Raw genomic sequence first — 56417 nt, 5'->3', positions numbered from 1 at the left:
AGGTGGGCCAAACAACAATGCGATAACCTGATTAATCGACCCCGCCGTAACCCCTACTTTAATGCAATTGAGGACAACTCAGTAGGCTGGGTCCTAGGGCGGCCTCCCGGCCCTAGCCATGGGGGTTTGGGGAACTCGGAGGGACCCCAAGCAACCGGTTTTGGTTCCCTCCGATCATATCTCGATTCAGTATGAACAAAGTAATAAGCCTTACAGATTTTCTCTGGTGAACACGAAACGACCCTGCCCTCGGTAAGGGAGGAAGCTCCGGTCCTCCCCCTTGGTAAGGGGAAGTTAGAGGGGGTAAAGCGACCGCAAGCACTAGTCTCCAGAACTTGTGTACACACAGTAGCAACCAGATATTGCCAAGCCTCAAAACGATTTCTTCTTTTCTCACACATCCCTAACACCAACGGACTTTTACCCCTGCCAATGCACGACTTTTGATGCAATCGCCCTGAGTAAAAAGTCCGATATCACCCCAAAAAAGCCAATCATCAAAATGCCAACAAACAGCGCTTCTACATTAAAGAAAACGCTGGCATCTTGAATGATGTAGCCAATGCCTATATCCCCTGCCAACAGCTCAGCGGCGACCAAAATACCAAAATCCACAGACAGAGCTACCCGCATACCGGTAAAGATACTGGGTAATGCCGCAGGCAGAATCACATATAGAAAAATAGCTAGATCGTTTGCCCCCAGGGTGCGGGCGGCTAAAATCTTATCCTTGGGACAAGACTGCACACCTGCCATCGTATTGAGCATAACAATCAAGGCCCCGGCATAGAGGATGATTAAAATTTTAGAGACTTCACCAATGCCAAACCAAAGAATAAACAGGGTGATAAATGCCAAAGGCGGAATCGGTCGCAGGATCTCAGTGACGATATAAAAGGCCGCCCGAACATACTTGTAGTAACCCATGAGTAGGCCTAGAAGTAACCCGACGACGGTACCAATGCCAAAGGCCGTGAATACCCGCCGCAAACTGCCTAGAACATGACTCAGGACAGGAGTACCCGCATACCCTTTGCGGGTCATGGCTAAGAACTCGGTGACAATACCAGACAAACTGGGGAGGAAGAGTTCGTCGATCCAACCCATGCGGGTGGTGGTTTCCCAGAGGATGAGGATCAGAGTGGGAATTGCGATCGCAACGCAAAACAACACCCCTTTCTCACGCAATGCCTGGGTTTGCAGATCCTGCCCTTTAAAAGCAGGCACCCCGCCTTGTTTAGACACCTTCAACTGCATCAGGTTATTTCCCCTCTGACGTATAAACCCATGGAACGTTTCTCCACTGCACAGATGTTCCATGGACCATCTCTTCACCTTTAACTAATCGCCTTCATTTTCAAATAGAGATCCGTTCGATACTGATTAAACGCCTCCGACACCCGATTCATCGCCGTATAACGGGGTTCAGGCAGGTGAATCTCAATATTGTGGGCGATACCGCCTAAGTTGCGATCTAAAATCACAATGCGATCGCTTAGAAAAACAGCCTCCTCAATACTGTGGGTAACAAATAAAATTGCCCCAGCTACTTGCTCATGAAGCTTTAACAACTCCTCCTGTAACCCTTCACGGGTCTGAACGTCCACTGCCGCAAAAGGTTCATCCATCAGTAAAATCTCCGGCTGCACCACCATGGACCGAGCCACCGCCACCCGTTGCCGCATTCCCCCCGAAAGCTGATAGGGGTACTTACGCTCATTACCCCGTAACCCCACCAGGTTAATAATAGTTGCCACTCGATGTCGCTTTTCGTATTTTGAAAGCGATTGAAACCGAAAGCCAAACCCAATATTTTGCTCAACCGTCATCCAGTCAAAGAGGGCATTGCTTTGAAAGACCACACCTCGCCTGGCGGATGGCCCCTTGACCTCCTCCCCACCGTGGGAAACAGTACCCGCTAATGGTTTGTAAAATCCAGCAATCAGATTGAGGATGGTCGATTTTCCACATCCCGATGGCCCCAACAACGTTAAAAACTCTCCTTGCTGGATACCCAAGTTTAGGTCTTGCAGCACCAAGCGCTTGCGACTATACCCGAAAGAGACGGCATCTAGCGCAACAATCTCAGCTTGAGTTCCCTCAAGTTGACCATGCTGCTCACGGGAGCTAACCGTTGCGTGGACAGGAGATTGAGACATGCTGACAAAAATGAGACAGGTCTTTAAATGGGCATGGATGGAAAGTTAGAAGATTATTTCGACTCCAGGTATTCCGCCACGTAGGAAGAATTAATCAATGGCGTCAAATCTTCTGGCGCACTATCCAATCGACCCTGATCCACGAGGAACACAGCATATTCCTCATAAGCCTTATACAGATTAGTGGACTCAGGCTGTCCAGGGGTACCCAGCCACTGGTCAGTCAGCTGATCTGCCATTAACACCACTGTTGATCCTTGCCGATCAACCATGGCTCCAAACTCTTCAGGCGTCAGATTTAGACGTTCGGCTTCCCATTTTTGCCCAGATTTTAGATCGGCCAGATAATCTTGCTGGGCCATGTCCCAGGCTTCCATAAACTTGACCATCACCTCAGGGTTGGCCTCTGCAAACTCTTTACGAGCGGCCCATAGGGCAACCGCATAGGCTCCCACTGATTTTGCTGTGGCGATGTCCTTACCCCCCAGCTCATTGAGCTTACCAGCCGCCGGTTCCCAGGTCCAAGCTGCATCAATCTTCTTCGCAGAGAAGGCCGCCGCCATTTCAGACGGTTTTAGATTTACCATGTTGATGTCGTCTTGGCTCAACCCCGCTTGATCCAGGGCAACCAGGAGAGAATGGTGACCTGAGGTACCAATGGTCACTCCAACGTTTTTACCCTTGAGGCTAGGCACATCTGCTGCCAATTCATTCGCAATCAAGCGTTCTGCCGTTAGGGGAGCATGGTCTAAAAGCACTACCTCAATATCAATACCCGTGGCAAACGCTGTCAGTGAGGGGAAAGGAAAGAACCAGGTAATATCCACTTCACCCGCTGCCAGGGCAGGCACCATCGCTCCACCGGAAGAGTAGGGACTCATTTCCACATCCAGGCCCACTTTCTCAAAGTATCCCTCGTTATAAGCAACCATGGTGATGTTATTGATATCACCGGTCTGAAACCCTACCCGCACCTTGGGTAAATCTGATGTCGGTGATGCAGCAACAGCAGCTGTTTCTGCTGTCTCTTCAACGGTTTGATTAACGTCCGCTGTTGGTGAACAGGCTATTGCCAGGGTTAAGGAACAGACTGTTAAACTGCTGAGTGCAAAAAACCTACGCCGGTTAAAAAAGCGTGTAACTGATCGCTGCATGGTCGCCTCCAATCCTCATGATTGCTGATAGCTTGCTGTCAATACCTCGCACGTTAGAAGACACTTTGACAGCTGTAGAAATTTGAGCCGTATCGTTTACTACAAATCTTTATGTACGGTCATCCCTATCAATCAATAAAATTTATGGATCGATAAATTTTCTTCTACAAATCCATCAAAGTCCCCAAACCCTGTTTCCCCTTGTCAGAAAACAGCGTTGTCTCTATACTGCTGTTCCCATAGCTCGCCCTATTGCGTTTTATGCCAAGTAAGACCTTGGCCATGCATATGCCGTAAAGAAAGCAATTATGACTCAGCACACCGATATAGACATTCTCCTAACGATCTCTTCTCTCCAAGAAAGTTATACCCAGGGAAGACTCACGCCTGTCCAGGTGATTAAAACCATTATCACCAAGCTAAAACAGCGTGGAGATGATGGCATTTGGATCTACACGCTATCGGAAGAAACACTAATTAAACAAGCGATGGCTCTGACTAACATGTCCGCAAGCCAGCGATCGCAACTCCCTCTGTGGGGCATTCCCTTCAGTGTCAAAGACTGTATTGATGTGGCAGGCATCCCCACATCGGCGGCCTGCCCGGCCTTTGCCTACAACGCCACCCACACTAATCCAGCCGTTCAAAAACTCCTCGATGCTGGGGCCATACTCATCGGCAAAACCAATCTGGACCAGTTTGCCACAGGACTCGTAGGGATTCGCACTGGATATACAGCTCCCCATAACGCTTTTTCAGAAGACCATATTCCGGGTGGATCCAGTTCGGGGGCAGCCTTATCTGTTGCCCATGGGTTAGTAGCGTTTGCCATTGGCACAGACACAGGGGGCTCTGGACGGGTCCCGGCTGGATTTAACAACATTGTTGGACTTAAGCCCACGCGAGGCTTATTGAGTACTCGCCATACGGTTGAAGCATGTAGAACATTGGACTGTCTTTCAATTTTTTCGCTGACGGCAACAGATGCCCAGACCATACTAGAAATTGCCCAAGGATATGATCCAGACAGTCCATTCTCTCGACCAGCCAATATTCCTCCAGCATCTTTAAGCTCTGATCAGCCCCAGCAAGCATTTCGATTTGGGGTGCCCAGCCAGCGAGAGTTTTTTGGCAATACGGATGTAGAAGCCTGCTACGACAAAGCTATCAAAACCCTGACAGGCTTAGGTGGGCTCTGTATTGAAATTGACTACGAACCGTTCTTGCAGGCTAACAACTTGTTGTTTAATGGCCCCTGGGTGGCCGAGCGCTATGCCTCGGTGGGGGCATTTGTTGAAGCCAATCTGGATAGCGTGTTTTTCACCACCCGTGAGATTATTCTCAAAGCCAAAGATATCAGCGCATCTCAAGCCTTTGAAGGGATATATGCAATGGAAACATTGAAGCAAAAAATTCAGCCCCTTTGGCAAGAGATTGATTGTTTGGTGGTGCCAACAACAGGAACAGTTTATCGTATTGAAGAGATTGAAAAGGAGCCTTTGGGACTAAATTCTAACTTGGGGTATTATACAAACTTTGTAAATTTGCTAGATTTAAGTGCGATCGCAATCCCCAATGGCTTCCAATCCAATGGCATTCCCACCGGCATTACATTTATAGCCCCCCCCTACAGTGAAAGCTATCTGGTAGATCTGGGGTCAAGCTTTCACCAGGTTTTCAACAACAAATTAGGAGCAACAGCTTTTAACCTGGAAATCGCTCCATCTTTAGCACAAAAATAGAATCGCTGAGTAACTCTCAACCCCGCCATCTCTCGACAAATCCTCTTTCCTTAAGGTGTTCAACTTGAGCCAGTCCACAGCACTAAAAACTGGGGATGGAGAGACTTTTGTGCCTTGGAAATCGAGCAGTAGTATCCACGTAAGTTACTGCCAACCAGATGTAGTTATTTCAGGTTTCCCATTGATTCCAGTGGGTAACTGTTTGTTGTGCCAGCGTTATTGTTATGGCTAATCTATTTACGTCCTCTGGTGGGTTTAATGTAAAGTCCATCATAGAAGGCGTTGCAATTTGGTCAGAAAATTGGCTGGCCAGTTTAAGGATGAATCTGATTGAGGATCATCCGCAGTCGATCATAATCATCCTTGAGCAAAGTCCCAACCGTTCGACCAGCCAGCACCAACCAATCGCGTTCAAACTGCCGTAGCTGATAAATCTCACGAATCGCTGCTGCCACCAAACTCTCATTCGGTACCGCACTCACCTGCAACAGCGTCCGCAAAAAATCCAACTCTTCCGTAAAGCCGATGACCTCATCCGGGTCGCATCGATAGACTGCCTGATGCACCTGTGGTGGTCGCGGTGGCAAATGCTGATAGTAGCGCTCACTGGGCGTCTCAAATCCGACAATCGCCACCCGAAATTCAGTTTTCAACATCGCAAAGATCTGCGGCTGCTGCTGACGTAAATCCTCCAGCGACATCCCTAATGCCCGCGCCCGATGCACCGAATCAATTGGGCTAGTGGTCGCATGGTAAACCACCCCATAAATCTGATTGCCCGCTTCCTCATCAAAAGACTTCACCCAACTACCAAAGGGTGGCATTGCCGGAAAACTCAAATCTTCCGGCTCCAAACATTGAGCCAAAAACTCAGTCGTTGCCGTTTCAATTACCTCTGCAATGTGGGTCGGATGACGCTCACGCTCAGCCAGCTGTGGTAAAGGAAGACGCATAGTTTACATAGTACAAACGTCTTCAGTACATTAGCACCCTGTCCAGAAAAAGACATCCCGTAGGGGCTCCCCTTGTGGGTGCCCTGACCAGGCTTGCCTTCTTTCTGCTTGTTTGATTAGTGGAAATGAGGCTTTATTTATGATGGGCATGCACAAGGCAAGCCCCTACTTCTTCTTACCGCGCTTAGGCTTAACCACCTCAAGTTCAGACATTCTGAAGGTCACTAGCTTATCCCAGTTGCCCCCCTCAAACAGCACAGCCACCTTACCATCCGTAATCCGCTGTACTAATCCTTGAAACCCATAGTATGTATCGTTTACATTCATCACCTTCACAGGAGAGCCAGGCAAAATTATCATTGGTGTCGCTTCACTAGAGTTTCAATAAATAGTTTAACGGTAGGTTGGGTTGCCACAACGCCAAAACCTTTGCTGCTATCTCAAAAGTTGGTGATGTTGGGTTAATAAGAGCCTTTGAAAAATGCCAGAAATATGAGTGTGGGGTAACCCTACCTACCTGGGTGTTGAACTCGGTGGGCCAGAGTTTCACAACCGATGCCTTAAAACTTCAACCGATGATGAAAATTCGCTACCGACTCCACAATGCCGATGCCAATAAAATTCGTCAGCAATGACGATCGCCCATAGCTCATCCATGGCAGCGGAATCCCCGTAATCGGAGCCAAACCAATGGTCATCCCAATATTCACCACCACCTGGAATACAATCATTGACAGCACACCGATGGCCAATAGTGAGCCAAAATTGTCCTTTGCATGCTGAGCAATAATAATCAGCCGCAGGCAAATAAACCAAAAGACTAACACCATGACCAGGGCACCCATAAATCCGAGTTCTTCACCCAGGGCCGAGAAAATAAAATCCGTATGCTGCTCAGGAATAAAACTCAGCTGAGTCTGGGTCCCATGGAATAAGCCTCGACCCCACAGTTGACCTGAGCCGATGGCAATCCTTGATTGAATTAAGTGATATCCACCTCCTAAAGGATCCTGTTCAGGATTCAAAAATAAAGTCAGACGATCCCTTTGATAATCTTGAAGTAGTCCCCAAAGCAACTCGCCAATCTTACCGGCAATGGAATTGACGACAACGGTGATCAACGTGCTATACCATCGCAGCGGTAACGTCATCCAGGCAATGACTCCGGCCAGCACTACCCAGCCAATCCATACAGGAATCGACAGAGTAAAGATAATGGCAGCAACCAGGGGCGACACCAAAATCACCAGCCAGCCTGGATTCATATTGCTCCAGTAGAGCATCCCTAAAACGATGGCACCCAGTACAAGCGAAGTGCCAAGGTCTGGTTGTAAAAAAATCAGAGCCCAAGGGACTCCCGTAATGGCCAGAGCCTTTATCAAGCCGACTAATGTGGTGGATTCTCGGTCTTTTAGGGTGGCCGCTAACGTAATGATGATGCCGATTTTAGCAAATTCCGACGGCTGAATATTAAAGCCACCAATGCTGAGCCAGCTCTGGGCACCGTTACCCACCGTACCCACCAGCATCACAGCCACTAAGGAGACATTGGTAATTAAGTAGATAACCCAACGCCATTCCAGTAAAGACTCATAGCGACTACGGGCGATCCACATACACATAACTACGCCAACCACGCACATAATCACGTGGTTCCAGGCCAGGTCGGTCTCACCGGTATATAACCTGGTGCTGGCAATCAACAGACTCGAAAAGAGCGTGATGCCTACAGGAAACAATAACAACAACCAGTCAATCCCACGCCAGGGATGCAACCAACGGTGAAACCATTTGCCTAGAAGTGCGGTTTGAGCCATAAACACAAAACCAATTGTAATTTTTTTATTTTGTGGAGACGTTCCATGGAACGTCTCCACAAAATAAATGAATACCTACGTTAACGCTGCGACCGAAACCTTAGCTGCTACCTGCTGAGAAATTTTAGTTAAGGCGACCGCTGAAGCTGACTCAGGCTGGGCCAAGACAATTGGCTTACCTGCATCGCCACCTTCTCGTACTGGCATTTCTAAGGGTACACAGCCTAGCAAGGGCACCCCTAATGCTTCCGCAGCTTTTTCACCACCTCCGGAGCCAAAAATATCGTAGGTCTTTTCGGGCATATCGGGGGGAACAAAGTAGCTCATGTTTTCCACAATGCCTAACACGCGCACGTTTAGCTGTTGGAACATTTTTAAGCCGCGACGAGCGTCGGATAGGGCTACATCCTGGGGCGTAGTCACAATTACCACACCCGCCATGGGAACGGCTTGGGCCATGGTGAGTTGGGCATCACCGGTACCAGGGGGCATATCTACAATCAGATAATCTAATTCACCCCACTGTACCTGATACAAAAACTGACGGATAATGCCGTTTAACATGGGCCCGCGCCAGACGACGGGCTGGTCAGGATCGATCAAAAAGCCCATAGAGACTAATTTGACGCCATGGTTGAAGGCGGGCTCCAGTTCCTGCTGACCGTCAGATCCGTCTCTAACAACGACGTTACCTTCTTTCACACCCATCATGATGGGTGCGTTGGGGCCATAAATGTCGGCATCGAGTAGGCCGACTTTGGCTCCAGCTTTGGCAAGAGAAACAGCGATATTGACGGCTACAGTGCTTTTACCAACGCCACCTTTACCGCTGGAAACAGCCAAAATATTTTTGACCTTATCAATGCCTTGTTGGTCGGGAAGGGATGACTTCTGTTGAGGGGTCTCAGCCGTGACTTCTACATCTACAGAAGCTACACCTGGCAAGGTTTTAACTGCTTTTTCACAGTCTTCAACAATAAATTCTTTAAGCGGACAAGCCGGGGTTGTTAATACAAGGGTGAAACTCACCTGGCCATCATCGACAGCCACATTACGGATCATATTGAGCTCTACCAAGCTTTTCTGTAGCTCAGGGTCTTGGACGGGGCGCAGTACGTCCAGAATTGCCTCAGTTGTCGGCATCATTTTGGTGAAAGACAGATGTGAACGGATAGGATTCTTAAAAGAATATTTACAGTCCATTCTAGGACGTCATGTCCGATGCGTTTGAAACGTTGTATGCAATGTCTTTATAGCCTTAATAGGCAAATGGCAAATATAAAGACGTTCGATGCCATGATCCATCCTGTTGCTTGTTAGCTAAAGATATCGCGATATTTATTGGCCACTATGCCAGACGGAGTGGCCTGTTCAGCGGCTTGAGCTAAGGCGTCGGCCACCCTGGCTGCATAGGGACGTAGAAATGACCAAGCGACTGGTGATAACCAGCCCTTGAGTTCTATGGAATAAGAAATACGGGTGCCGCACAGGGCTGACTCTAGACGATAAATTGCTCTTTCTTCTAATCCTGGTACTGGAAAAATTCGCAGGCTGATGTATTCACCAGGGAGTACGTTCTCTACAAAAATTTTGATGGGTACCGGTACCCAATGGGCAAACACTCGATAAATCAATCCTGGCTTGGCTTCCTGGCCAGTCGGGGCATTGGTGGAGGTGATCAGTGGATGCCAGGATGCCAGATCTGCTAAATCATTGATCTTTTGCCACAACACCTCGATCGAAGCCGTGCTGCTAACTTGATAGTGCTTTTCTAACGTTCTTTGATTTCTCTGGTTCAGAGCGAGTTGTCCGCTTGCCTGGGGCTTGTGGCGACGGAAATGCTGTTGGAGTGATTTAAACCAGCGTTGAAGCATAATTAAAGGCTGTGGCCTACCAAATTTAGTTGTTGTAGCCCTAGGCGATGATTTCTGCTCCACTATTGTTGAAATGTTGAAACAGAAATACTGATTGTTAAGGGACTCACTAATCAAGACTTGACCACGTAAGTTTTTATATTGAAAGGCATTTTAACCTTGGGTTAACAGTTCAACTATTTGCTGATCTAAGGACAGGGGCGGAAACGAAGGTGTCACACAGCTTTAGGCTTTTGTCAAGGATTGTCACACTGTGTGTCAACTTGGTTTAAAACGTCTCAAATCATGATTCATTATCATTATTAGCTGCATCCCTAAGTCTTTGACCTCACTGGGCTTCCAACAATGGCAAGCAGCATTAGCCTTAATTAAATTTGTTTTTTAGTTCAAGATCGCCATGGTCATCGCTTCTACGCAGAAGGTATCTAGTCCGGTTGCTCCTCCTAGTGATTCACGCGAGCGTGTAAGCCAAGGGTTTAAAGGGCTGCAAGATCGCATATGTCAGAAGCTGGCTGAGGTTGATGGTGTCGGTCAGTTTATGGAAGACCAGTGGACCCGCCCCGATGGTGGTGGTGGTCGTTCACGGGTGATGAAGCAGGGCGATGTCTTTGAACAAGGCGGTGTGAACTTCTCTGAGGTGTGGGGTGATCGGTTGCCTCCCTCCATCTTGATGCAGCGACCTGAAGCTGAAGGTCATGGCTTTTATGCGACAGGCACTTCAATGGTGTTGCATCCTCGCAATCCCTATGTGCCTACGGTTCACCTCAACTACCGCTATTTTGAAGCTGGCCCAGTTTGGTGGTTTGGTGGTGGTATTGATCTGACTCCCTACTATCCCTTTGAGGAAGATGTGGTGCAGTTCCACCGCACGCTTAAGGAAGCATGCGATCGCAACCATCCTGAGTACTACAATACGTTCAAGCTGTGGTGCGACGAGTATTTCTACCTTAAGCATCGTCAGGAGACTCGCGGTGTTGGCGGTGTGTTCTTTGACTATCAGGACGGCACTGGTGAGCTTTATCGTGGGCCAAAGCCAGAAGGACCTGCTGCCCAGCACAGCAAGCAAGTAGGACAGCCAGCACAGCGCAATTGGGAAGATTTATTCAAGTTTGCCATTGACTGTGGCGATGCATTTTTACCCTCCTACATTCCAATTGTTGAAAAACGTCGCAATACGGAGTATGGAGAGCATCAGCGTAACTTCCAGCTTTATCGCCGTGGTCGTTATGTTGAGTTCAATCTCGTCTATGACCGTGGCACCATTTTTGGCTTACAAACCAACGGTCGTACTGAATCGATTCTGATGTCGTTACCTCCCATGGTGCGCTGGGAATATAGCTATGCACCTGAATCAGGAACTCCTGAAGCAAAGCTTTACGATACGTTTCTGAAGCCTCAAGACTGGGTTAATTGGGACGCTTAGAAAAGAGACCAAGTCTTTAACATATGACTCCTTCTGAGGATGAGCCAATCTGTGAGTTCTTTGTGAGATACATTGCTCTCAGGTTGGCTTATCTTATTTTTGGGTTTTGTTAACTTTCTGCCATCGCTTTTGGGAATGTTTGGAACTACATGCCCCCTTTACGCATCAATAGATATACAGGGTAAGGTGGGTCATCTTACCTCAAGATTAGGTGTGATTGAGTGCGTAAATATCCTGATGTGGTCTGCATTTTTATGCATACTTGTATGCACGTTATTCTGATCACGCTGTACTTCAATACAGTCAGGCATACTGATATGTCAATAAAAACCCGCAATTTGTCGTAAGCATTTGACATTTCAGTCCTTTCTCCTGATTGTACGGGCATCATGGTACGTATGAGCGCAATTTTCAGTGTGCACGTCAGACATTAGACATTTAGATATGAAGGGCCGGTGACTATGGAGCAAAGAATCGTCAACCCTCCTGAAGGCAATCACAGTATCGTTGTATTTTCACCCCAGGGGCGACTAGACATTACTACAGCTTGGCAATTTCGCTTGAAGCTCCAGGAATGTATTGTCAATACCACTCCCCATATCATCGTTAATCTCGGTCAAGTTAATTTTATTGACAGCTCTGGGTTAACTTCCCTGGTAGCAGGTATGCGCGATGCTGATAAGCTACAAGGGAGCTTTAAGCTGTGTAATGTTCATCCAGAATCGAAGCTGGTCTTTGAAGTGACTATGATGGATTCTGTGTTCGCCATCTACGACAGTGAAGAAGAAGCCATTAAGGCAGCACCTGAACCCATGATTTTTTAAGTGGGTCTTGAGTCGAGTCTAAAGCTCGCGCCCCATAGGTTTCCTGTTCGTTCTGCGCTAAAGTGCAGGCACTTATAGTTCTGATCGTTTTTTCAGAATTGAATCTAAAACGAACATAGGCGTCTCAGCGCCAGTTGATTGAAGCCACACATTAGCAATGATTGCTCGACTTGTCTGTGAGATAAGCCGTTAATTTCGTTAAGGTGGTATAGGCATCCATCACGCAAAATACTATTTCGCCTAGATCATAGGATTCTTGGCAAAAGGTCGTCCGCAGTAGAAAATGATGTCTAACGTTTTATTACCCCCACCTGTGACTAATCTCCGTACGGTTTCCGATACCAAGCGAGCCTTTTACAATTACCACTCTCGTCCAATCAATTCTCTGTATCGGAGAGTGATTGAAGAGCTGATGGTGGAGATGCATCTGCTTTCGGTAAATGTTGATTTTGTTTATAACCCCCTCTATGCACTGGGTGTGATAACTAGTTTTGATCGGTTCATGGTGGGGTATGAGCCTGAACAGGATAAGGAGTCCATTCTTTCGGCCATCTGTCAGGCAGTGGAGGGTGATCCCCAGCAGTATCGCCAGGATGCTGAGGCCTTGAAATCTGATCTTGCCAACCTATCGCTGGGCGATCTCAATACTCAGCTCGCCAGTGCCAAAACTACGGATGGTAATGGTTTGCAAAACAAGCTTCACGTGGTGGCTACCCAGGCTAGTGCAAAGTACACGCGCTTGATGGCCGTGGGTCTTTACACCCTATTTGAGACCGTTGATCTGTCTGCCCTAGAAGATAAGGACAGCCGTGAGGAGATGCTAAAAACCGCTGCCGAAATGCTGGCATTGCCAGCTGAAAAGGTAGATAAGGATCTGGAGCTCTATCGGAGCAACTTGGACAAAATGGCCCAGGCTCAGGAAGTGATGAAAGATATTTTAGAAGCTGAGCGTAAAAAGCGTGAGCAGCGTGCCCAGGCTAAAGCAGACTCTCCAACGGCAGAGACGGTCGCTCCTCCTGATGTGACCGATACGCCTGATGCGCCTGAGACTGAAGAAGCTTAGGGTTTCCCTTCCTTAATTGTTTGCTGAAGTTACCCAATAAAGATAGTACTCTTCGTTTTGCCAGGCCTTTGTGAATTGCTCGATGGGTTCAATTGTTAGGCCTGGTGCCGGTTCTTCTAGTTTTTTGGTAAGCACCAGCAGAATTTTGGGGTGTTCAAGTATGAGCTGCTTCACCTGTCGAATCACTTCTGGATGATCAACCTCGTTGCGAACGCCCTTGAAAAATAGGGTATAGCTACCGATGGCCTGACGTTCTGGAAAATAAAATGATCGACCAAAATAACCGCTTAAAGATGCCATTTGAGCATCTCGGCTAGCCACGATAAATTCATCTTGGAGATTGGCCTGACGCATGTAGGCAGCCGCAGCTCGACTCGCTGAATAGGGGATAGTGAAATCCATCACAAACATGAAAATACCGCCTAGCAACTGAGCTGTCAAAACAGTGGCAAACATGCGGTTAAACCAGCGTTTAGATGTTTGCTGTTGCTTTTCAAGGCTTGGTAAATATTGGGTGATAGCCGTGGTTGGCGGGTAGTAATGAGCTAACCATAAAGCAGCTATTAGGATGAGATAGAAGTTGCCAAAATGCCGAATAGAGTTGGGCATAAACTTGGCGTAGGTAAAGCCTAAAATAATGCCGTTACCAAGCAAATAAAACGCCAGTGGATAGGGCTTTTTCACAAGCTTGAGACACACCAGCCAGCAAGAACCAAGGGCAAGGACGCCACAGACTAATAGATCTAGATACTGCCGACCGTTGGGGATAATCACATAGTAGCCGCCAAAGATACGGCCAATGGCTCGCAGTAAATGACGGATGTCTAACCCAGTGACATAGCCCTCTAATGCTTGATTAGCGACATAACTGGGGGGCAAGATGAAATGCAGAGCCATGGCGTAACCCGCTATAATCAACCCGCCGCTGAATAGGATATCTAGCCAGTTACGGCGAAGTTTAGCGTCAAAGACAAGTTCTAGCCCCAGGGTAAGGGCAAGTGCGATCGCAATCAAAAACGCATATACATTAGTATTAGCCAATAGCACCAGCAAGCCTGCCAGGGGCCAATAAGCCCGCTGTCGCTGCGGCCAAAGGGCACAAATAGCGAATAACAGTAGCATGGCCACAGCGTAGTTGCGGGCAATCAGCAGGTGCTCATAGAACGGCAAATAGCCAAAGGTAAACAGCCATTTCTGCCATTGAGTAAAGGGGCTGCATCGCCAAATCAGCAGCACTGAGCCCATGGCCAGCAGCCAATGAAAGACCTGCATGGAGACGGGATGGCCAAACAGGTGATAAAGCATCGCCACCAGCAGGTGCCAAAGACCAGGGTGGGCTCGGTCATAGCGAATATTCTCAACAAAGGCTCCCCAGGATGGACTGTCCCGCGCGATTAGCCAAACGTTCATCTCATCACGCCACATGCTGTGGTTGAGTGTGCCGATTAGACCCAACACAGCAATAATGATGACGGCTGTCCAGGGTGATTTATAGAGGCTGACCAGCTGGCGTGGCAAACGAAGCGTCATGGAGATTATGAGACTTGGGAGCGCCATCAATCATACTGCTAACTGTCGCTGCTATTGTGCTGTTGCTGTCACCTGTTGCTCCAGCACACAGCTGTTGCTCTAGCACACAGGCATTGTTGACTAGCCAAAAGCGCTCTGTCTCTACCACTGTGCAAGACTCAATGCGGGTCCGTAACACACTGGTATTACTATTACTGACCTGTTGCACAACCTTAGCCGTTAATGGCTGATAGTTATTGGCCCAATATTGATGATGGTCTAAATAGTCAGCAGAAAAAGCACCTTTGTTCACCAGCCAAAAATCTATGCCATAGCGATTGCTAAATGTGGTCAGCTCAGTTTTATCACTGGTGTAGTGGGCCTTTAATAAATCAGCCGCTCGCTGTCGGATTTGACGGTAATAGCCCAGATGAAAAGGCGTGGCATATTCAGGGGCGATCAGGGTGGAGCGTCTAGCAAAGGCAGGAATATTATCGGCTTCGTAATCGATGGAGGCGATCAAGGTGTCTTGAGGTTGGGTTTGTAGATATTCATAAATCGGTATTTCTTGGCCAGCCATGTAGAGGGTTTTGGGAAACTTTTTCAGCAATAGCGGGTAGTAGAAAAATAAGGGCACGACCACGAGCAATATGGCAATTGGGGCCACCAACTTTAGCTGGCGGCGGCGTTTACAAATGGCTGCTAAGATGACGGTCCAGGCGATGGCGGCCAAGATGGGGATAGCTAGCATGATGGAGTGGCTGGTGTAGCGCCCAGGCATATGGAGCTTAAAAGCCTGAGCATAGGCGGCTATAAACCAGACCAAGCTAACCAAAGTCAGCTTAGTAAACACGTGAATGGCGGGACTTATGGCGCTTAATCCTGATGGTGAAAATCTCTTACTCCATCGCATCGGGATTAAAAATAGGGCTGCGACCAGGGTGACTGGCGTAAAAATTGTGCGCTTGAGAATGGCTCCATGGCCCCCAAACAAAACCAACCAGTAGCGGGAGATGCCTTCTCTAAAAAAGGAGTGACGGCCTGTTGGCTGAAATTCTGGTATGGTGTGTGCCTCAGCCATGGTCACCACTGGCCCAAATGCATGATTGGCCAGTGCATAGGTGGGCAATATGCACAGCGCGGCGAGGATGAATGCTGCGATCGCAATCCTCAGCCGGCCACGATGGACCATTACCCAAGGTTGAGACCACTTGGCAGGCAGGGTTGCCCAATCGACGGCGTGGGCTGCGTACAGCGTTGTTGCAACCACAGCAACCGGCGGATAGAAAAGGGTCAATAAGCCTAAAAAGGCTAAACTCACCAACCACCGTCGTCGCACAAAATAAAACAACAGTGGAATTAACAGCGGATAAATAAACGCTCGCGGCGATGCTGATACGACATCGTCAGTACACCAAATATGCTGACTTAGCATCACCGATGCCATCACTCCAGTGGCGGGAACTGGGAAAATAGCCAGGGTTAAACCGTAGTAATAACCCGCCGCAACCATACCCAGGAACATAGGTATCACCTTGGCAAACCACTCAGGCTGTAAATGTAGGCTGCTAGCAATGCGATAAAACAGCTTATAGCCCACGGGGGTAATAGACTGGAGATAATCAGCAATTAAATCATTGGGAAAAGCATCAGCATCCCGCCAGCGTTCCATCCAAAACAGATAATGTCGGGCGTCATCTTGGATCACGTAATGGGCCGCAAACCCCTTCTGCATAGCTAAATAGCCATAGAAAAAGGCAAAAAAAAGGCTGAACGCCAGCCCAAACCACCACTGTATATCCTTTTGAGGATGCTGCTGCGGACTCAATAATCTAGCCAGCATAGATCAACCGATTGAAGAATAAATAAAACATCGCGTTTGTCCCAAAAAATGCAAAACCCATTACGTCTATGCGGCACCTAGAAAGCAAAAAGCGCAAATGAAATCAATGCGCTCCAACTATCAAGAGCATGCTAATGTCCTGAAGTCTGGTCGCCTATCAATATTTCCCTGAGCTTTGTTGTAAATCCTTAAGCTTTTACAGAGAAAATACGGATCATTACTGAGCAAGAATACGGATTAAGTGCGTTCGCTCAATTTTTCCTAAAGAGTCATAGGGTTTCGTGAGTGTAGGCAATTCATTATCTTCAATCCAGATATAGTCATTGGGACCAATTGCTTCCAGGGTGTCTAATTTTTCCCCTGGGTTGGGGGTATAAAACCTGAGCAGGGTACTGCGTTTGCTGTTGAGTCCAGGGGAAAAACCGACGGCTTCAGTTTGTAAAACAGGTTGAATATCATCCCGAATTAACAGGGCCTTCATGTCAGGATTAATGTTGCCTAAGTCGGCTGTTCCCCAGGCGATTGTTAACCCTAACCAATGCCCTAACAGCAGTAGCACAAGCCAGCTGAGTAATATGGGTTGATTCTGAGACGTGCGAAACCACAGCATGCCAGCAGCCAGCCAGCCAAGCCCCAGGCCGAGAGCAATCGGTGCATAGGGGCGAATGTCATCGGCGCTAGGCAGAATGTCTGTGACAAGTGCCAGACCACCGGCAGCTATCAGTACTGTCCCCAATAGCACCAGTAGACCATTGACAGTTGTCAGCAGGCGTTTGATGGTGATGCTAAGAGAGGGGGTGAGCAATCTCTCCATGGTGTATCCAGTCAGCAGAGCCAGAAATGGATATGTGGGAATGGCATAGTGGGGCAATTTAGTAGACGCAAAGCTCAGTAAACCCAGGTACAGCAGTGGATAAAGTAGCAATAGGGAAATTTGCGGCTGACACACATAGGTAACTTTTGTATGGGTGCGTAAAAACCGTAAACTGAGTAAACCGACTGCTGCCAGGGCAAAAAAGATCCAAAGAAAATCATTGACTAACAGATTGAACAGATAAAACAGTGGCGATTTGGCTCGATCGGTGGTCAACCCCTGACTGACTGGAAAGTTAACAATGGCCTCAATAACGGCCATGTCATAGCGCCGCCAACAGAGCCATAGCCAGGTTGCCGTGGGTAGCAGACCGATCAGCCCCCCTAAATAGAGACTCCATTGCCTTAAGTGGTGTTTGCCCGATAGCAGCATATAGGGTAGCAAACAGGCCATGGGAACAGCGGCCAATGCACTGCGGATGAGAACGGTTATGCCCAGGGTGATGCCTGCTCCGAGGTAACACCAATGCTTGGAGGATGACTGTTGCCTTTCTGCCGCTAGCATGAGCCAGATCGCCAGCAAAATGAGTCCTGTAAACAGAACGTCTGGGGTGGCTAAACGACTGTACTGTAGCCATAGGGGAGCCACACCCAGAGAAAGTGCCCCCAGTAGGGCAGCGGTTGGGTTCAACAGACGGCGGCCAATGCTGTATGTGAGCCAAAGGCAGCCAATGCTGGCCAAGACGCTGGGTAGACGTACAGCGACTTCGTGCCGCCCTAACAGCTGAATAAATAAAGCCACAACCCAATAGGGACCAGGGGTTTTATGGTGTGGCGTGGCCCAAGGATGAATCCAATCTCCCGAATCGACAATGACCCTGGCGCGACGGGCGTATAGTCCTTCGTCGTGCGCCATCAGACTCTGGTGATCAAGGTCAAAAAAACCGGCTAATAACAAGGGCACTATCCACACCAAAAGAACGAGCCAGTGCCAGTGCTCTGCTTTAATCAGGGCGTGTAATTTTGGAGTGAGCCAACCAGGTCCCAATTGCCAGCGGGTCATGGGGAGAGGAATATGATAGGGCGTAGTTATTGTGCCACTGTATAGGTTGAATTGTCGTGATTGATCAGTGGCTACTGTGCCACTGTATAGGTTGAATTGTCGTGATTGATTCAGTGGCTACTGTGCCACTGTATAGGTTGAATTGTCGTGATTGATCAGGTAAACGCATCCCGTCAGTTAAACCGTTCTACTGCTGTCGGTGCCCTATCTCGAATAGTAAGTCTAGATGGGGTTTGGCTTACCCTAGCGGCTGTTTTACTGTACTGGTGGCGATTAGGCATGCTGCCCCTACGGGACTGGGATGAGGGCACCATTGCCGCTGTTGCCCGAAGTATGGCGGTCAGCGGTGATTGGATTTATCCCACACTCTATGGCGATGCCTATTTGAATAAGCCGCCTCTGGTGGAGTGGTTAATGGCCACGGGGTATCTGGGGGGCGTTTCAGAATGGACATCGCGGTTGTTGCCAGCTCTGGTGAGTGCCCTAGCTATACCGCTGCTGTATTGGGTGGGACGAGAAGTATTCCAGCAGCGGCGACCGGCACTGCTGTCAGCTGGTGTGTTCTTGACGCTTCTACCCGTAGTCCGTCATGGTCGCCTGGCCATGCGAGATGGGGTGGCGGTGACGCTATTTTTGCTGTTACTGCTGTGGGGGTTAAAGGCGCGCAAGCGACCGGCATATGCCCTGGGTGTTGGTGTTTGTCTGGGGCTAATTGCACTAACCAAGGGGATTTTAGTGATTCTGCTGGGCGTAATCGCCCTGGTGTTTTTTGCTATACAGTTTTTTGCTATACAGACTGTGGGGTTGGGGCGACAATCTGCCAGCCACTGGTTGCTACGTAATCCTTATTTATGGCTAGGTCTAGGTTTAGGCAGTTTGCCAGTTTTACTGTGGTATGGTGCTCAGCTGCTACGCTACGGCAATGTTTACTGGCAAGGGCACTTTGTTTCTCAGTCCTTTGAACGAGTGACCTCGGCAATTGAAGATCACCAGCAGCAGCCCTGGTATTACCTATTAGAAATGCTGAAATATGGCTTTCCCTGGCTGATGTTTTGGCCTGGCGGTGTGTGCTTAGCCTGGCGACAGCGTAATCGCCCTTGGGGACAGCTGGTTTTGGTGGGCACTGCGATATATCTGGGGGCTATCTCTCTAATGGGTACCAAGCTACCCTGGTACATCATGCCGCTATATCCGTTTGTGGCTCTAGCCATTGGTGCCTATTTGCATCATGCCTGGGAAAAATCGCCCCGTTGGGCGATTGGTCTTTTGGCCTTAATTAGTGTGGTTGCCCTGGGTGGTGGTGTTTACTTGGGCGTGGCCGATCAGCAACCAACGCTGATCGCCATTGGTATTGTCTTAGGGATGAGTGCGGGTTGGACAGGTTTGCAGCTATGGCGACGACGGGCACGGTGGTGCTTGACCCTGATGGCAGGCCTATACCTGACGCTGTTGCTATTGATGGGGTCTGATTTTTGGCTGTGGGAGCTAAATGAGGCCTATGCAGTTAAGCCAGTGGCAGCGATGGTGAAACAGCATGTTCCGCCTGAAGCTGAGGTGGTAACGACGTTTAGCTATGGGCGACCGAGTCTAAATTTTTATTGCGATCGCAACATCCCTACCCTATCGGGTCAACCTTTGCTTGAGCGCTGGCAGGATAATCTTTACGTTCTTGCTGAAGTCCATCATTTAGATACACTGCCCCCGTACCACGAAATTGGCCGTACCGACGACATGGTACTTGTGCAACCAATGATCCAGTAACCTTTAGAATATACGCCGATATCTGAAGCCATTGGTATGATCATTAGATGTATAGGCATCTGTCAACTGCCCTAATCAGAGGACCTTCCGTTGGTTGATGAACCTAACGAACAAAAGCAAGACTTTATTATGCCCCGTGCTTCTTACCATGGGGAGTTTTCGCCTGAACGGATGGTATTCAATGCTAATTTGCAAGAGTTTGCCACCCGAATTTCACTGATTTGCAATCTAGAAACAGGGGGCAAAATCTCGTCTGAAGAGGCCTACCAGCAGATTAAAAGACTGTGGAAAGAATTAAAGTCATCTAAAAAGAGTTTGTTAGATGAAGCCCAGAAACGTGGGGAAGGCTCCTAGTTTTTAGCGGTTGAAATAAGCCAATACTGCTTGGACGATGCGTTCTGATGCCTTACCATCTCCAAATGGGTTAATGGCTCGGGCCATGGCATCGTAAGCCGCTGGCTCCCTTAGTAACTTTGCTGCTTCGCCAGTAATCATCTCTGGGTCGGTGCCTACGAGTTTGGCTGTGCCCGCTTCCGCCGCTTCAGGTCGCTCCGTTGTTTCCCGCAAGACAAGAACAGGTTTCCCAAGGCCAGGGGCTTCTTCCTGTAATCCACCAGAATCCGTCATCAGTAGATAACACCGTTGCATGGCTCCTACGAGCTGGCCATAGTCCAGCGGCTCCACCAAAAATGTGCGAGGGTGGTGATCGAGGGCCGCCTTTAAGGGCTCTCTTACCGTTGGGTTGCGGTGCAACGGCAGTAGCAACGCCGTATCCTCGAATTTGTCTAATACTTGTAGAAATCCCCTGGCAATATCCTGTAGCGGCTCCCCCCAGTTCTCTCGACGATGTACGGTGGCTAGAATGACGCGATGGGCTGTCCAATCTAGCCCAGGGACATCACAGGCAGGAGCCTTAGAGGCCACGGTCTGTAGGGCATCAATAACGGTATTGCCAGTCTTAAGAACAGTACCGCTGACGCCCGAGGCTGCTAGATTGGCCACCGATTTGTCAGTCGGTGGAAAATGCAACGTTGTGATCTGGGAGACCAAGCGACGATTGGCCTCTTCAGGAAACGGATTAAGAATATTGTCAGTGCGTAGTCCGGCCTCCACATGCCCCACGGGAATCTTCTGATAGAACGCAGCGAGAGCGGCGGCAAAAGCAGTGGTTGTATCCCCCTGCACCAGCACGATGTGAGGCTGTAGTTCTTTAAAAAGTGTTTGTAAGCCTTGCAAACTGCGACAGGTAATGTCTGACAGGGTTTGCTTAGGCTGCATGATATTCAGATCCCGATCAGCCTGAAGCCCAAATAGCTGCATGACCTGGTCCACCATCTCCCGATGTTGCCCCGTGAGTACAACCTGAGTGTCAAAATCTGGTGTTTTCTGAAACTGTTGAATCACTGGGGCCAGTTTAATTGCCTCAGGGCGTGTTCCCAGGGTGATACAGACGCGAATAGGAGATGTGGTCATCGGCATAAAAACATATATATCGTGCAGTATGGTCTGGAAACGGAGGTCGTAGTCAAGACCCGGCTGACCCCCTAGTAAAGTCTTCCACAGCAAGGCACACTGTAATCTGTTTCATCTGCTTCACTGTTTTATCCCCCACCATGCCCCAATCCATTGTTATCGATGCTGCGCACCTTCAGACTTTGGACCTGACAGTGGCCCAAAGTACCTTGAGTCAAGTTGACTGGAAAACCGACTTTAAACTGAGTTTTGCTATCGATTATCCCCGCGAGGCCAATGACCCCCGCGAGCTGTCTGAGCTTCCTGAAGTACGGCTATGGTTTATTCGGCTCGATAGTCAATATCCCTGGTTACCCCTATTTCTAGATGTTGAGTCGGGTGAGTTGGGCCGGTATGCAGCCATGCTAGTGCCCCATCAGTTCAGCCCCTTAGATGGCATTCGCTATAACCCAGAAGCTCTAGAGATTTTTGTGATGGGCAAAGTGTTTACCATTGCCCAATGGCTCAAGGATAACCAAATTGATGGCATCGAAAAACTCAAACTGATGGTACGTACTCTTGGGTATGAGCTGGATGATGGCCTATTTGAGCTATTGCAGTAGATGTGTTGAGTCGCGTCATCCTGGCCCAGGAAATCGATATATTCCTGAAGTAGTTTTTCGATAATAGGTCGATACTTGGCTGCTAAGGAATCCACTGCAAGACTTGCTCCTGGTTAGCATCGAACCCTAGGTCAACGTATAGGCGTTTGCGGGTCAAACGAATGACCAATGGGTCGTGGGTAATGGCCCAGCCATCGTTGATCAAAGACTGTTTAGCATTGTCATGGTAGAAGTCTTTAGCTGGCATTTGGGGATATTTCCCTAGAATGGCTCACCATTGGCTATTTTGGGGCAGTGGAACAGTTACAGCTGAGATTTGTTCGATATTATCGTTCAGCTTTCGTGCAAAAGCATCGTGATAGATAATGCGAATAAAAAAACGGTCGGTTTCAAGAGTGCATTCGTAAAATTCCTGACCAATGCGTAATGCCCACTCTTTTGCTAACGTTGATGGCTCAATAATTGTCAGGCCTGGATAAGCATTCGACCAGTTTGTGCCCCAAACATAGCCGTCAGGCTGACCCGATGCATTCCAGCTTATGCTATCGATGAATTCGTCTCCCCACGATTGCGACCAGACTTGATCGTTGACCCTGGTTTCACAATCAGCACGAACACAATGTGTAAAGCACAATTCGTATTCACCTGGATTATTGCCCAAACAATCTTGAATGTGAAATAAGTAATCACGTCCGTGGGAAGCCCATCCATGGCCAATTAAGGCAAAATCAATTGGTGAAAATATCTGTAAAAGCTTATTGACTGGATTCATCATGTGAAAAAGATTGGCTAGGTTAATGACTCAGCTCCAATGAGTACTTTGAATGCTATTCAGTTATTTAGCCAATTGCTTCAGACCCGAGAGTACGATACAAATCTTACGGATGTATAAAGTAAATCCTAAGTTGGGTTTATGGCTGCACCACTCATAATAGATAGCCATGGTTATGGCAGAGGAGCAACCCACTAATGGCAGGCATTTTGGGCACGCTGGCGATATTGCTAGTCTTGGCAGTTTGGTTACTGATTGAACGGCAGTATCAGAGTCGCCCTGGCAATCAGTTAGAGCTGGAATCTGGCAAGTGGACAATTACTACGCGAGAGCCTCAGCACTATGTCATTGAGGGTGAACCTTCGCTGATTAATCTGACGCGCACCTTAGAAATTATGGTGCCGGAGATTTCCATCGAGACAGAGCTACTGTCAGGAGCCAGCTTGGATGGCATCACGGTCAAAGCAAAGCTGGTATCGGATCACGAAGATGCTCCTGCTAGGCCCGATAACTATTGGTTTGCCTACATTGTCAAAACCGCTAAATCCACAGGGTTGAAGATTAAAATAGATATCCAGGGGCCTGATTTGTCTAAACTTAAGGCCCTGTGGATCAAGGTGCACTATCTCACCTATGGCCCCGAAGGTCGGATTCCCAAAATGGGCAATGTGGTGGTGCCCCTGAAATACCCTGACCCCGATGCTCCTCAAAACTGGCGGTCTACACCAAAAGCAGACGTGTTGCCGATTCCCACCCATTTGCTGGGTCCCCTGGACAGCCCTATTGATACGGTTAAGCGTTATGTTGAGCCCTTTGCTAAGCCTGGGGACATTGTCACCATCGGTGAAACACCTGTGGCGATTATGCAAGGGCGTTGGCGGCATCCCAGTGACATCAAACCGGGCTGGGTAGCGAAGCGGATTTGCTATTTCTTTATGCCCACGTCGAGTCTGGCGACGGCCTGTGGTATGCAAACCCTGGTAGATCTGGTGGGACCATGGCGAGTGGTGTATGCCTTTGTGGTGGGTGCGATCGCAAAGAAGTTCTTAGGTCGTGCTGGCATGTTTTACGTACTTGCAGGTGAGCAGGCCCGCTTGATTGATGATGTCACCGGCACCTTACCCCCCTATGACCAGTTCATTGTGCTGGGTCCAGACAACCCTGAAAAAATTGTTCAAGATATTTATGACGTAACTGGCCTGAAAGCGGCCATTGTCGATGTCAATGATTTGAAAGCGGTTAAGATATTAGCAGCAACACCTGGCACTGACGTAGACTTGATAACGAGTGCTCTGCTCGATAATCCGGCTGGTAACGCTGATGAACAGACTCCTGTAGTCTTAATTCATCCCAAATCCTAGGGATTTTGTCCATATTTTGGTCCTATGACACCCGTTAACTCCTCTGACTCCATTGCGGTTCGTCCCGTACATTTTCGTGACTCAGAAAAGCTGATGCCCAATGGTGGCTCAGAGGTGGTTACCTGTGGCGCATTTACCAAAAATCAGCCTGTACTCGACTCAGGACATGTATTTGGCAAAGAGGCTTGGCAGCGTTTATCTCGTCTGGTAAATCCTCTACAGCCCAAGACCATTACCTTTGCTGCTGGCTGTAAACATACTACCCAGGGTGTGATTCAGGTTTCGCCATTTAACTCTACACGCAGCACCTGGCGGATTGACCAGGTGATGGTGAAAGCGTCCTCTGACGAGGTACTAACCCTGAACTTAGACTTGGCCAGTTTGCTGCTGCGCCACTGCTTTGAAACCATTGTTGAGGCCCACACCTGGATCAGTGAAACCAGTATCCAAGATAAGTTCGGGCTAGCCCTCTATCGCCAAAATGGGTTCCAGCCCCTGGCCTATGTCACCTACTGGTCCATAGACGCAGAGCAAATTACCAGTCTGGCGGAAAATGAGCCAGATTTACCCAATCTATTGCCGGTCAGCAACGCTGATGCCCAGCTGATTTACCACCTGGAAACAGCGTCGATGCCACCTCAGTTGCGTCAGGTGTTTGATCACCAGATTCAGGACTTTCGGACGCGCTCCATTGCTGGTGTGAGAGCCCAAGTGCAGCGTTGGCTAGGTCAGTCTGAGTCAGTTTCAGCCTACGTATTTGAACCCCAGCGTAAGGCGGCCATTGGCTACTTTAGTCTGCGTCTCTCCCAGGATACTGAGCAACCGAATCGGGCAAAACTCACCGTCCATCCCGCCTACACTTGGCTATATCCAGAGCTCATGGCTCAAATGGCTCAAGTGTTGCAAGGGGCATCCAACCAAACCCTACAGCTGGCCTCTTTGGACTATCAGCCTGAGCGCGAAAGTTATTTGCGGGAAATTGAGGCCACAGAAGTAGGTCACACAGTGATGATGTCCCGTTCTGTATGGCATAAGGTACGTGAGTCAAAGGCTGTTTCCATTGAGGGTTTACAGGATGTTTTGCAGGGGTTACAGCCCTCTGGTAAAGCGATTCCAAGTCGCTTTTTTTGGGATGCCGCTAATCCTGGTTTGAGACGCCCAGCCAGGGATGACTCTTCGGGTGGGACAGCGGGTTAACGCATGATTTCTGTCTTGGGATTAGATATTGGTAGCAGGCGGATTGGTGTAGCTGGTTGCGATCGCACAGGCCTAATTGCTACGGGGTTAACCACCATTGAAAACAAGTCTTTTGTCTATGTGACTGAACAACTCAGGCAACTTGTTCGTCAGCGTGAGGCCACCCTGCTAGTGGTGGGATTGCCCTACACCTTGGATGGGACAAAGGGAGCCCAGGCTAAGCGGGTACAAAAATTCACTAAGCGTTTAGCTAAGGCTTTGAGTTTGCCCGTGGCTTATGTAGATGAGCGGCTTACGTCAGTGGAAGCAGAGCAGCAGCTGCAAGCAGAGCGCCGCCCCATTGAAAAAAATAAGGGCCTAATAGACCGTCGAGCGGCTGCTATTATTTTGCAGCAGTGGCTAGACAGCTCTCGGGCTGATCGCCCTTCTTAGTTAGGGCCTCTGCCCAATGATCCACAACCACGCATGGCAAATTTGAATCACAACTCCAATCAAAATTCTGACCCGTCTCCTGATTTCCAACAGGGAGGCCAGCCCATCGTGACCCTCACTGATGAGGGCGGTCATACCCTCGCTTGTTACGTTGAAAAATCCATTACCCTCAGTAATTCTGGCCAAGAGTATTTACTGCTGCTCCCTGTTTCTGCCCCGATCGAGATTTTTAGCTGGCAGGATAACGATGATACCTTGGCGGATATTGAGGATGAGGAGATTGATCCGCTCTTTCCCAGTGCCCGTGCAGTTTTAGCTGAGTTAGACTTGACCTTGCAGCGTAGTGCTTATACGCTGACAGCCGTAGGTAATATCCCTGATGCAGAAGACGAAAGTTGTTTCGCATTAGAGGTCGATGATGGGGGGGCAACGGACAATTTTCAAATGCTGGCGCAGTTTTATCATCGCGATCAGCGTTATGTGACCTGTACACCTCTAGAGCCCTTACTTTTCTTTGCCTACCGCACTGATGCTGATACGGTGATGTTGCTATCCCCTGAAGAGTTTCAGCGGTTGCAACCCCAAATTGAAGATCAGCTTTTTGAGGGCTTAGATTAGGCATCTACAGTTGAACGTACCAAACAATTCTGAACCTGGTCCATGGCCTGTCTAAACGAATTATGGGTTGTTTAAAACGACTATTTTATGTTGGCATTTTCCCGGTTGCCTTAGGTTTGGCCGCTTGGCAAGGGTGGTCATGGTGGAGCTGGGCCAATAGCCCTGTATTGGCGAGAGACGATGAACAGTCAATACAGTTGCAGATTCCATCGGGCACTGCCGCTCAGCAAATTGGCCAAGACTTAGAAGCAGCTGGCTTAATCCGCTCTACCACTGCCTGGAAAGTCTGGAATCGTCTTCAGGAATTTCAAAATCGCGAAGGAGGTCTACAGGCGGGGACCTATTCGCTATCTCCCACCCAATCCATGTCGGAGATTGCCGACCAAATCTGGACTGGTGATGTGGTACAAACCAGCTTTACAATTCCGGAAGGCTGGAATCGTACTCAGATGGCGCAAGCTTTAGAGGCACAAGGTCTGGTCAGTGCTGATGACTTTTTGCGGTCTACTGAAGAAATTCCCTATGCCCAGTTTCCCTGGCTGCCTCAGGGGTTGCCCCATCTGGAAGGGTATCTCTATCCAGATACCTATCAGCTACCCAGCGAGCAAATGGATGCTGATAGCATTGTTGATGTGATGCTGCTGCGCTTTGAACAGGTCGCTCTGCCTGTGTATCAGCAAGGAACCAGCCCCTATTCTCTGGATGAGTGGGTAAACTTAGCTAGCATCGTTGAAAAAGAATCTGTGGTGCCTGAGGAACGGGATACGATTGCCGGAGTATTTGCTCGACGGCTGCGAGAAGGTATCAGTCTGGGATCTGATCCAACGGTGGAATATGGTCTGGGGGTGACTCAAACACCAGAAAGACCACTAACCTTGACCCAAGTCAATACCCCCAACCCTTACAATACCTATCGTAACTTAGGACTTCCTCCAACTCCGATCGCCAGCCCTGGCATTGCCAGTTTAGAAGCTGCCTTAAATCCGCCGGATACGGAGTTTCTCTACTTTGTTGCTCGCTATGACGGTACCCATGTGTTTAGCCGTTCTTTAGCAGAACATGAGCGGGCCCAGGGTGAGATTCGCGATCGCGTTGATGCCCAGTTAGGGGATGATCTTTAAGCACTATTAACCAGGGCAGGCACAAGACCTGCCCCTACCTAACCATGACGCCTTGGGGTCGCCTCCTACAACCTGACCTTGCCCTTGATGCTTCTGTCCTGGGCCTTACTCCTGAGCTGATTCAGCAGCATCAACTCAAAGGACTGATTCTTGATGTAGATGAAACCTTGGTGCCGTTTCAGCAAAGTCAGCCTCTAGAAGAGGTACGTCAGTGGCTGCAACAGATGCAAACGTTAGTGCCAGTGGTGCTGGTCAGTAATAATTTGAGCCATAGCCGCATTAGACGGATTGCGGAAACCTTGGAAGTGCCATTTTATACGAGTGCAGGTAAGCCGTCCCGACGTAAGCTGCGTCAAGCCGCAGAGCTAATGAAACTGCCTCACCATGAAATTGCCATGGTGGGCGATCGGTTATTCACCGATGTCTTAGGGGGCAATCGCCTAGGTTTGTTTACGGTTTTGGTAGAACCCATGGTGGACCCCATGGCGGCAAATTCCCCAAAACAATGTCTGCGTAATGCTGAGATTTGGCTATCTAAGCGTCTTGGTGTGGTGCTGGCTGACCGCACTTAATTTCTCGTTTGAGATCTAAAAAAAATATTAGGTCAGCCAGATTGTCAGAGGTTGATTGTGACGGCCTTGCATTGGAATTTTGTATGACAATAGGCTCTGTTACTAGTTCCCACCTTCATCGATTTCTGTGACTATATCGCCTTCTGCTAACGCTCAGACTTCTCAAACCATTGTGGTCAAGATTGGTACGTCTAGCCTCACTTCGGCCAATGGTCAGCTAGCCCTATCGGTGCTTGCTCGTTTAGTAGAAACACTCTGTCAACTAAATCGCCAAGGTCATCGAGTCATTCTGGTTTCTTCTGGAGCTGTGGGTGTAGGGTGTGCGCGACTGGGGCTGACAGAGCGACCTAAATCCATTGAGCAGAAGCAGGCGGTGGCTGCCGTGGGTCAGGGGCGGTTGATGCGAGTGTATGACGACCTATTTACCGTGTTAGATCAGCCCATTGCCCAGGTGTTGCTGACCCGCAGTGATTTAATGCAGCGGGCGCGCTATGTGAATAGTTATCACACCTTTCGCCAGCTGTTTAACTTAAATGTCATTCCCATTGTGAATGAAAACGACACGGTGGCCGTGGACGAACTGAAATTTGGCGATAATGATACGCTGTCAGCTCTAGTGGCGAGTTTGGTGGGAGCCCAGTGGTTATTTTTACTAACGGATGTGGACCGGCTATATTCTGCTGACCCACGGGCCAATCCTGATGCTGAACCGATTACCTGGGTACAGCATTTAGGGGATTTAGATATTGACGTCGGTGATCGTGGCTCTGCGTGGGGAACTGGGGGCATGATTACTAAATTGGAAGCGGCTCGCATCGCCACCAGTGCCGGTATTCGCATGGCCATCACCAATGGTCAGACCCCGGAAAACATTCTCAAAATTTTGGCCGGTGCTCCCCTGGGAACTCAGTTTGCCCCTAAGCCGAATCCTTCAAATGCTCGCAAACGTTGGATTGCCAATGGACTACGTCCCAGCGGTCTGCTTTATTTAGACGCTGGGGCAGTTCGGGCGATTAGTAAAGATGGAAAATCATTGCTTTCTGCCGGAATTGTCGAAATTGAAGGTGATTTTCAGGCCCAGGATGCGGTCGTGCTTTGCGATCGCAACGGTCAAGAGATTGCCCGTGGTCTTGTGAACTATAATCACCATGACCTTCAGCAGATTCGCGGACGTCGTTCTAGTGAAATTTCTATGATCTTGGGCTATGACGGTGCTGAGACAGTTGTGCATCGGGATAACTTAGTGCTCAATCCTGATGCTGTGGGATCTGATATGAAACCTATGGTAGAAGGTGAATATTCCCATTAAATTGGGCTCTATCTATTAACTCTAGGGGCAGCTGGAGGGTCTCTCTCTCTCCAGGTCGTTTGGCTATTTTCATGGTTATACCTATCTAACTTTACGAATTCCTCATATGAGTAGCACAAACACCTCAACTCCAACGATATTGGTAACCGGTGGTGCCGGTTATATTGGCTCCCACGCCGTGCTTGCCCTAGAGCAGGCTGGTTATCAGGTTGTTATTTTAGATAGCCTTGAATATGGTCACCAAGAGCTAGTTGAGCAGCATCTCAATGCCAAGCTAATAAAAGGGAATACAACCGATCGAGCATTACTGGATCAGGTATTTACGCAATACAAGTTTGCGGCTGTCATGCACTTTGCTGCTTATATCGCAGTGGGTGAATCGGTGACAGCGCCAGCCGACTACTATCGCAACAATGTCTATGGCACCCTAAATCTGCTACAGGCTATGGAAGCGGCTGGGGTGAAACGATTTGTCTTTTCGTCCACCTGTGCCATTTACGGTCCTCCTAAGACGGTGCCTATTCCAGAAGACCATCCGAAAAATCCCATTAGCCCCTATGCCAGTAGCAAGCTCATGGTGGAGATGATGCTAAAGGATTTCCAAAAGGCCTATGGCTTACAATCCGTATGTTTTCGCTATTTCAATGCTGCTGGCGCAGATCCCCAAGGTCGTCTGGGCGAAGATCATAATCCTGAAACTCATTTAATCCCGTTGGTACTGCAAACGGCTTTGGGTAAACGTGATCATATTTCGATTTATGGCACCGACTATCCGACCCGTGACGGTACCTGTATTCGCGATTATATCCACGTTGCTGATCTGGCGAATGCCCATGTGAAAGGGGTGCAGTATCTTATAGACGGCGGCGAAACAACCTTTATTAATTTGGGTAACGGCAGTGGGTTTACCGTCAGAGAAGTGATTGAAGCAGCTCGCCAGGTGACTGGGCATCCGATTCCTGCTGTGGAATGTGAGCGCCGCCCTGGGGACCCTCCCAGTCTGATTGGTAGTAGTGATCATGCCCGTGAACGCCTGGGTTGGGTACCCCAGTACGCTGATCTAGAAATAATTATTGGCCATGCTTGGCAATGGCATCAGAAGCGCCATGGTTAACTATGAAATGCTAACCTGGGTTGTCTCTTTAACCTTTCCGGAATAAATTTACACAGGCTGTACTGATAAAAAGTATTCTGATCGGTAGTTGGGCTGACAGTTCTAGACTTGATCAGGATGCTTTACCGGGTAGCAGCCTTAAAGGAAAATACACTAATAGGGAAAAGTGATTGTATCCGGATAAATCGAGGGATTGAGTGCACTAGAATGAGCAAATCATTCATCAATCCTTTCCCGTGGCATTTTGCTTGGGGTTTCTCTAATCAGCAGCAGGCGCACGCATGGCAGTGGCAACTACAATCGTAAATCAATGGCAGCAACGGATTCAGTCCGATTTGCCCGATCAAAGCCACGATACCCATATAGCAATTACCCAGTGGCTCTGCGGTGAAGACACTGATCGATTTGAGGCGCTTTCTCACAAGGATCTATCCATTGCCACTCAGGCAATGGATTATCGCTATCGTATTTTTTATAAAACCTACTGGGGATTACCCCCTGATCGAGCTTATCAAACCCTGATGCGGAAGCTGGGTGGCTTGTTTTTAGTCCGTAGCAAAATCCGTACCTGGATTGCCCTCAGTCGTGATCGACAGCGTCAGGTTAAGGACGTTCTGCAAGAAATTATTCAGGAGATGTTGCAAAGCGATCGTCATCTTCAACAGCAGATGAGGTGGATCGGTGAGTGTACAAAGCGGCCTCAGCTTCGTAATTTGCTGACCATGGCAACAATTGAGGAGTATTGTCTGCGGCCAATTCGTAACCAGCCTCTAATTGTTTATCGCTTTGTTAACTATCTGAGACGTTCCCAGCGCGGGGGAATGACCCAAGTTCCTGGAGCGCAGCTAATTCAGCTAATTTCAGAGGAAATTGGGACAGATGATACTGAAAGTACTATCAGCCTGTTTGATGTGCAAGCTGTGAGTACCTATGAGCAGCAACAGGACTTTGAAGCAACCCAGCGGGCACGCCAGTCAGTTAAAGATAGCTTTACAGACTATCTGCAAGAAACCTTGGGAGATACGGCGACCCAATGGCTAGAGCTGCATTTGCAGGGGTATACCCAAGACAACATTGCTAAGCAGCTAAAAATGTCGATCAATCAGGTGTATCGACTACGGGAAAAAATTAGTTATCACGCGATCCGTATTTTTACCCTGAAAGAACAGCCAGAATTGGTGCTGGGATGGTTAAAAACCACATTGTCTGAGCATGACTTAGGTTTAACCTCTAGTCAATGGCAAACCTATTGGCAAACGTTAGAACCTTCTCAGCAGCAGCTACTGGCCGAACTGAAGCAGGGCAGTGATATCGATGCGATCGCACAAAAGCTAGGGTGCAGACCTAAACAAGTCATGAGTGAATGGGCTAAGCTTTACCTAGCTGCCCAAGATTTACGAACCTAGCCAATCCCAGGCTCTTTGAAGGTTGTCTTTGGGCAACAGGCGTGGGTGTCTCATGGGCAGGTTATCTCATTCACATGATTACACCTGTACCCTTGTCTTCGTTATTTCCTTTTTGGCAGCCATCATGTCAACTTTCCCTGAAAACCATGCGTTGTCACCGCCCTCAAGCCATATTCATCAGCCTAATGTAAAGACAAACCTAGAGCAAATGTTCCTGTTAATCGAAGGAATTTTGCCCTTTGAAGCCTGTCTCTATTATCAGGTTCTGCCGCTTTCAATTGAGGGTAGTAGCCTAAACCTGGGCATGGTAAACCCTGACGATACTAAAGCTGCTGACTATGTCAGACGTCAGGTCTCTTATATTAATTGCTCCATTGTCTCAAGGCCCATATCGTCTGACTGGCATCGGGAAATTCTATCAAAGTTTTTGAGCCACTCAGCCAAAAACCGCCAGGCTTCTCAACCCTCACAATCTAAGGCTAACGCTACGTCCAGTCCATTTCAGGATCAGCCTACGCTGGTGGTAGGAGCTCCAACTGAGATTATTGAACACCCCCATGGGGTTATTGCTGAGCAAACGACAGCGCCTCAGCAGTCTGCCTCGCCGCCGCCCGTGAGAGCAGGGAAGGAGGATAAAACAAATAGTGCAGATATGCCACCAGCTCCCTTGAGTATTGAGTTAGAAGAGTCGGTAACTGACCTAGAAGAATTGCCATCTGAGGAATCATTATCTGCGGCAGAACCAGCGCTATCTGAGCACGAGTCGCTCGTACTCGAGCCACCAGAACCTGCCAACGAGCCATCAGTACCAGCGGCTGAAGAGCCCTTGTCACCACCCACCGATGAGCCGTCGGCGACCGCCGTTAAAGAACCCACAGCAGAACCTAGCCCGGAGGTAACCTTTGATCCCAACCGATTGAATCCCAAAGAACTTACCCAGATCTTATTGAAACGGCTGATTACTCAAGAAGGGATTGGACGACTTTATCTAGAACGTCAAAGCACCACCTGTCGAATTCTTTGGAGTAAAGATGGTGTTGTGCAATCAGTTGTCAGCGATATTTCCCCTCAACTTTTCCAAGGTATCATCAATGAACTCAAACGTATGATGAGTCTTTCCTTGATTCCCGTCCGTAAACCTAAGCAAATCGAAATCGAACGCATCCATAACCAGAAGCGAATTTTGCTACGCTTCCGAGTCATGCCCGGTGACCATGGAGAAGAGGCCACCCTACAAATACTACGGGGAGCAGCTCTGAAGTTTTATCAGCAGCAGCAAATGGATAACTTGGGCCGTGATGCGCTAGGCATAGCTCAAGATTTGCAACAACGCATCGACGATCTGCGAGCTCAAGCACAGCGAAATCTTGAGGTTCAAGACGACACAAAACAAAAAACGCTACCAGCGATTATGACAATGCTCAAACAAATGGAGCAACAGCTTCACGACATCCTTGAGGCATCGGATTAAATGTCAGCATGACTGCGCTATGGCCAGATTATCATTCAGAAGCCGAGGGTTGCTTCGACTTGCGCCAACCTTGAATTAAGCGGCGAAAGTTGATAGAAAATTCAGCAATTCCCAGTAGACTGCCTGCTTCATCCTCTTGCCAGGATGCAGACAACACACCATAGCTGAGGCCAATGGTTCCCAACCCAAAAAAGCCCAGGGAAACGATGAGGACAACGACATTGGGAAATTCAACAATGTGCTGAGTCAGCAGAACATAGGCAATCACAAACGAAGACATACCTAAAGCGGTAGGCACCCCAGCAAATACTGCCATTCGTCGAATCATACGACGACTGACCACTTCTGGGATACCCATTTCTTCCTTTTGGGTCTGCTTACTTCGTTTGCTCGCTTGCTTGTCTGACTTCTTAATGCCTGAGCCTGATTTTTGAGGCTGTGATGCTTGGCTAGATGGAGCAGCTTTATCACTTTGCCGCCTATTTGACTTAGGCTCAAAGGGCAGCGACTCACGCTGAGATTCAGAAGGCATAAACCAGTTGATCCTAGACTGCGTGTTTGAAGGTGATGAATATCACCACCTTGTATCTTAGCCGCGGATACCCAGCTTTTTAATCAACTCCTGATACCGACTAGAATCCTGCTTGACCAAGTAGGCTAGCAAGCGCTTACGACGACCGATCATACGCAATAGACCTCGTCTAGAGGAATGATCTTTTTTATTAGCCTGCAGATGCTTACTCAGCCGATTGATCTTTTCAGTGAGCATGGCTACCTGCACATCTACAGAGCCAGTGTCTGTTTCATGTACCTGATAGTCAGAAATAATTGATTGCTTTTGTTCTTGCAGGAGCGCCATAGAGCTTACCGATTACAGTCTGTGGAAACGAATAAAGTTGAACCTGTGAGCATGCACAATTCAACGCAGGATTTTGTATTGTACTACAGCAATGCTGGTCAGATGCCATAACTCTAGAACTTGTTCCGTCCTAAGTTTTTCCATACCGCTATGTAGGTACGGCACGGTATATCATGCAAGCGTGGCTATCTTCTAGCAAAGCAGCATGGTCATATCTACATCGTAGGCAGAAACTTTACAGAACAAGGTAGGAAAACTAGACCTTATTTTCTGGGAAATCTTCTAGCAGATGTAAGGAGAAATAGGGTTCATTTTTATGCGTCCTGCCCTAAGAACGTATCTTTGTCACTACTTCAATAAATTGCCCGCTACTGGGGTTTATTAGCCTTGTGGTCGCGGTTTTAAAAAATAGATTACTTTCTCAATGTTTTAGTTGAGGTTACTCGATTTTGCTGTTTAAAACGGCCAAATCATCCCCGATAATAATGACCTCTTTGGGTTTAATTCTTTGAGAAACGGTTTAAAGCTTTTTTGAAACCTGAGTTCCATACAGTGTTCGGCATTGTCTTTGTTTTGTTGCGTCAGTATTCTTGCTTCGTCTGATAAGCCTGCTCATGTTCCATTCTCTATTTTCTACGTCCTATGCATTGGCCGTTTTGCTAGGAGGTATTGCTCTGGCGACCCCAGGATTTGCTCAATCATCGCCTTTACCAAAGACCGATAACGAGGCTGTGGAGTTAGAGTCGTCTTTGGTAGAGGCGGAGCATGGTCAACTGGTCCTAAATGCCATGGATCCAGCCGATAGTATTGAACCTCCTGGTTTAGATGTGCGGCCTGGCAATGGCGTGATTAGCCCGTTCTTAGAGCTGGCCATGCAGCAAGAGCTTCATAACTTGATGGGGCGCTTTGAAGGTGCTTTGCTGCATGGCTATGCTAGTGGTCAACCAGCAGAGTTAGCATTGACCTCCATGCGCACTGACGGTAGCCTCAGCGCGAGTTTGGGCGGCGCGAGTTTGCCGACTCCCCTGTCCCATCCTGCGTTGGAAACGGCACAGCAAACTCTGGATGATTGGCAAAATCTGATCGCTCAAAGAGACTATGGCACTGCTCGCCAGCGATGGCTTGAGTCTCGTCAGGCTCTCTGGAATGCGTTTCCAGTTGAGCAATCTTTGGCCCACGCGGAAGTTCGTGCCATGTGGTTAGACCGCGGCACGATTGTGCGTGCTGGATCGGAAGCAAAGTTAGCAGATGTTTTTGACCGTCTTGCTGCTGCCGGTATCAATACGGTCTTTTTTGAGTCCATGAATGCCGGCTATCCTATTTACCCTAGTCGCATTGCTCCTCAGCAGAATCCCCTAACCCGTCATTGGGATCCGTTGGCCTCAGCTATAAAACTGGGCAAAGAGCGAGGCATAGAAGTTCATGCCTGGATTTGGTTATTCGCAGCTGGGAATCGTCGCCACAATGCGCTGTTAAATTTACCAGCCAGTTACCCAGGTCCCCTCATTAACGCTAACCCTGGCTGGACTGGCTATGACCGCCAGGGCCGTATGGTGCCTTTGGGCCAGGACAAGCCGTTTCTGGATCCTGCGAATCCGGAAGTGCGTAGCTATCTGATGCGTATACTGCAGGAGCTGGTCGAGAACTATGATATCGACGGTGTGCAGTTTGATTATGTCCGCTATCCCTTCCAAGATCCTGGTGCTAATCGCACCTATGGATATGGAACAGCGGCACGGTTACGATTTCGAGATATGACTGGGGTGGATCCAGCGGCGCTCTCTCCCCGTGATAATCCAGCCCTGACTACCCATGAGCAGCGACGTCAGCGCAGGCTCTGGCAGCAATGGACTGAGTTTCGTGTGCAACAAGTGAGTTCGTTTGTGGCTGAGGCTTCTCAGATGCTGCGCCAGCGACGTCCGGGCATCACTGTGTCGGCGGCGGTGTTTGCTAAACCGACCCATGAGCGTGTCCAAAAAATTCAGCAAGACTGGGAAACTTGGGCAGAACGTGGAGATGTAGATTGGATCGTATTGATGAGCTATGCCATGGATACCAATCGATTTGAAGAGCTGATTCATCCCTGGATTTTAGACGGTAATTATGGCTCGACGCTGATTATTCCAGGTATTCGATTACTGAATTTGCCTGAAATGGCAGCATTAGACCAAATCCAAACACTACGGGATCTACCGGTGAGTGGCTATGCGCTGTTTGCAGCTGACAATCTTCAACAAGGGATTCAGACGCTGCTGAATAACACTCAGGGCGATACGTCTATGCCGCATTCCTTACCGCAAAGACAACCATTTAATACGGCAGCTGAACGCTATCAGTCGTTACAGCGAGAGTGGGGATGGTTGTTGAGTAATGGTCAGCTATTAATGCGCGAACAGCGAATGGCGCAGTGGGTTGATGATGTCAATAAGTTGGGTGACCAGCTGGCGGATTTAGCAGAGGATCCGTCTCATCGGAAATTAGAGGAGGTGAGATCGCACCTCGATCAGCTCAATCAAGTGATCGATTCTGAGCTGACAGTAAAGTCCCAGCAAAATCGCTACCGACTGCAAACTTGGGAATACCGTCTTGCCACTATCGAGCATCTGTTAGCCTATGGTGAAAAACGCTTCCTATAGCTAGTTGAGGCCACTAGACCATAGCGGTCTCTAGAAGTGATGCTAGTGGTCATTGACAGCTTTATCAGTCTTGGAGCAAGAGAATGATATGCATCAGCTGAGCAATCTCGAGCTACGCTACTCCGGAAAAGCTCACTTGCACTAGTCTTTACCAATGTTTTGGGATTACTGATGTGTTAAAAGCGAGACTTAAAGCCGAATTATCAATGTCATTTATTGAATGATGATTGCGCTGCGTTATGTGTAACTACTGCTTATGTCGTACGGGCTATTTCATACCTATTTGACTGCCGTATAAGTCTGGGAGGAACCTTGTAGATCCTTAAAAAGGCAAGCTAGCATTATGAATATCCATGCCAAAAATAGCTTTATCGCAAATCACATCTACAAACGCGATAAAGCTTTTAAGGCAGTTATAGTTTTATACGACCGTGGGTGCCCAATCTTTTACCATCAATGGGATTTGGATTCTTGTAGAGAAAACAGTTCGGTTAATAGTGGCACTCATATCAAGTATCTGGTTAGCCAGATACTTGCAACCTTCTCAGTATGGTGCTTTGAGCTATGCAATTGTATTTGTTAGCTTGTTCACCAATCTAACCTCTCTCGGCCTTCGTGATGTTGTAATTCGAGAATACATAAATGCCAAAAATAGTCCTGATGAAGAAGGTCTATTAACTGATGTTGTCTTAAACACCGCAATTGTATTGCGGTGTTTAGCAGGGATATTAGTGATATTTTTCATCGTTTTATATATCTTCTTTGGGGTCAACGATCAGCTCACAAAACAAATTATATTAATTATCTCGGTTGGCTTAATTTTTAAGGTTTCAGAGGTTTTTGAATATCCTTTTGAAGCGAATATAGATACTAAATCTACAAATATAGCTAAGGCTATTGTATGGACCTCAAAGATGGCTGTTTTAGGTATATTAATCTATTACAAACAACCAATATATGTGCTGGCTAGTTTAATTCCTGTCGAAGCTCTGATTTCGTTAATTTTTCTGTTTTTTATATATAGAAATAAAAAATATAGATTTCAGCCCTTGCAACTTTTCTCTAGACAAAAAGCGGTCGATTTACTGCAAGATAGCTGGCCATTAATGATCTCAGGATTAGCAGTAATCATATATATGCGTGCTGACCAAGTTATGTTGAAGTCAATGGTGGGAAATTATGAGGTAGGCATTTATTCGGCTGCAGCACAATTGATTGAAGCCATTTATGTATTTCCTGTTGCTATCATAAATTCAATTTTGCCTAAGCTTATTCAGGCAAAATCCCAAGAAGATACTATTTTTATGGCACAACAACAACGCCTATATGATGCTACGTCTCTAGTCAGCTACGGACTTATTAGTTGTACATTTATCTTATCAAGAACTTTGGTTATCTATATATATGGGGAATCATATGCTAAGGCTGGTGTAATATTAGCTCTTCTTGCATGGAGTATATTACCAGTTACATTAGGAGTAGCTCGCAATAGCTTTTTTATTACTGAAAACTGTCCTGGTATTAAGCTGCAAATTGTTTTAGTTTCATGTCTGTTAAATGTAGGATTGAACTTTTGGTTAATACCAATTCTATCTAGTATCGGTGCAGCTATCGCTACGTTGATTTCGTATTATTTCGCAGTATTTGTAACTTGTTTTTTATGGCGGAGACTTCGACCAACTGGTTACATGCTATTGCAAGGGTTATGGCCTGTAAGATTATTTGATTCTAGTAATCCCTAATTTAAGACCTTTCAATAACAGACAGTATGAAATGTTTATTTGGCAGACTATTAATAGAACTCAAGAAAAAAATTAAACAAAAACAGCCTGCTCTTGATGCTCTGGGACCAGAATTAGAAAAGTACCTTAACTATTCTGGTGGTTTTTTTATTGAGGTTGGTGCTAATGATGGTTATTCTCAAAGTAATACTTATTTTCTGGAAAAAGAAAGAGGTTGGTGTGGAATTTTAATTGAAGCAATTCCTGATTTGTATAAAGAATGTAGACAATTAAGATCTAACTCTACAACCTATAACTGTGCTTTAGTGTCGTCTAATTACTCAGATTGTTATATTACTATGCATTATGCCGGTTTAATGTCTTTAGTAGATGGAGCTTTGAAACTAAGGTCAGCAGAGAAAAAGCACATTTCCCGAGGGCTGAAAGTTCAGTATATTCAAAACTCATATACGGTAAAGGTCCCTGCCAGGACACTCACCTCTATTCTTAATGAATATAGCGATGTGCCTGAGATAGACTTTTTTTCCTTGGATGTTGAAGGTTATGAAGAGCAGGTATTACAAGGGTTAGATTTCAAGAAGTATTCTCCAAAGTATATTTTAGTGGAAGCAAGGTTCTTTGATGCGGTTCATAACTGTCTTAAGGGGCGTTATAACCTTTTAAAGAAAATTAATAAATTTGACTGTCTTTATCAACGAAAAGATCTTAGTGATTAAGTGTTGATTTGATCGTTTTCGCTAGTATAAAACCTGTTGATAAAGTGTTTTTGCGTTCTTTTGAATGGTCTAATTCCTTGTCGTTAGCTTTTGAAAAGCTATACCTGATTTTGCGAGCGAATATAGATGAATACTGTGCCAGTAGCTATAGTTGTTTTCAATCGACCTGACCTCACAATTCGTGTTCTTGAACGGTTAGCATTAGTCAAACCTAAGCAGCTGTACATTATTGCAGACGGCCCAAGGGTTGATGTGGCGAACGAAGTTCAGAAATGTCAGCAAGTTCGCGATCTTTTTCTAGAGCTCGAATGGGATTGTCAGGTTTATAAAAATTTCTCTGAGGGCAACTTGGGTTGTCGTCGTCGGGTAGCTAGCGGCCTCAATTGGGTTTTTTCGCAAGTAGAAGCTGCCATCATCTTAGAAGATGACTGTTTGCCGGAGATATCGTTTTTTTGCTTTTGCACTGAGTTGCTAAATCGTTACAAAGCAGATAAGCGCATTATGGCTATCTCGGGGAATAACTTTCAATTTGGAAAACAGCGTACTTCAGATAGCTATTATTTTTCCCGATATCCCCACTGTTGGGGGTGGGCAACTTGGAAAAGGGCTTGGCAAAATTACGATGCTGATATGACTTATTGGCCAAGCATTAATAGTAGTGGATGGCTCAGCGATATTTTAGGAGATCGATTTGCTAAACAATATTGGCAGCATAAGTTTCAGCAAACCTATGAAGGCAAAATCAATAGTTGGGCTTTTGTGTGGACATTCTCGTGTTGGTTGCAAAGTGGATTGTGTATCTTACCCAATGTAAACTTAGTCTCTAATATTGGTTTTGGCGAGTTAGGCACTAATCATACCTATTGGTCTTCTCCATTCGCCAGGATGGCAACCTCTCCTATGGAATTTCCTCTAAAGCATCCTTCTATGGTTGTCCGTGACGCTCAGGCTGATGCATTTACACAACGTCATCAGTTTGGTCGTTGGGCTCGTGGTCACCGTAAAATTCGTGCCTGGTTGCAGCGTTGAAGGATAACTTTTTCAAATATCAACGCGATTATGGTGGTGTCTTAATGTCTTCTTTCAACTGCGCTGTTTGTCATTGTAATAATCATAAACTTTTGCATTCTCTAGAATATGGAACCCTGCTGTCTTGCCAGTGTTGTGGTGTTGTGGCTTTTTCTCCACGACCAACAGATGAAGAGTTACAAGCTTTTTACAACAGCGGTTATCATGATGACTTTAGTAAAAGTGCGATGGCGGATACTCTCTTTGCACAAAACCGCTATCAAGCTTTAGAAAAGGTTTTGAGGCGTTATGCCCCAGATCTGGTTGCCACGCCAAGGCAAACATTATTAGATGTAGGGTGTGGAACAGGCGATTTTTTGATGGCTGCCCAACAAGCCGACTGGTCTGTTACGGGTACAGACCTTGCGACGGCGGCTGTTGAGCGGGCGAATCAGAAGATAGGTGGCAAGGTATTTCAAGGTGATATCACAGTGCTTGACTTGCCTTCTTGTGCCTATGATTTGATCACCAGTTACCATGTGATTGAGCATTTACTGGAGCCAGTTACTCAATTAAGACGCTGTTATGAGCTGCTAACTACAGGTGGGGTGTTGTTTTTGGAGACACCAAATATTGGAAGCCTAGGTGCTAGGTTACGTGGCAAACAATGGTCCCACATTATTCCACCAGAGCACATTATCTATTTTTCCCCCTTTTCTCTGAAATATGCGCTCAACCAGGCTGGCTTTGAACGAGTTATTGTTTATACAACTGCGCCTCAAGTGGTTGAGCGTACTGCTCATTGGCCTTTCCCGCTTAAAAAAATGGCAGATTTTATTTATCAGATTGTTCCCCACATTGGTTTAGGCGCAGCTGTTCAAGCAATAGCATTTAAGCCTTAGAGACAGATTATGGTTGCCAATACCCATTACCCATTGAAGTTGTTATATACCCTAACAACCTATCCTCCTAGTGTTGGTGGTGCACAAATTCATCAGCATTGCCTAGCGCAGGCATTGACGAATTGTCAAATCCAGGTCGTGAGTCATTGGGAGAAAAATCGCACCGATTGGTTGCTGGGGACAACTCTTAATGCTCCTGCAAAATCTCATAGCTATGAGATACAGGGTATTCCTGTGCATCGTTTAGATACCAGTTTAAGTAACAGATTAAAAATGTTGCCTCACGTATTGATGTACTATCCCCGGATGAAACCATCCGTTCAAAAACTTTCTGATATTAGACTTCCCCAGCTAGAGCCGTTTGTTGCTGATGCTGATTTGGTTCACAATGTCCGTATTGGCAGAGAGGTGCTAAGTTTTGCTTCGCTACAGTTAGCTCGGAAACATGATATCCCTTTTGTTCTAACGCCAGTGCATCATCCCCGCTGGGTGGGTTGGCGATATCGTGTTTATCTTGATATCTATCGTAGGGCTGATGGCGTATTTACTCTGACTAATACAGAAAAACAAATTTTGACTAATTTAGGGGTGGCAGCAGATAAGATCTTTGTGATTGGTCATGGGCCAATTGTTAGTAATAATAGCTATCCCCAGAAGTTTCAAGATGTTTATGGAGTAAGGGGGCCTATGATCCTATTCTTAGGACAGCACTATGCTTATAAGGGGTATCGGCAGTTGCTTGCGTCTTGTCGACGTGTTTGGCAGAGTTATCCCGATGTGCAATTTGTGTTTATTGGACCTGCGGTAAAAAAATCAGAGCAGGTATTTCAAGAATATGTAGATCCTCGTATCCATCGTTTAGGGGTTGTTGATTTAGCAACAAAAACCGATGCTTTAGCTGCTTGCGATATTTTATGTGTTCCTTCCTCTCAAGAGAGCTTTGGCGGTGTTTATACAGAGGCATGGTTGTTTCACAAACCTGTGATTGGGTGCAATATTCCGGCAGTAGCAGATGTGATTACAGATGGTGTTGACGGTTTTTTGGTAGAACAGACTGCTGAATCGATTGCGGGTCGACTGTTAGAGCTATTGGGGCAACCCAAAGTTGCTAATGCTATGGGGGAGGCAGGCTATCAAAAAGTGCAACAAAAGTTTGCTTGGTCAGCTATTGCAACAAAAGTTGATAAGGCGTATCGCAAAATTCTAGCTAGATAATGCAAAGTAGAAAGTATAGCTGAGAAGGTACCGCGACCTGGGTGCTGTAAATGTTTAGGCGAATTTTAGGGATACGAATTGATGGAACTAGTTATCAGGAGGCATGCGATCGCATCTCCCTCTGGGTCCACACCAAACGATCCTGCTACATCATTGCGGCCAATGTCCACGTAGTCATGACTGCCTATTGGAACCGAGCCTATCGTCGGGTACTCAACCATGCGGCCCTGGTCACCCCCGATGGTATGCCGTTGGTCTGGGGGCTACGCCGTTTGGGAATTGCTCGCCAGCCACGGGTGTATGGTCCCGATTTGATGCTGGCCTGGTGCGATCGCGCCACCCAAGAACAACTACCTATTTACCTCTATGGCGGCACCGATGCGATGTTGCAGTGTCTGGTGCAAAATCTACAGCAACAGTTTCCAGATCTGATAATTGCAGGCACCCACGCCCCACCTTTTCGCCCCCTGACCTCAGCGGAAGAAGCAACCGATATTAAACGCATTCATGAATCTGGAGCCGCTGTCGTGTTTGTCGGGCTAGGCTGCCCGAAGCAAGAAGAATGGATGGCACGTCAGCAAGGTAAACTAAACGCCGTGATGATGGGTGTTGGAGCCGCCTTTAGTTTTCATAGCGGCGAAGTTTCCCAGGCTCCCCGGTGGATGATGGCTTGGGGGTTGGAGTGGGTCTATCGCCTTTACCAAGAGCCTCGCCGTTTATGGCGGCGATACGTACTGAACAATACGGCATTTCTACTATTATTTGGACTGCAGTTAATGAACCATGCAATGCGGTCTATCCTAAGGCCAGAGCATTCGTCAAGTTGACATTTGCTCAAAGGGCGCTAGTTTCCCAAGCTGTTTAATGAAAGAGCCATCTTTTCTCAAGCCAAGCCGCAAGCAAAATTTTGGTATTGGTATTGGTACAGATGATATTCGTGATGCTCACGGGAGTCATCCTCTCCGGCGTTTAGATTGGAGTAATGCCAGGGTTTTGACTTTGGTTCTGAGTGATATTTTGGCCCTGGGGCTGGCATGGCAGCTAGCACGTTTTTTGAATCAATTTTATTCTCCAATTCCTGAGCCCTTGGTGTGGTGGGTGTGGTTGGGGCTGCCCAGTTTGTTTTGGCTTTTTGCAGGGGTGACCTTACTACTATTTACTCACTTTGGTTTGTATGGCGCTACGGTCAGGGCAAGGGATTATTTGCGAGCCTCACAGCTAGTGAGTTGTGTTTACTTTTTATCGTTGGTACTGGCTTATTTTTATGATCCAAAACTGGATGCTCCCCGGTCACTTTTTTTTAGTGCTTGGGTGAGTAGCATTGTATTGGTTATGATTAGCCGTTTATTTACGACTGGGTTACTGACACATCTTCAAGGGGCTCGATCCCCCTTACGAGTATTTCTAATTACTAAGCCAAGCCGTATGCATCGCTTGTCCAAAACCTTAGAACAGCGCTCGAACTATCGCGTTGTTGGGGCTGCCATGGTGGCAACGGCCAATACAGACATAACATTTCGGCAGATTTTAGCGGCCCAACCGGATGAGGTGCTGGCTGAAGATGTTCCTGATGTGGAGCTTGCCTCAGGCCTGTATTGGCGATTGCGCAGTGCTAAGATTCCCTTGCGACTGCTACCATCAAGTCGAGAAATGCTGTATCGACGCGGAATCCCTGAAATTGTAGCTGGGTTGCCCACGTTAATGATTGAAACGTCTATTTTTCAAAGTGTTGACTATCGCCTGAAGCGTTGGTTGGATTATGGGTTGGCTGTTTTAGCGGTTTTAGTGCTGAGCCCGGTGTTTATTGGGATTGCGATCGCTATTCGCTGCACATCTCCCGGACCTGTCTTTTTTCGACAAGATCGCATGGGTTTAAAAGGCAAAATCTTTAAGGTGTGGAAATTTCGCACCATGGCGGTGGATGCTCCCCTGCGCCAGGCTCAGCTAGAGCACCAAAACCAAACGGCGGATGGCATTATGTTTAAGCTCCAGCAGGATCCACGCATTACCCCCGTTGGTAAGTTTCTACGCCGCACAAGTTTGGATGAGCTGCCCCAACTGTTTAATGTGTTGCTGGGGCAGATGAGTTTAGTGGGGCCACGCCCCCTACCGCTCCGCGATGTGGCTCACTTTGAGCCTTGGCACCATATTCGTCATCAGGTATTACCTGGGATTACTGGCCTATGGCAAGTATCAGGTCGGTCTGACATTGAAACGTTTGACGATGCTGCCCGGTTAGATTTGCACTACATCGATAACTGGTCTCTCAATCTGGACTTAGAGATTATGGTAGCCACACTACGCATTGTGCTAACAGGCCTGGGTGCCTATTAAACGGTGCCAATAAAAATAGTAGGGTGCCATTAAAAGCATGCTGATCACAATATGACTATGGGCAGTACCTTAATTTTTTGCCTGCTTGTACGGTAATGGAATTATTTAAGCGATTAACCACCTATGACAGTTTGTTAGGGGTAAGCCTGTTAGGGTTTGCGACGTTTGCATGGTTGCCTGACAGCTACTTTCGCATGGTGAGTTGGCCCTGGGTGTTGGTTTGGCAAGGCGCTTTTTTACTAGTATTTGGTATTTGTATTGGGCGTTTGCGACGCTTGCAGCAACCCTTTTATCTTTTAGGATTTGGGTTTGACTGGCTGATCTTAGGTCTATTTCTATGTCTTATTGTTAGCAGTTTGATTGCGCCTTTTCCGTTGCTAGCTCTGCAAAATAGCCTATTGGTGAGCTGCTATGTGATTTTGATCTATGGATTATGTAACAGTCGATTTAGCGCTCTACAGCTATGCCAGGGTGTGGTTTGGGTAGGTGCGATCGCAGCTATTATCAGTCTGGCATTATGGCGACCCACGCCAGCAATGTGGTTATCGAGTAATTTCTATGACGCAATTCGTAACCGTTTTCCCCTAGGTCATCACAATTTTACGGGTGGTTATTTTGTGTTGCTATTGCCAACAGCAGTGGGGATAGCGTGGTTGCAATTGGGCTGGAAACGTTGGGTATATGGCCTATTGGCGGCAGTAATTACGATTGCCCTCTATGCCTCTGGATCACGGGGCGCATGGCTGGGGGGAGTGTTGCTGCTGCTCCTTACCCTGACGATGGGCATTGTTCGCAGTCGAGGTAAGGCTCGTTTAGGTGTGCTGCTGCTAGCACTACTGACGATTTGTCTAGTCATGGGAGTGCTAATGAGCAATCCACGTATTCGCTCGTTAGTTCCCATCGATATCGGCTCTGCGCCACAGACAACAACGTTAAGGCCGGTGACTGATGGCCCTACGTCAGATCGGTTCTTTATGGCTCAAGCTGCCATTAACATCTTGCAAGATCGGCCGTTAGGTTTAGGTCCGGGTAATTTAGGGCGAGTTTATGAGCGCTATCGCCCCTTAGAAGTCGGTACTGGACTCAACCAGGTGCAACAGTTACACAATTTGCCTCTGCAAATAGCAGCTGAGTTGGGGGTAGGTGGCCTCGCGTTGTATGGGGGAGCTGTGATTTGCCTGGTCCGATTACACCGACAGTTCAAACATCTGGCCTCCCCCCAGCATCGGCAGCTGAGCTTAATGGCGACCCTAGGTTTTTTGGGGTATGGCGTTTCTAGTTTGACTGATTATCAACTAGAAAATATTCCCATTGCCGTTACTTTGAGTGTGTTGTTGGTGTCTCTCCTTAAACTAGGGCAAGAGTTGACGTTTTCTACCTTTTCTAAGTCCACTGGGCGGGTGGGAAGCTTGCTTCTTCTGATCACGGTCGTACTGATAGTACAAGTCTGGCTGCGTGCGGATCTTGCTTTGTGGATGACGCATCAAGGCGTATCACTGACTGGTCAGGGCAACTTGAGTCAAGCTAACTCGAAATTTTACAAAGCGTCTACCCTAGCTCCATGGGACCCCATACCTGCCGCCCTAGGGGCGCAGCAACTCAGTAGCCTAGCTGAAACGGCTAGCGACGAGAACCAAAAAATATTGCGAGAAGAAGCTATTCAGCTATATCAGCAAACGCTGCATGTTGCTCCCAATGATATTTGGTTTAATCAAAATTTAGCGGTTTTAGCATGGCAATTGGGCCATGTTGAACAAGCCCACCAGGCGATTACTAAGGTTGTGCAACTCAGTCCCAGAAGTAAAAACCACAGCTATTATTTGCTAGGGCTAACCTACCAGGCAATGGGTAACACTGAGTCTGCGATCGCAGCACTCGCGCTGGAATGTTTAATTAATCCCCAGGTACTCACCTTCCAAAGCTGGCAACAGGAGTTATCTCCCTTACGAGCAGCTGTGTTTACCCGAGTATTGCAACACTATCAAACAGTTCTATCAGCACTAGAACCCAATCACCCCTTGCATAGTCCTTTAGCAGCCCACATTACGACTCTGAAATGGTGGGCTAATGCCACATTTCAGGTTCAAAATTCCGACGATGGTCGCCTTCTCCATCAGGCTTTGTTCACCATAGAGAAAAATCCTGAACAAGCGGCTATCTTGCTAGATCGCTGTATTGTTGAAGCAACCGATGATGTATCAGGATGTCGTTTACTCAAAGCGTGGCTACAGACCAGTTATCTGCCAGATTATTTGGAGGCTGTTGCTCTCAATTCCCTAGAAAAAGAGAAAGTGCGATCTCATATCCTCACTGAACGCACCCTGAAAGATTGGCTCTGGTCTACTACACAACCCGTTTTTAATAATCAACGGGTGGGTCTGGCTTTGCTGTACCGCAGTTACTATGCAAAACGTGTTTCATCTATTTTGTTGCCTGAAAACCTGCGTCAGTTTTCCATACCTGTCTCACTCAATCTCTTTTCCCTATCATGGCCTCGAGAATTTCCCCCCTTAGATCACCTGGTTGAATCTCTGCGAACTGAGGCTTTTGGATTACCCCACCCCACTCGCAATAACTTTAAGTTTTCCCACTTCCAAAACTCTGACGTTTCTTAACCCCATTGTGCATGTCTACTTCACCACCAGAATCCCATACCCCATCTAAAATTGTCTCACTGCGGACAGAAGATGGCAGCCTGATTGGACTACTGACGGTCAGTCTTTATATCTTATTTACCTTATTACCCAGCAGTCATTCTTTGATGGTGTCCTGGCCTTGGGTCGCTGTGTGGCAGGTGGCATTGTTGTTGCCCATTGTCTGGTTGTTGTGGCAACTGTGGTTTAAGCCCATAGACCAGTTTAAGTTGGGGGCAGGGTTGGATTGGCCCGTAGCGCTGCTAGTTGTCGGGTTAGGGGTTTCTACCATCTTTGCTGAATTTCCAAACCAGGCCCGTTGGTACACATGGGCGGCACTAGGCGGAATTGCTGCACTCTATGCATTATCTGGTTGGCTAAAGACACCGCAACAGGCGATCCGGTTACTTAAGTTTCAGGCGAGTCTGGGGATTGCGTTTATCTTAGTCAGTCTCTATCTTTGGTTATTTCAGACTTACTTTCCAGAACTTGAAAGGTTGGCTGCGTTAGAACCCTATGGTGTTGCCCAGCAGTTTAATTTTGGTGTGACTAGCTTGCGTAACTGGTATCCCTTGGGGCATCAAAACTATGTGGCCGGGTACCTGGTTTTGATTTTGCCCTTGTTGTTTGGCTTAGCTATTCATGATCGTGGTTGGCAGCGTTGGTTATGGGGCATTGGCTGTTGTTTGGGGTTAGCAGATCTATATACGGCCAGCTCTCGGGGTGGGTTGTTGGCTCTGGTGTTGACGGTTGCGATCGCCCTTGTCGTTGTGCTGTTTCGAAGTCAGATTCCCCGCCACTTAACGCTACCGGCTGGAGGTCTATTGCTGTGTCTCTTAATTGCGACCACCCTGGGCAATAGTCGAGTTCGGCGACCCCTATTAGCTCTTTTACAAGGCAGAACCAACAACAGTGAGCTAGGGTATCGAGCCATCACTAATGTAATTGGCTGGCGCATAGGTTCAGATTACGCGTTAACTGGAGCTGGTCCTGGCAGCGTATTACAGCTTTTTCAGAAATATCGGCCTTACTGGGCTGGACGTGAAGCCGAGCTACATTTTCAGCTACATAGTACCCCTGCCCAGCTGTGGGCAGAACTAGGTTTTTGGGGGATAGCAGCTCTCATCAGCTTCTTGGGAGTGTTGAGTCGGTTGACTTGGTGTTGGATGAAACGATCAAACTCTTTTTTAGCACCCCATCTAGTCTGGGGTCTTATCGCAGGTCTATTTGCCTATGGGCTCATGAGCTTGACTGATTATCAAATTGATACACTGGCTATTAGTGGGGTTTTGATAATTTATACCGTGGTCCTTGCCAAGGTTTATGATGCAGACAAAGGTTTGATTTCTTTCCCTAACTCTCAGAAATTGAAATTTTCTAGATTGTTGACTGGGTTAGGTCTGGGATGTGTTGTAGTTGTAAACTTGTGGTTAATTCCTATTCATCACGCTTGGGCTATATCTAAACAAGGATTTGATCAGCTCAACCTTGGTAACTTTGATCGTTTTGAACAAGCGCTCATTCAATCACATCATTTAGCTTCCTGGGAACCCTATTATCCTTCTCTGTTGGCCTGGGCCTTGGGGGATTTTAGTTTTCAGGTTAATGGAGAATCTCGTGAGGCTCTCAGAACTGAAGCAATCCGATGGTTTGAATCTGCAAATGCTGTTGCTCCGTATCAAGAATTTGGCCAATCTAACCTGGGCTGGCTATTAACCCAAGTAGCACCTAGCAAGGCTGTTGCAGCGTTTGCTAAATCTGCTGAACTTGTACCCGTCAAGCGTGGAATTTTCTTAGGGTTAGGGGTTGCTTTGTTGCGAAATAATCAACTTGCTCTGGCCACTGATGCATTGACGTTAGAGTTACTACGCTTTCCATTACAGCTGACTAGCTCCATCTGGAATTTGGGAGAATTAGCTCAGGTAAAAGAGTCTGTTTTTACCGAGCTTGAAACACAATACGCTGAATTAGGTGCAGTTCCTGATATTGGGATTGAGCTCAAAGCATATCTGCAACGCCAACAAGGGGCATTACAGTGGTGGCGCGGGGACTACATGTCAGCTGCTCAAAGTTGGTCTGATTTTCCGATGGGGCAGGTATTATTACAATTAACGCTAGAGGATAGTGTTTCTACAGATGCACTACCTAAAGAGATGCTTGGTAGACAAATCATTCTAGCTTGGTTGTTGCCTAAGCAACGGCGCATTTTGTTGGAGAAAGCCTTAATAAAGCCACGCAATGATCTGCCGCAATTTAATAAGGCATTGCCTACAGCGGAACAAGTGGACCAGTTTGTCATAACAATGAATGAAGCCAACAGTTTTGACGACTGGTTAAAAAATAGCGGTTTGATAGAACAGCCGCGCAGCCAACGAGTTGGGTTTGGTACCCTTAGCCGCCATATCGATGGCCCTTTTCCAGTAGACTATGCTCCTCACATGGTAAATCAACCAATTTCCAACACGTTTGGAGATCTATTTTCTGCACCGAGCTTTTCCCCAGAACTCGACAGCAGATTACAGATAGAACGAGAATCCCTTCTCTCTCAAATAAAAGCTAATCAAGACTAATGCCCATAGCTACCTGACTCGCTATCTTTTTTATAACGGACTGTAACCTGGCCATTGTTATTTACTAAAATCGTGCCGCCTAATGCTTGAATGTTATCAATAGCTTTTTGTCGAATATTGTCATCTGTCGCCCTTGCTAAAACATCTGACCATGCACCAATTTGTGCTGGTCTACTGCTTGGATCTGTCTCTAAAAATCTTATCGTTTTACGCGATAAGGCAGCGACAAAAGCTCCTTCTTCATCGGGAGATTTCTCTGCCCAATCAGCTGCTATCTCATGAGAGCTTTTGGCTGCTCTCGTATCTCCGAGAAACAGTAGCTCATCTGTTGCCTTATGTCGCCAGATAAAAAAGGAGCGTGGTGGCAGACTGGGACTCATAGATTTTAAACCTTTTTCCATAAGCCTTATGGACTCTTCTGGTGCACCAAGATACATTGAAAGAGTATTGACTAAGAAAAGATAAGCACCCTCAAATAGAGGATCATTATCGACAATACTTTCAAAATAGTAAGTACTCAGACTGTAGCCTGATTCTCTACGAAGTTTAGAGTCACCAAAGTACTGTAAAAATCTTAAAAATTTCCAGCCAGCATAGAAATTCTCATATCCAAATTTTGGTAAAGAATTTGAGAGAACAAGCTGCTGCTCAAAAAGCTCTTCATTCCATTCAGCGACAATTGCAGTATTATAACCATCATTCTTAAATCTTTGAAAAGATGAGAATTGTATTGTTGCAATACTGAAAATTGATAACAATGCGAAGACTGAAGATTTCATATGAGACATGTGCATACACAGCTTAGTAGCTATCTACATAGTTTCAGCAGCATAATCAAAAATACAAGGTATTCAGACCTCAAATACCTCTGAATACCTTGATTAAAGAAATTGGTATTGCTGAGCCTCGAGATGACTTTAGTTGTGAGACACCGTCAAATAGCAATGACTCTAGACTGGTTCATCTCCTTAAATCAGCAATCGCAAGAAATCAGAACTTATTGCTCTGTAGCCAATGCACCACAATCACTTGCTATCACTAAACCATTTGCGTCAGCAGTAAGTAAAGGTTCATCCTGAGGCACTGCACCTGCTTGATCCTCCTCACAGAGAAGTGTGGTAGAGGTTACCTCATTAGTACCTGTTTCAGTCAACAGATAGGTTGAACCAGCATAGCCTCTCAGCTGAATTTCCCTACCATCTGCAGGAGCGGCAAAAACGGTCGCACCAGTCTCATATTGCGCATCATCTCCAGCAGCTAAACCATCGTTCCATGCACCAGCACCACCAGCATTACTCACACCTAGAATATTTCCTATAGTTGTTGCGGCCTCAGTTGCACCATCACCAAAGAGGTAGTTATCTGACTGTACTCGGATACCAATACCTAAACCAGCAATGTACCTAGAGAAAACAGCTGCATCAAGAACGTAAGCTTGTTGGCCACGATTAATGGCACCGACGTTAGTGACAGCTTCAGTTTGGCGGGCGCGGTTGGCCTGGTTAAGGAATGAGGGTAAAGCAATGGCAGCCAGAATACCGATGATGATGATTACTACTAAGAGCTCAATCAAGGTAAAACCTTCGTTGGCTTTTTTCTTGCTGACTAGGTGCTGTAGTAGCTTTGCACGTAAAGTGGTCTTCATTATGAAATATGTCTCCTTGAGGTTTGGGATGTAGCTTCTCGCTCACAGATTTAAAGCTACCCATGGCGTTCAGATCTCTTATCACTTTGGTTGAAAAGCTGAAAAGCCCTGAAGTAACTTGATTAGCGCTACCTTTATAACCTACCCGCCCATTGAAGTAGACCTATCAGCCAATGTACAGAATTCGCTTAAATGGTATTAAGGCGTTCTACGTGAAATTACTGGGGTGCTTAGCCAGTTAATGTTTGATTTTATGCGCCTCCAAGCCTAAAACCGTTCGATATTATCGAATTTAGCTGTCTGGGCCATGGCTGCTTCTCCGCAGGTTTTGGGTGTCGGAAAGAGCTTGGTGGGATTGGCTAACCCCCGAGTGTTAATGGCTTGCCGAACCCATTGCATGGTTTCCAGGTCAGCAGTGGCAAACATTTGGGGCATATAGCAGCGTTTATCAGCGCCAATGCCGTGCTCACCCGAAATGCTACCGCCAGCTTCAACGCAGAGCTTAAGGATTTCGCCACCTAAGGTTTCAACGGTTTCTAGCTGACCGGGTACAGCATTGTTATACAAAATTAAGGGATGTAGGTTGCCGTCGCCGGCATGGAAAACATTGGCGATGCGGTAGCCATATTTTTGGCTGAGGGCTTCGATTTCATTGAGCACATGGGGGAGCTGAGCCCTGGGGATAACACCGTCTTGGACATAGTAATCAGGGCTAAGTTTGCCCATGGCCGCAAAGGCGGCTTTACGCCCTTTCCATAGCCGCAGACGTTCGTCAGGGGTGGTTGCGATCGCAACATTCCTGGCTCCATTTTCTTGAACAATTTCGCTAACCTTTTGGGCACTGGCGGCCACATCCGCAGGCGAGCCGTCGACTTCGACAATCAAAATGGCCGTAGCGTCACGGGGATAGCAATCTAGAGCGACCACTTCTTCCACAGCGTTGATGCTGAAGTTATCCATCATTTCCATGCCAGCTGGAATGATGCCTGCGCTGATAATTTCAGAGACACTCTTACCGGCCGCTTCCACATTATTAAAATCAGCTAGCAGAGTTTGAGCGCTTTCCGGTGATTTCAGGATACGGAGGGTGATCTCGGTGGCGATCCCCAGGGTGCCTTCAGACCCTACAAAAATACCGGTCAGATCATACCCTGGGGGTTCTGGCATATCACCCACATCAACAATGTCGCCGTTGGGTAAGACCAGCTTGAGCCCCAACACATGGTTCGTGGTCACGCCATATTTGAGGCAGTGAACCCCGCCGGAATTCTCGGCGATGTTGCCACCAATGGAACAGACGGACTGACTAGATGGGTCTGGCGCATAATAGAAGCCAGCACCACTGACGGCTTGGGTGACCCAATTATTGATTACACCCGGTTGCACAACAATGCGCTGGTTATCGTAGTCAATATCTAAAATTTGCCGCATGCAGGCGGTGACAATCAGGACGCTGTCTGACAGAGGGAGGGCCCCGCCGGATAGCCCCGTGCCAGCACCACGGGTGACGAAGGGGATATTGTTGCGATCACACACCTTAACGGCTGCTGCCACTTCTTCGGTGGTTTTGGGCAGCACCACAACGGCAGGCCGTTGACGGTAGCTGGTTAGCCCATCACACTCATACACCAGCAGCTCCTCCTTGCGACGCACAACCTGATCATCGCTGAGGACGTTAACAAATTCCTGAACAATGGGCGTCCAATCGCGTTGTTCAGCTGCTGAGTCTTGTAGTGCTACCTCAGAAGTCATTGATTACTGCCAATAAGTTAGGTCTGTGTATTGATCCTAACGCAGCAAGCTGACTAGTAGACTGGCCTATTTCTAATAGGGACCATGGGAAAATCCCGACAATAAAAAAGCCAACTTAGACAAGCTTTTCCCCATGGAGCATCTTATTGGCGGCATCCAGTAGTGCCTCCTCTAAGTAGGGCTTTGTAAAATAACCACTGGCACCTAGATCGACCGCCATCTGTCGATGACGATCGGCTCCACGAGATGTGAGCATGGCAATGGGAATTTGCTGTAAGCCATCGTCTTTTTGTAGACGAGATAGTAGCTCTAAACCATCCATTCTTGGCATTTCGATATCGCAGAATACAAGGTCACAGGGCAAGCCAGAACGCAGTTTTTCCCAAGCCTCTTGGCCATCGCGAGCCTGTTCAACCCGGTAGCCAACCTTGTTAAAGCTCATGGATAACAGCTCACGAACCGTAATCGAGTCATCCACAATCAACACCGTGGGTTCAGACTTGACTTTTGCAGGCTCTTCAGGCGGAGTGTCCTCTGATTGAGCCCATAACGCTGCATTGGGTTCACGGCGTACGCGCCCCATGGCTAAATCAATTAGCTCTAACACATCGGCAATGGGCATCACTCGACCATCCCCTAAAACGGTGGCACCAGCAATGCCAGTAGGTTTGGGGACCGGACCTTCTAGCTGTTTAATGACAATTTCTTGCTCGCCCATTACCTGGTCAACTTCCAAGGCAATAAAGCTATTGGCACTGCGCAATACCACGATGGAAATCATATTCTCATCTTGATTACCGCCGTATACTCGCCCTCGACCCAGGGTGCGATTAAATGACAGTAAATCTGATAGATTCTGGAACGGTAGCAGTGTGTCACGCCAAAGTATGCAATCTTCCCCTTGATCATTTTTCTGAATACGCTCTCGAGACACATCAAACATGTCTTCGACACCGTCCATGGGGAAGGCTATCCGTGCTTGATTGCTAATACAGCTGAGAGCTTTAGAAATACTGAGGGTTAGGGGTAAACGAATGGTGAAATTTGTGCCGTGCCCTGGTTCAGAATCAATGGTGATATTACCGCGAATGTCTGCCAACGAGGTACGTACCACATCCATCCCAAACCCTCGCCCAGCAAAATCATCGGCCTGGTCCCGTGTACTAAATCCGGGGTGGAACAGTAGGTCGTAGACGTCTAACACAGTCATTGTGTGGGCATCTGACTGAGAAATTAATCCTTTCTGTAGTGCTTTTTGTTTGACAATATCGGGATCAATGCCAGCACCGTCGTCACCGACCGAGATAACAGTCTGGTTACCTTGATAAAACGCACGAACGGTAATCAGGCCTTCCGATGATTTTCCTGCTTGGTGGCGCTCCTCAGGTGTTTCTATCCCATGGGTGATGGCATTGTTCACCAAGTGAGTCATGGGATCATAGAGCTGCTCTAGAATCATCTTGTCAATGAGAATATCTCGGCCTTCTACGACAAGACGTGCCTCTTTTCCACACTTGAGAGAGATATCACGCACAGCCCGAGGTAATCGAGAAGCTGTTTGAGCAAAGGGCACCATCCGGGCCTTATTTAACCCTTCCTGGAGTTGATTGGTGACCTGTCTAAATTGACGAGTAACTTGATCCGATGATTCAACGGTATAGGCAATATCTGATGCAGACTCACGGACCCGCACGATCAGCTCAATCATTTCTTGAGATAACGTGTGAAAACCAGTAAAACGGTCCATCTCTAAGGCATCAAAGGATTCGCCAGTGGCATGATCCTCGATATCTGAATTTTCTACAGAAAAACTAGCAGAGGTCATATGGTATGACTGACGGCTAGATATCAGAGAGCTTTCTAGCAGTGAGCGCTCATAGAGATCACGCATGCGTTGCCCAACGTCATTTAACTGTTGCACTTGGAATAATAAGTTGTCCAAAAACTGACGAAGGCGGTCTTGGTCTTGCTCTAAGGTATTGCGATTAACGACAAGTTCACCTACCAGGTTACTGAGATTATCTAGGTGGCTAACCGATACCCGCATGGTTTGATCCGTCACCATGCGCCGTGCCGATAGCCGATTAGATGTGGGTCTGGGTCTGTAAGTACTTGTGCCACTAGCTGCTGCGGGAGCTAGTGTTTTATCCGTATCTTGTAATAATGCTTCTAAATCGCCAAATTCATCGTCTAAGTCTGTGGTTGATGGTGATTCAGAGCTGGGTTCAGGCAAGTTATCTGGGCTTTCGAGTAGCGCTTCAAGCTCACCAAACTCATTACTGCTGTCTGTTGTGGCTGTGGATGCAGAAAATTCATCAATTTCTTCAGGCAGTTCTGATAGTAAGGAATCTAAGGATTCGAGTCCTGGCTCATCTGATGAGGGCTCAAATATTTCGAGGTTATCGATTGTGTCAGTTTCAATGGGTTTTTCAAGACTCTCAGGCTTTTCATCCTCATTGACAAAACCGGTAACGATACCATCGTCCTCGATATCGAGTAAGTCAAAGTCAAACGTGCTGACAGGAGGCTCGTTCAGCAATTCTGATTCTGTGCTGCTGGCGTCGTTTAGGTCACTGCCTAATTCCAGGGATAGATCAACGTCTGACAGATTTGTCTCTGGCTCATCCAGTTCCTCGTTCAGCAATTCTGATGCTGTGCTACTGACGTCGTTTAGGTTACTGCCTAATTCCAGGGATAGATCAACGTCTGACAGATTTGTCTCTGGCTCATCCAGTTCCAGGTTGTCTAGATCCAGATCGGTTAACAACTCATCAGCATTGTTTTCAACAGTGGAGTCTAAGGCGATATCTGCATCACCCAAGAGATTATCTAAAGCATTATCTGATGTAGTTGCATCAGCACTCGTGACATCACCACCATTGCCAAATAGATCGTCTAGATCGCCTAAGCCAGTATCTAGCGCATCATCGGGTGTAATCTGTTCTAAGGCAGTGTTGTC

The 56417-nt window shown here is 47.4% G+C and carries 47 protein-coding genes; 27 read left to right on the top strand and 20 right to left on the bottom strand.

The window, feature by feature from the left end:
• Positions 1-420 precede the first annotated feature (420 nt).
• The 3 genes from SPB21_RS35090 to SPB21_RS35080 are packed head-to-tail and all read right to left on the bottom strand — an operon-like array spanning position 421 to position 3313.
• Entirely contained in the window at positions 421-1320 is a 900-nt protein-coding gene (locus tag SPB21_RS35090; RefSeq protein WP_499869675.1) for an ABC transporter permease, read from the bottom strand.
• 17 nt (positions 1321-1337) lie between these two features.
• Complete coding sequence (locus tag SPB21_RS35085) at positions 1338-2159, bottom strand: ABC transporter ATP-binding protein (RefSeq protein ID WP_163668894.1); 822 nt, start codon at positions 2157-2159, stop codon at positions 1338-1340.
• Positions 2160-2212: 53 nt separating this feature from the next.
• Entirely contained in the window at positions 2213-3313 is a 1101-nt protein-coding gene (locus SPB21_RS35080) for a taurine ABC transporter substrate-binding protein (protein ID WP_163668893.1), read from the bottom strand.
• A 308-nt stretch (positions 3314-3621) separates the two neighbouring features.
• On the opposite strand from SPB21_RS35080, the gene atzF reads away from it, so the two are divergent.
• On the top strand, positions 3622-5055 hold the full coding sequence (gene atzF, locus SPB21_RS35075) for an allophanate hydrolase (protein ID WP_499869673.1): 1434 nt from the start codon (positions 3622-3624) through the stop codon (positions 5053-5055).
• 314 nt (positions 5056-5369) lie between these two features.
• On the opposite strand, the gene SPB21_RS35070 is transcribed toward atzF, so the two are convergent.
• The 5 genes from SPB21_RS35070 to SPB21_RS35050 all read right to left on the bottom strand — a co-directional run bounded on the left by SPB21_RS35070 (position 5370) and on the right by SPB21_RS35050 (position 9699).
• Complete coding sequence (locus tag SPB21_RS35070) at positions 5370-6008, bottom strand: HAS-barrel domain-containing protein (protein ID WP_163668888.1); 639 nt, start codon at positions 6006-6008, stop codon at positions 5370-5372.
• 165 nt (positions 6009-6173) lie between these two features.
• Positions 6174-6368, bottom strand: coding sequence for an NAD(P)H dehydrogenase subunit NdhS (locus SPB21_RS35065; RefSeq protein ID WP_163701759.1), 195 nt, complete (start codon positions 6366-6368; stop codon positions 6174-6176).
• A 200-nt stretch (positions 6369-6568) separates the two neighbouring features.
• Positions 6569-7825 carry a rod shape-determining protein RodA gene (gene rodA, locus SPB21_RS35060; RefSeq protein WP_163668886.1) on the bottom strand — a complete coding sequence of 419 codons (1257 nt, stop codon included), beginning with the start codon at positions 7823-7825 and terminating at the stop codon, positions 6569-6571.
• A 75-nt stretch (positions 7826-7900) separates the two neighbouring features.
• Positions 7901-8968, bottom strand: a complete 1068-nt coding sequence (locus SPB21_RS35055) for an Mrp/NBP35 family ATP-binding protein (RefSeq protein WP_163671793.1) — start codon at positions 8966-8968, stop codon at positions 7901-7903.
• A gap of 173 nt (positions 8969-9141) precedes the next feature.
• On the bottom strand, positions 9142-9699 hold the full coding sequence (locus SPB21_RS35050) for an SRPBCC family protein (RefSeq protein WP_163668884.1): 558 nt from the start codon (positions 9697-9699) through the stop codon (positions 9142-9144).
• Between the two features lie 397 nt (positions 9700-10096).
• On the opposite strand from SPB21_RS35050, the gene hemF reads away from it, so the two are divergent.
• The 3 genes from hemF to psb29 all read left to right on the top strand — a co-directional run bounded on the left by hemF (position 10097) and on the right by psb29 (position 13009).
• Positions 10097-11122 (top strand): oxygen-dependent coproporphyrinogen oxidase, encoded by a 1026-nt coding sequence (hemF, locus tag SPB21_RS35045; RefSeq protein WP_163668883.1) that lies wholly within the window; start codon positions 10097-10099, stop codon positions 11120-11122.
• Between the two features lie 461 nt (positions 11123-11583).
• Positions 11584-11946 carry an STAS domain-containing protein gene (locus SPB21_RS35040; protein ID WP_163668880.1) on the top strand — a complete coding sequence of 121 codons (363 nt, stop codon included), beginning with the start codon at positions 11584-11586 and terminating at the stop codon, positions 11944-11946.
• A 286-nt stretch (positions 11947-12232) separates the two neighbouring features.
• Positions 12233-13009, top strand: coding sequence for a photosystem II biogenesis protein Psp29 (gene psb29 / locus SPB21_RS35035; protein WP_250566191.1), 777 nt, complete (start codon positions 12233-12235; stop codon positions 13007-13009).
• A 12-nt stretch (positions 13010-13021) separates the two neighbouring features.
• Here psb29 and SPB21_RS35030 read toward each other — a convergent pair whose 3' ends face one another.
• From SPB21_RS35030 to SPB21_RS35020, 3 genes are all read right to left on the bottom strand, one after another.
• Entirely contained in the window at positions 13022-14539 is a 1518-nt protein-coding gene (locus SPB21_RS35030; RefSeq protein WP_499869672.1) for a hypothetical protein, read from the bottom strand.
• Entirely contained in the window at positions 14499-16361 is a 1863-nt protein-coding gene (locus tag SPB21_RS35025; protein WP_499869670.1) for a hypothetical protein, read from the bottom strand. The genes SPB21_RS35030 and SPB21_RS35025 overlap by 41 nt, the downstream gene beginning before the upstream one ends.
• A 217-nt stretch (positions 16362-16578) precedes the next feature.
• Positions 16579-18237, bottom strand: coding sequence for an ArnT family glycosyltransferase (locus SPB21_RS35020; RefSeq protein WP_163668869.1), 1659 nt, complete (start codon positions 18235-18237; stop codon positions 16579-16581).
• Between the two features lie 147 nt (positions 18238-18384).
• On the opposite strand from SPB21_RS35020, the gene SPB21_RS35015 reads away from it, so the two are divergent.
• The gene (locus SPB21_RS35015; RefSeq protein ID WP_499869668.1) at positions 18385-19998 is read left to right on the top strand and encodes an ArnT family glycosyltransferase; all 1614 of its coding nucleotides are present in this window, start codon (positions 18385-18387) and stop codon (positions 19996-19998) included.
• A gap of 129 nt (positions 19999-20127) precedes the next feature.
• Complete coding sequence (locus SPB21_RS35010; RefSeq protein ID WP_163671792.1) at positions 20128-20352, top strand: DUF7219 family protein; 225 nt, start codon at positions 20128-20130, stop codon at positions 20350-20352.
• A gap of 3 nt (positions 20353-20355) precedes the next feature.
• On the opposite strand, the gene wecB is transcribed toward SPB21_RS35010, so the two are convergent.
• Positions 20356-21471 carry a non-hydrolyzing UDP-N-acetylglucosamine 2-epimerase gene (wecB, locus tag SPB21_RS35005; protein ID WP_163701748.1) on the bottom strand — a complete coding sequence of 372 codons (1116 nt, stop codon included), beginning with the start codon at positions 21469-21471 and terminating at the stop codon, positions 20356-20358.
• A gap of 140 nt (positions 21472-21611) precedes the next feature.
• On the opposite strand from wecB, the gene SPB21_RS35000 reads away from it, so the two are divergent.
• Complete coding sequence (locus SPB21_RS35000) at positions 21612-22073, top strand: CRR6 family NdhI maturation factor (protein WP_499060397.1); 462 nt, start codon at positions 21612-21614, stop codon at positions 22071-22073.
• 82 nt (positions 22074-22155) lie between these two features.
• Here the strand turns inward: SPB21_RS35000 and SPB21_RS34995 are convergent, their stop codons facing one another.
• The gene (locus tag SPB21_RS34995) at positions 22156-22320 is read right to left on the bottom strand and encodes an element excision factor XisH family protein (protein ID WP_499869666.1); all 165 of its coding nucleotides are present in this window, start codon (positions 22318-22320) and stop codon (positions 22156-22158) included.
• 24 nt (positions 22321-22344) lie between these two features.
• Entirely contained in the window at positions 22345-22848 is a 504-nt protein-coding gene (locus SPB21_RS34990; RefSeq protein WP_490795020.1) for a YxiG-like protein, read from the bottom strand.
• 194 nt (positions 22849-23042) lie between these two features.
• Here SPB21_RS34990 and SPB21_RS34985 point away from each other — a divergent pair, with 194 nt between their 5' ends.
• The 10 genes from SPB21_RS34985 to SPB21_RS34940 all read left to right on the top strand — a co-directional run bounded on the left by SPB21_RS34985 (position 23043) and on the right by SPB21_RS34940 (position 33446).
• The gene (locus SPB21_RS34985) at positions 23043-24206 is read left to right on the top strand and encodes a F420-0:Gamma-glutamyl ligase (protein ID WP_490795021.1); all 1164 of its coding nucleotides are present in this window, start codon (positions 23043-23045) and stop codon (positions 24204-24206) included.
• A 24-nt stretch (positions 24207-24230) separates the two neighbouring features.
• A complete protein-coding gene (locus SPB21_RS34980; protein ID WP_163668858.1) occupies positions 24231-25403 on the top strand; it encodes an N-acetyltransferase in 1173 nt (390 codons plus the stop codon).
• Between the two features lie 3 nt (positions 25404-25406).
• Positions 25407-25835, top strand: a complete 429-nt coding sequence (gene ruvX, locus SPB21_RS34975; RefSeq protein WP_163668856.1) for a Holliday junction resolvase RuvX — start codon at positions 25407-25409, stop codon at positions 25833-25835.
• A gap of 33 nt (positions 25836-25868) precedes the next feature.
• Positions 25869-26453, top strand: coding sequence for a DUF3727 domain-containing protein (locus SPB21_RS34970; protein ID WP_163668854.1), 585 nt, complete (start codon positions 25869-25871; stop codon positions 26451-26453).
• Between the two features lie 62 nt (positions 26454-26515).
• Positions 26516-27574 carry an endolytic transglycosylase MltG gene (gene mltG / locus SPB21_RS34965; protein WP_499869663.1) on the top strand — a complete coding sequence of 353 codons (1059 nt, stop codon included), beginning with the start codon at positions 26516-26518 and terminating at the stop codon, positions 27572-27574.
• A gap of 44 nt (positions 27575-27618) precedes the next feature.
• Positions 27619-28146: a YqeG family HAD IIIA-type phosphatase gene (locus SPB21_RS34960; RefSeq protein WP_163668850.1), complete on the top strand. Its 528-nt coding sequence runs from the start codon at positions 27619-27621 to the stop codon at positions 28144-28146.
• A 127-nt stretch (positions 28147-28273) separates the two neighbouring features.
• Positions 28274-29455: a glutamate 5-kinase gene (gene proB, locus SPB21_RS34955; protein WP_348918249.1), complete on the top strand. Its 1182-nt coding sequence runs from the start codon at positions 28274-28276 to the stop codon at positions 29453-29455.
• A gap of 106 nt (positions 29456-29561) precedes the next feature.
• Positions 29562-30569 (top strand): UDP-glucose 4-epimerase GalE, encoded by a 1008-nt coding sequence (gene galE / locus SPB21_RS34950; protein ID WP_163701742.1) that lies wholly within the window; start codon positions 29562-29564, stop codon positions 30567-30569.
• Positions 30570-30850: 281 nt separating this feature from the next.
• Positions 30851-31975, top strand: a complete 1125-nt coding sequence (locus SPB21_RS34945; protein ID WP_163668845.1) for a HetZ-related protein 2 — start codon at positions 30851-30853, stop codon at positions 31973-31975.
• Positions 31976-32099: 124 nt separating this feature from the next.
• Positions 32100-33446: an ATPase, T2SS/T4P/T4SS family gene (locus SPB21_RS34940; protein WP_499869661.1), complete on the top strand. Its 1347-nt coding sequence runs from the start codon at positions 32100-32102 to the stop codon at positions 33444-33446.
• A gap of 31 nt (positions 33447-33477) precedes the next feature.
• Here SPB21_RS34940 and SPB21_RS34935 read toward each other — a convergent pair whose 3' ends face one another.
• Both SPB21_RS34935 and rpsO read right to left on the bottom strand, forming a co-directional pair.
• A complete protein-coding gene (locus SPB21_RS34935; protein WP_163668841.1) occupies positions 33478-33978 on the bottom strand; it encodes a PAM68 family protein in 501 nt (166 codons plus the stop codon).
• A gap of 57 nt (positions 33979-34035) precedes the next feature.
• Positions 34036-34305, bottom strand: coding sequence for a 30S ribosomal protein S15 (gene rpsO / locus SPB21_RS34930; protein ID WP_163668839.1), 270 nt, complete (start codon positions 34303-34305; stop codon positions 34036-34038).
• 614 nt (positions 34306-34919) lie between these two features.
• On the opposite strand from rpsO, the gene SPB21_RS34925 reads away from it, so the two are divergent.
• The 10 genes from SPB21_RS34925 (at position 34920) to SPB21_RS34880 (ending at position 50061) form a co-directional block, all read left to right on the top strand.
• Positions 34920-36941, top strand: a complete 2022-nt coding sequence (locus SPB21_RS34925; RefSeq protein WP_499869660.1) for a glycoside hydrolase family 10-like protein — start codon at positions 34920-34922, stop codon at positions 36939-36941.
• 431 nt (positions 36942-37372) lie between these two features.
• Positions 37373-38683 carry a flippase gene (locus tag SPB21_RS34920; RefSeq protein ID WP_499869658.1) on the top strand — a complete coding sequence of 437 codons (1311 nt, stop codon included), beginning with the start codon at positions 37373-37375 and terminating at the stop codon, positions 38681-38683.
• A gap of 26 nt (positions 38684-38709) precedes the next feature.
• A complete protein-coding gene (locus SPB21_RS34915) occupies positions 38710-39399 on the top strand; it encodes an FkbM family methyltransferase (RefSeq protein ID WP_499869656.1) in 690 nt (229 codons plus the stop codon).
• Positions 39400-39525: 126 nt separating this feature from the next.
• Positions 39526-40428, top strand: coding sequence for a glycosyltransferase family 2 protein (locus SPB21_RS34910; RefSeq protein ID WP_499869655.1), 903 nt, complete (start codon positions 39526-39528; stop codon positions 40426-40428).
• The gene (locus tag SPB21_RS34905) at positions 40425-41309 is read left to right on the top strand and encodes a class I SAM-dependent methyltransferase (RefSeq protein WP_499869653.1); all 885 of its coding nucleotides are present in this window, start codon (positions 40425-40427) and stop codon (positions 41307-41309) included. Before SPB21_RS34910 ends, SPB21_RS34905 begins: the two co-directional genes overlap by 4 nt.
• A gap of 9 nt (positions 41310-41318) precedes the next feature.
• Positions 41319-42524 carry a glycosyltransferase family 4 protein gene (locus tag SPB21_RS34900; protein WP_499869652.1) on the top strand — a complete coding sequence of 402 codons (1206 nt, stop codon included), beginning with the start codon at positions 41319-41321 and terminating at the stop codon, positions 42522-42524.
• Between the two features lie 50 nt (positions 42525-42574).
• Positions 42575-43351 carry a WecB/TagA/CpsF family glycosyltransferase gene (locus SPB21_RS34895; RefSeq protein WP_499869650.1) on the top strand — a complete coding sequence of 259 codons (777 nt, stop codon included), beginning with the start codon at positions 42575-42577 and terminating at the stop codon, positions 43349-43351.
• A 37-nt stretch (positions 43352-43388) separates the two neighbouring features.
• A complete protein-coding gene (locus tag SPB21_RS34890; RefSeq protein WP_499869648.1) occupies positions 43389-44858 on the top strand; it encodes a sugar transferase in 1470 nt (489 codons plus the stop codon).
• A gap of 95 nt (positions 44859-44953) precedes the next feature.
• Complete coding sequence (locus SPB21_RS34885; RefSeq protein ID WP_499869646.1) at positions 44954-47473, top strand: O-antigen ligase family protein; 2520 nt, start codon at positions 44954-44956, stop codon at positions 47471-47473.
• 11 nt (positions 47474-47484) lie between these two features.
• Positions 47485-50061 (top strand): O-antigen ligase family protein, encoded by a 2577-nt coding sequence (locus SPB21_RS34880; protein ID WP_499869645.1) that lies wholly within the window; start codon positions 47485-47487, stop codon positions 50059-50061.
• Here SPB21_RS34880 and SPB21_RS34875 read toward each other — a convergent pair.
• From SPB21_RS34875 to SPB21_RS34860, 4 genes are all read right to left on the bottom strand, one after another.
• The gene (locus SPB21_RS34875) at positions 50058-50840 is read right to left on the bottom strand and encodes a hypothetical protein (RefSeq protein ID WP_499869644.1); all 783 of its coding nucleotides are present in this window, start codon (positions 50838-50840) and stop codon (positions 50058-50060) included. The two genes, SPB21_RS34880 and SPB21_RS34875, sit on opposite strands and share 4 nt — an antisense overlap.
• 218 nt (positions 50841-51058) lie before the next feature.
• Positions 51059-51706: a type IV pilin-like G/H family protein gene (locus SPB21_RS34870; RefSeq protein ID WP_499869642.1), complete on the bottom strand. Its 648-nt coding sequence runs from the start codon at positions 51704-51706 to the stop codon at positions 51059-51061.
• 267 nt (positions 51707-51973) lie between these two features.
• On the bottom strand, positions 51974-53458 hold the full coding sequence (gene glcD, locus SPB21_RS34865; protein ID WP_499869640.1) for a glycolate oxidase subunit GlcD: 1485 nt from the start codon (positions 53456-53458) through the stop codon (positions 51974-51976).
• Between the two features lie 115 nt (positions 53459-53573).
• Positions 53574-56417, bottom strand: a 2844-nt coding sequence (locus SPB21_RS34860; protein WP_499869638.1) for a hybrid sensor histidine kinase/response regulator, incomplete at its 5' end; no start/stop codon positions are given.

The sequence above is a fragment of the Leptothoe sp. ISB3NOV94-8A genome, assembly GCF_043421595.1.
Taxonomy (GTDB): domain Bacteria; phylum Cyanobacteriota; class Cyanobacteriia; order Phormidesmidales; family Phormidesmidaceae; genus Leptothoe; species Leptothoe turfae.
Note: the sequence above shows the minus strand (reverse complement) of the source record. Positions and strands in the feature narration are given on the sequence as shown.

What these genes read in the sequence shown, in the direction of transcription:
- SPB21_RS35090 (WP_499869675.1), bottom strand. Translation starts at nt 1,320, where the DNA reads ATGGAACATCTGTGCAGTGGAGAAACGTTCCATGGGTTTATACGTCAG.
- SPB21_RS35085 (WP_163668894.1), bottom strand. Translation starts at nt 2,159, where the DNA reads ATGTCTCAATCTCCTGTCCACGCAACGGTTAGCTCCCGTGAGCAGCAT.
- SPB21_RS35080 (WP_163668893.1), bottom strand. Translation starts at nt 3,313, where the DNA reads ATGCAGCGATCAGTTACACGCTTTTTTAACCGGCGTAGGTTTTTTGCA.
- atzF (WP_499869673.1), top strand. Translation starts at nt 3,622, where the DNA reads ATGACTCAGCACACCGATATAGACATTCTCCTAACGATCTCTTCTCTC.
- SPB21_RS35070 (WP_163668888.1), bottom strand. Translation starts at nt 6,008, where the DNA reads ATGCGTCTTCCTTTACCACAGCTGGCTGAGCGTGAGCGTCATCCGACC.
- SPB21_RS35065 (WP_163701759.1), bottom strand. Translation starts at nt 6,368, where the DNA reads ATGATAATTTTGCCTGGCTCTCCTGTGAAGGTGATGAATGTAAACGAT.
- rodA (WP_163668886.1), bottom strand. Translation starts at nt 7,825, where the DNA reads ATGGCTCAAACCGCACTTCTAGGCAAATGGTTTCACCGTTGGTTGCAT.
- SPB21_RS35055 (WP_163671793.1), bottom strand. Translation starts at nt 8,968, where the DNA reads ATGCCGACAACTGAGGCAATTCTGGACGTACTGCGCCCCGTCCAAGAC.
- SPB21_RS35050 (WP_163668884.1), bottom strand. Translation starts at nt 9,699, where the DNA reads ATGCTTCAACGCTGGTTTAAATCACTCCAACAGCATTTCCGTCGCCAC.
- hemF (WP_163668883.1), top strand. Translation starts at nt 10,097, where the DNA reads ATGGTCATCGCTTCTACGCAGAAGGTATCTAGTCCGGTTGCTCCTCCT.
- SPB21_RS35040 (WP_163668880.1), top strand. Translation starts at nt 11,584, where the DNA reads ATGGAGCAAAGAATCGTCAACCCTCCTGAAGGCAATCACAGTATCGTT.
- psb29 (WP_250566191.1), top strand. Translation starts at nt 12,233, where the DNA reads ATGTCTAACGTTTTATTACCCCCACCTGTGACTAATCTCCGTACGGTT.
- SPB21_RS35030 (WP_499869672.1), bottom strand. Translation starts at nt 14,539, where the DNA reads ATGACGCTTCGTTTGCCACGCCAGCTGGTCAGCCTCTATAAATCACCC.
- SPB21_RS35025 (WP_499869670.1), bottom strand. Translation starts at nt 16,361, where the DNA reads ATGCTGGCTAGATTATTGAGTCCGCAGCAGCATCCTCAAAAGGATATA.
- SPB21_RS35020 (WP_163668869.1), bottom strand. Translation starts at nt 18,237, where the DNA reads ATGACCCGCTGGCAATTGGGACCTGGTTGGCTCACTCCAAAATTACAC.
- SPB21_RS35010 (WP_163671792.1), top strand. Translation starts at nt 20,128, where the DNA reads ATGCCCCGTGCTTCTTACCATGGGGAGTTTTCGCCTGAACGGATGGTA.
- wecB (WP_163701748.1), bottom strand. Translation starts at nt 21,471, where the DNA reads ATGACCACATCTCCTATTCGCGTCTGTATCACCCTGGGAACACGCCCT.
- SPB21_RS35000 (WP_499060397.1), top strand. Translation starts at nt 21,612, where the DNA reads ATGCCCCAATCCATTGTTATCGATGCTGCGCACCTTCAGACTTTGGAC.
- SPB21_RS34995 (WP_499869666.1), bottom strand. Translation starts at nt 22,320, where the DNA reads ATGCCAGCTAAAGACTTCTACCATGACAATGCTAAACAGTCTTTGATC.
- SPB21_RS34990 (WP_490795020.1), bottom strand. Translation starts at nt 22,848, where the DNA reads ATGATGAATCCAGTCAATAAGCTTTTACAGATATTTTCACCAATTGAT.
- SPB21_RS34985 (WP_490795021.1), top strand. Translation starts at nt 23,043, where the DNA reads ATGGCAGGCATTTTGGGCACGCTGGCGATATTGCTAGTCTTGGCAGTT.
- SPB21_RS34980 (WP_163668858.1), top strand. Translation starts at nt 24,231, where the DNA reads ATGACACCCGTTAACTCCTCTGACTCCATTGCGGTTCGTCCCGTACAT.
- ruvX (WP_163668856.1), top strand. Translation starts at nt 25,407, where the DNA reads ATGATTTCTGTCTTGGGATTAGATATTGGTAGCAGGCGGATTGGTGTA.
- SPB21_RS34970 (WP_163668854.1), top strand. Translation starts at nt 25,869, where the DNA reads ATGGCAAATTTGAATCACAACTCCAATCAAAATTCTGACCCGTCTCCT.
- mltG (WP_499869663.1), top strand. Translation starts at nt 26,516, where the DNA reads ATGGGTTGTTTAAAACGACTATTTTATGTTGGCATTTTCCCGGTTGCC.
- SPB21_RS34960 (WP_163668850.1), top strand. Translation starts at nt 27,619, where the DNA reads ATGACGCCTTGGGGTCGCCTCCTACAACCTGACCTTGCCCTTGATGCT.
- galE (WP_163701742.1), top strand. Translation starts at nt 29,562, where the DNA reads ATGAGTAGCACAAACACCTCAACTCCAACGATATTGGTAACCGGTGGT.
- SPB21_RS34945 (WP_163668845.1), top strand. Translation starts at nt 30,851, where the DNA reads ATGGCAGTGGCAACTACAATCGTAAATCAATGGCAGCAACGGATTCAG.
- SPB21_RS34940 (WP_499869661.1), top strand. Translation starts at nt 32,100, where the DNA reads ATGTCAACTTTCCCTGAAAACCATGCGTTGTCACCGCCCTCAAGCCAT.
- SPB21_RS34935 (WP_163668841.1), bottom strand. Translation starts at nt 33,978, where the DNA reads ATGCCTTCTGAATCTCAGCGTGAGTCGCTGCCCTTTGAGCCTAAGTCA.
- rpsO (WP_163668839.1), bottom strand. Translation starts at nt 34,305, where the DNA reads ATGGCGCTCCTGCAAGAACAAAAGCAATCAATTATTTCTGACTATCAG.
- SPB21_RS34925 (WP_499869660.1), top strand. Translation starts at nt 34,920, where the DNA reads ATGTTCCATTCTCTATTTTCTACGTCCTATGCATTGGCCGTTTTGCTA.
- SPB21_RS34915 (WP_499869656.1), top strand. Translation starts at nt 38,710, where the DNA reads ATGAAATGTTTATTTGGCAGACTATTAATAGAACTCAAGAAAAAAATT.
- SPB21_RS34910 (WP_499869655.1), top strand. Translation starts at nt 39,526, where the DNA reads ATGAATACTGTGCCAGTAGCTATAGTTGTTTTCAATCGACCTGACCTC.
- SPB21_RS34900 (WP_499869652.1), top strand. Translation starts at nt 41,319, where the DNA reads ATGGTTGCCAATACCCATTACCCATTGAAGTTGTTATATACCCTAACA.
- SPB21_RS34895 (WP_499869650.1), top strand. Translation starts at nt 42,575, where the DNA reads ATGTTTAGGCGAATTTTAGGGATACGAATTGATGGAACTAGTTATCAG.
- SPB21_RS34890 (WP_499869648.1), top strand. Translation starts at nt 43,389, where the DNA reads ATGAAAGAGCCATCTTTTCTCAAGCCAAGCCGCAAGCAAAATTTTGGT.
- SPB21_RS34885 (WP_499869646.1), top strand. Translation starts at nt 44,954, where the DNA reads ATGGAATTATTTAAGCGATTAACCACCTATGACAGTTTGTTAGGGGTA.
- SPB21_RS34880 (WP_499869645.1), top strand. Translation starts at nt 47,485, where the DNA reads ATGTCTACTTCACCACCAGAATCCCATACCCCATCTAAAATTGTCTCA.
- SPB21_RS34875 (WP_499869644.1), bottom strand. Translation starts at nt 50,840, where the DNA reads ATGAAATCTTCAGTCTTCGCATTGTTATCAATTTTCAGTATTGCAACA.
- SPB21_RS34870 (WP_499869642.1), bottom strand. Translation starts at nt 51,706, where the DNA reads ATGAAGACCACTTTACGTGCAAAGCTACTACAGCACCTAGTCAGCAAG.
- glcD (WP_499869640.1), bottom strand. Translation starts at nt 53,458, where the DNA reads ATGACTTCTGAGGTAGCACTACAAGACTCAGCAGCTGAACAACGCGAT.